Annotated in this window: 46 protein-coding genes and 3 pseudogenes (2 of these 49 running past the window's edge); 19 read left to right on the top strand and 30 right to left on the bottom strand. The window is 56.9% G+C overall.

What is annotated here, in order from left to right; all coding sequences use genetic code 11:
* The 5 genes in view from FBY04_RS24450 to FBY04_RS24470 are tightly spaced (at most 14 nt apart) and all read right to left on the bottom strand, a layout consistent with a single transcriptional unit that may run on beyond the window.
* Nucleotides 1-140, bottom strand: partial view of an ATP-binding protein gene (locus tag FBY04_RS24450; RefSeq protein WP_145317468.1) — the start only. The gene continues 1,633 nt to the left of window position 1, outside the view; the window shows 140 of its 1,773 coding nt (coding positions 1-140); the start codon lies at nt 138-140; its stop codon lies off the left edge, out of view.
* A gap of 10 nt (nt 141-150) precedes the next feature.
* Nucleotides 151-1,278: a GNAT family N-acetyltransferase gene (locus tag FBY04_RS24455; RefSeq protein ID WP_145317471.1), complete on the bottom strand. Its 1,128-nt coding sequence runs from the start codon at nt 1,276-1,278 to the stop codon at nt 151-153.
* 14 nt (nt 1,279-1,292) lie between these two features.
* Entirely contained in the window at nt 1,293-2,171 is an 879-nt protein-coding gene (locus FBY04_RS24460; protein ID WP_145317473.1) for a carboxylesterase, read from the bottom strand.
* Nucleotides 2,168-3,562: an aspartate aminotransferase family protein gene (locus FBY04_RS24465; RefSeq protein WP_008032198.1), complete on the bottom strand. Its 1,395-nt coding sequence runs from the start codon at nt 3,560-3,562 to the stop codon at nt 2,168-2,170. Before FBY04_RS24465 ends, FBY04_RS24460 begins: the two co-directional genes overlap by 4 nt.
* Complete coding sequence (locus FBY04_RS24470) at nt 3,555-4,253, bottom strand: MtnX-like HAD-IB family phosphatase (protein ID WP_084322689.1); 699 nt, start codon at nt 4,251-4,253, stop codon at nt 3,555-3,557. The genes FBY04_RS24465 and FBY04_RS24470 overlap by 8 nt, the downstream gene beginning before the upstream one ends.
* Nucleotides 4,254-4,484: 231 nt before the next feature.
* Here FBY04_RS24470 and FBY04_RS24475 point away from each other — a divergent pair, with 231 nt between their 5' ends.
* Entirely contained in the window at nt 4,485-5,246 is a 762-nt protein-coding gene (locus FBY04_RS24475) for a MipA/OmpV family protein (protein ID WP_145317476.1), read from the top strand.
* 133 nt (nt 5,247-5,379) lie between these two features.
* Here the strand turns inward: FBY04_RS24475 and FBY04_RS24480 are convergent, their stop codons facing one another.
* The 14 genes from FBY04_RS24480 to FBY04_RS24545 all read right to left on the bottom strand — a co-directional run bounded on the left by FBY04_RS24480 (nt 5,380) and on the right by FBY04_RS24545 (nt 19,755).
* On the bottom strand, nt 5,380-5,778 hold the full coding sequence (locus tag FBY04_RS24480) for a transporter (protein ID WP_084322691.1): 399 nt from the start codon (nt 5,776-5,778) through the stop codon (nt 5,380-5,382).
* Between the two features lie 10 nt (nt 5,779-5,788).
* The gene (locus tag FBY04_RS24485) at nt 5,789-6,163 is read right to left on the bottom strand and encodes an EamA family transporter (protein WP_008032192.1); all 375 of its coding nucleotides are present in this window, start codon (nt 6,161-6,163) and stop codon (nt 5,789-5,791) included.
* Nucleotides 6,160-7,080, bottom strand: a complete 921-nt coding sequence (locus FBY04_RS24490; RefSeq protein ID WP_145317479.1) for an arginase — start codon at nt 7,078-7,080, stop codon at nt 6,160-6,162. Before FBY04_RS24490 ends, FBY04_RS24485 begins: the two co-directional genes overlap by 4 nt.
* A 228-nt stretch (nt 7,081-7,308) precedes the next feature.
* The gene (locus tag FBY04_RS24495; protein ID WP_178118324.1) at nt 7,309-7,638 is read right to left on the bottom strand and encodes a GlpM family protein; all 330 of its coding nucleotides are present in this window, start codon (nt 7,636-7,638) and stop codon (nt 7,309-7,311) included.
* Between the two features lie 8 nt (nt 7,639-7,646).
* The gene (locus FBY04_RS24500; protein WP_084322694.1) at nt 7,647-8,975 is read right to left on the bottom strand and encodes a sigma-54 dependent transcriptional regulator; all 1,329 of its coding nucleotides are present in this window, start codon (nt 8,973-8,975) and stop codon (nt 7,647-7,649) included.
* On the bottom strand, nt 8,972-10,873 hold the full coding sequence (locus FBY04_RS24505) for a sensor histidine kinase (protein WP_084322695.1): 1,902 nt from the start codon (nt 10,871-10,873) through the stop codon (nt 8,972-8,974). The genes FBY04_RS24500 and FBY04_RS24505 overlap by 4 nt, the downstream gene beginning before the upstream one ends.
* Nucleotides 10,874-11,026: 153 nt before the next feature.
* Nucleotides 11,027-11,761 (bottom strand): amino acid ABC transporter ATP-binding protein, encoded by a 735-nt coding sequence (locus FBY04_RS24510; RefSeq protein WP_084322696.1) that lies wholly within the window; start codon nt 11,759-11,761, stop codon nt 11,027-11,029.
* The gene (locus tag FBY04_RS24515; protein WP_084322697.1) at nt 11,758-12,429 is read right to left on the bottom strand and encodes an amino acid ABC transporter permease; all 672 of its coding nucleotides are present in this window, start codon (nt 12,427-12,429) and stop codon (nt 11,758-11,760) included. Before FBY04_RS24515 ends, FBY04_RS24510 begins: the two co-directional genes overlap by 4 nt.
* Nucleotides 12,429-13,175: an amino acid ABC transporter permease gene (locus FBY04_RS24520; protein WP_084322698.1), complete on the bottom strand. Its 747-nt coding sequence runs from the start codon at nt 13,173-13,175 to the stop codon at nt 12,429-12,431. Before FBY04_RS24520 ends, FBY04_RS24515 begins: the two co-directional genes overlap by 1 nt.
* A 194-nt stretch (nt 13,176-13,369) precedes the next feature.
* Nucleotides 13,370-14,284, bottom strand: a complete 915-nt coding sequence (locus FBY04_RS24525; RefSeq protein ID WP_084322731.1) for a glutamate/aspartate ABC transporter substrate-binding protein — start codon at nt 14,282-14,284, stop codon at nt 13,370-13,372.
* Between the two features lie 372 nt (nt 14,285-14,656).
* Nucleotides 14,657-16,195, bottom strand: coding sequence for a glycerol-3-phosphate dehydrogenase (glpD, locus tag FBY04_RS24530; protein WP_084322699.1), 1,539 nt, complete (start codon nt 16,193-16,195; stop codon nt 14,657-14,659).
* 276 nt (nt 16,196-16,471) lie between these two features.
* Nucleotides 16,472-17,227: a DeoR/GlpR family transcriptional regulator gene (locus FBY04_RS24535; protein ID WP_027922833.1), complete on the bottom strand. Its 756-nt coding sequence runs from the start codon at nt 17,225-17,227 to the stop codon at nt 16,472-16,474.
* A 95-nt stretch (nt 17,228-17,322) separates the two neighbouring features.
* Entirely contained in the window at nt 17,323-18,828 is a 1,506-nt protein-coding gene (gene glpK / locus FBY04_RS24540) for a glycerol kinase GlpK (RefSeq protein WP_145317485.1), read from the bottom strand.
* Between the two features lie 75 nt (nt 18,829-18,903).
* The gene (locus FBY04_RS24545; protein WP_084322701.1) at nt 18,904-19,755 is read right to left on the bottom strand and encodes an MIP/aquaporin family protein; all 852 of its coding nucleotides are present in this window, start codon (nt 19,753-19,755) and stop codon (nt 18,904-18,906) included.
* A gap of 369 nt (nt 19,756-20,124) precedes the next feature.
* Here FBY04_RS24545 and ybaK point away from each other — a divergent pair, with 369 nt between their 5' ends.
* On the top strand, nt 20,125-20,595 hold the full coding sequence (gene ybaK, locus FBY04_RS24550) for a Cys-tRNA(Pro) deacylase (protein ID WP_007971306.1): 471 nt from the start codon (nt 20,125-20,127) through the stop codon (nt 20,593-20,595).
* A gap of 15 nt (nt 20,596-20,610) precedes the next feature.
* On the top strand, nt 20,611-21,393 hold the full coding sequence (locus FBY04_RS24555; protein WP_145317488.1) for a PhzF family phenazine biosynthesis protein: 783 nt from the start codon (nt 20,611-20,613) through the stop codon (nt 21,391-21,393).
* A gap of 116 nt (nt 21,394-21,509) precedes the next feature.
* Here the strand turns inward: FBY04_RS24555 and FBY04_RS24560 are convergent, their stop codons facing one another.
* The gene (locus FBY04_RS24560; RefSeq protein WP_084322703.1) at nt 21,510-22,619 is read right to left on the bottom strand and encodes an ABC transporter ATP-binding protein; all 1,110 of its coding nucleotides are present in this window, start codon (nt 22,617-22,619) and stop codon (nt 21,510-21,512) included.
* The gene (gene argF / locus FBY04_RS24565; RefSeq protein ID WP_031319095.1) at nt 22,616-23,536 is read right to left on the bottom strand and encodes an ornithine carbamoyltransferase; all 921 of its coding nucleotides are present in this window, start codon (nt 23,534-23,536) and stop codon (nt 22,616-22,618) included. The genes FBY04_RS24560 and argF overlap by 4 nt, the downstream gene beginning before the upstream one ends.
* Nucleotides 23,537-23,941: 405 nt before the next feature.
* Between argF and FBY04_RS24570 the strand changes: the two genes are divergently transcribed.
* From FBY04_RS24570 to grxD, 3 genes are all read left to right on the top strand, one after another.
* A complete protein-coding gene (locus tag FBY04_RS24570) occupies nt 23,942-24,232 on the top strand; it encodes a hypothetical protein (protein ID WP_084322704.1) in 291 nt (96 codons plus the stop codon).
* Between the two features lie 134 nt (nt 24,233-24,366).
* Nucleotides 24,367-26,472: a molybdopterin oxidoreductase family protein gene (locus FBY04_RS24575; RefSeq protein WP_145317491.1), complete on the top strand. Its 2,106-nt coding sequence runs from the start codon at nt 24,367-24,369 to the stop codon at nt 26,470-26,472.
* A gap of 97 nt (nt 26,473-26,569) precedes the next feature.
* Complete coding sequence (gene grxD / locus FBY04_RS24580; RefSeq protein ID WP_064679482.1) at nt 26,570-26,911, top strand: Grx4 family monothiol glutaredoxin; 342 nt, start codon at nt 26,570-26,572, stop codon at nt 26,909-26,911.
* Nucleotides 26,912-27,099: 188 nt separating this feature from the next.
* Here the strand turns inward: grxD and bfr are convergent, their stop codons facing one another.
* Together bfr and FBY04_RS24590 are read right to left on the bottom strand one after the other, a co-directional pair.
* Nucleotides 27,100-27,573, bottom strand: coding sequence for a bacterioferritin (gene bfr, locus FBY04_RS24585; protein WP_017340571.1), 474 nt, complete (start codon nt 27,571-27,573; stop codon nt 27,100-27,102).
* Nucleotides 27,574-27,772: 199 nt separating this feature from the next.
* Nucleotides 27,773-27,991 (bottom strand): bacterioferritin-associated ferredoxin, encoded by a 219-nt coding sequence (locus FBY04_RS24590; protein ID WP_008032160.1) that lies wholly within the window; start codon nt 27,989-27,991, stop codon nt 27,773-27,775.
* A 316-nt stretch (nt 27,992-28,307) separates the two neighbouring features.
* Between FBY04_RS24590 and FBY04_RS24595 the strand changes: the two genes are divergently transcribed.
* Nucleotides 28,308-28,910: a peroxiredoxin gene (locus FBY04_RS24595; protein WP_017340570.1), complete on the top strand. Its 603-nt coding sequence runs from the start codon at nt 28,308-28,310 to the stop codon at nt 28,908-28,910.
* Between the two features lie 166 nt (nt 28,911-29,076).
* Here the strand turns inward: FBY04_RS24595 and rnt are convergent, their stop codons facing one another.
* Both rnt and pyrC read right to left on the bottom strand, forming a co-directional pair.
* Nucleotides 29,077-29,754 carry a ribonuclease T gene (gene rnt, locus FBY04_RS24600; protein ID WP_007938919.1) on the bottom strand — a complete coding sequence of 226 codons (678 nt, stop codon included), beginning with the start codon at nt 29,752-29,754 and terminating at the stop codon, nt 29,077-29,079.
* A complete protein-coding gene (pyrC, locus tag FBY04_RS24605) occupies nt 29,751-30,797 on the bottom strand; it encodes a dihydroorotase (RefSeq protein WP_145317494.1) in 1,047 nt (348 codons plus the stop codon). Before pyrC ends, rnt begins: the two co-directional genes overlap by 4 nt.
* 159 nt (nt 30,798-30,956) lie before the next feature.
* Here pyrC and FBY04_RS24610 point away from each other — a divergent pair, with 159 nt between their 5' ends.
* Together FBY04_RS24610 and FBY04_RS24615 are read left to right on the top strand one after the other, a co-directional pair.
* Complete coding sequence (locus FBY04_RS24610; RefSeq protein ID WP_084322708.1) at nt 30,957-31,865, top strand: OmpA family protein; 909 nt, start codon at nt 30,957-30,959, stop codon at nt 31,863-31,865.
* A 129-nt stretch (nt 31,866-31,994) separates the two neighbouring features.
* A complete protein-coding gene (locus FBY04_RS24615) occupies nt 31,995-33,212 on the top strand; it encodes an argininosuccinate synthase (RefSeq protein ID WP_008009296.1) in 1,218 nt (405 codons plus the stop codon).
* 151 nt (nt 33,213-33,363) lie between these two features.
* On the opposite strand, the pseudogene FBY04_RS24620 reads toward FBY04_RS24615, so the two are convergent.
* Nucleotides 33,364-33,989, bottom strand: a pseudogene (locus tag FBY04_RS24620) (hypothetical protein).
* Between the two features lie 596 nt (nt 33,990-34,585).
* On the opposite strand from FBY04_RS24620, the gene FBY04_RS24625 reads away from it, so the two are divergent.
* The 4 genes from FBY04_RS24625 (at nt 34,586) to FBY04_RS24640 (ending at nt 40,501) form a co-directional block, all read left to right on the top strand.
* On the top strand, nt 34,586-35,926 hold the full coding sequence (locus FBY04_RS24625; protein ID WP_145317497.1) for a hypothetical protein: 1,341 nt from the start codon (nt 34,586-34,588) through the stop codon (nt 35,924-35,926).
* A gap of 256 nt (nt 35,927-36,182) precedes the next feature.
* The gene (locus FBY04_RS24630; protein ID WP_145317500.1) at nt 36,183-37,931 is read left to right on the top strand and encodes a hypothetical protein; all 1,749 of its coding nucleotides are present in this window, start codon (nt 36,183-36,185) and stop codon (nt 37,929-37,931) included.
* Between the two features lie 12 nt (nt 37,932-37,943).
* Nucleotides 37,944-40,013: a hypothetical protein gene (locus tag FBY04_RS24635; protein WP_145317503.1), complete on the top strand. Its 2,070-nt coding sequence runs from the start codon at nt 37,944-37,946 to the stop codon at nt 40,011-40,013.
* Between the two features lie 5 nt (nt 40,014-40,018).
* On the top strand, nt 40,019-40,501 hold the full coding sequence (locus FBY04_RS24640) for a hypothetical protein (protein WP_145317506.1): 483 nt from the start codon (nt 40,019-40,021) through the stop codon (nt 40,499-40,501).
* Between the two features lie 99 nt (nt 40,502-40,600).
* Here FBY04_RS24640 and FBY04_RS24645 read toward each other — a convergent pair whose 3' ends face one another.
* Nucleotides 40,601-40,807, bottom strand: coding sequence for a helix-turn-helix domain-containing protein (locus tag FBY04_RS24645; RefSeq protein WP_145317509.1), 207 nt, complete (start codon nt 40,805-40,807; stop codon nt 40,601-40,603).
* Nucleotides 40,808-40,910: 103 nt separating this feature from the next.
* Here FBY04_RS24645 and FBY04_RS24650 point away from each other — a divergent pair, with 103 nt between their 5' ends.
* Both FBY04_RS24650 and FBY04_RS32865 read left to right on the top strand, forming a co-directional pair.
* Nucleotides 40,911-41,504, top strand: a complete 594-nt coding sequence (locus tag FBY04_RS24650; protein ID WP_145317512.1) for a hypothetical protein — start codon at nt 40,911-40,913, stop codon at nt 41,502-41,504.
* A pseudogene (locus tag FBY04_RS32865) lies at nt 41,501-41,831 on the top strand (DEAD/DEAH box helicase family protein); the annotation flags it as partial. The gene FBY04_RS24650 and the pseudogene FBY04_RS32865, both read left to right, overlap by 4 nt.
* A gap of 97 nt (nt 41,832-41,928) precedes the next feature.
* On the opposite strand, the gene istB reads toward FBY04_RS32865, so the two are convergent.
* Nucleotides 41,929-42,684: an IS21-like element ISPsy14 family helper ATPase IstB gene (gene istB / locus FBY04_RS24665; protein ID WP_145317515.1), complete on the bottom strand. Its 756-nt coding sequence runs from the start codon at nt 42,682-42,684 to the stop codon at nt 41,929-41,931.
* A gap of 20 nt (nt 42,685-42,704) precedes the next feature.
* Nucleotides 42,705-42,992: pseudogene (locus FBY04_RS24670) on the bottom strand (IS21 family transposase); the annotation flags it as partial.
* 628 nt (nt 42,993-43,620) lie between these two features.
* Between FBY04_RS24670 and FBY04_RS32870 the strand changes: the two are divergent.
* Nucleotides 43,621-43,842 carry a hypothetical protein gene (locus FBY04_RS32870; RefSeq protein ID WP_145317518.1) on the top strand — a complete coding sequence of 74 codons (222 nt, stop codon included), beginning with the start codon at nt 43,621-43,623 and terminating at the stop codon, nt 43,840-43,842.
* A gap of 385 nt (nt 43,843-44,227) precedes the next feature.
* On the opposite strand, the gene FBY04_RS24680 is transcribed toward FBY04_RS32870, so the two are convergent.
* Nucleotides 44,228-44,563 carry a hypothetical protein gene (locus FBY04_RS24680; protein WP_145317521.1) on the bottom strand — a complete coding sequence of 112 codons (336 nt, stop codon included), beginning with the start codon at nt 44,561-44,563 and terminating at the stop codon, nt 44,228-44,230.
* 519 nt (nt 44,564-45,082) lie between these two features.
* On the opposite strand from FBY04_RS24680, the gene FBY04_RS24685 reads away from it, so the two are divergent.
* The 3 genes in view from FBY04_RS24685 to FBY04_RS24695 are tightly spaced (at most 24 nt apart) and all read left to right on the top strand, a layout consistent with a single transcriptional unit that may run on beyond the window.
* Nucleotides 45,083-46,795 (top strand): ShlB/FhaC/HecB family hemolysin secretion/activation protein, encoded by a 1,713-nt coding sequence (locus tag FBY04_RS24685; protein ID WP_145317524.1) that lies wholly within the window; start codon nt 45,083-45,085, stop codon nt 46,793-46,795.
* A gap of 24 nt (nt 46,796-46,819) precedes the next feature.
* Nucleotides 46,820-57,583 carry a hemagglutinin repeat-containing protein gene (locus tag FBY04_RS24690; RefSeq protein ID WP_145317527.1) on the top strand — a complete coding sequence of 3,588 codons (10,764 nt, stop codon included), beginning with the start codon at nt 46,820-46,822 and terminating at the stop codon, nt 57,581-57,583.
* 10 nt (nt 57,584-57,593) lie between these two features.
* Nucleotides 57,594-57,671: the beginning of an Imm49 family immunity protein gene (locus FBY04_RS24695; protein ID WP_145317530.1), read on the top strand. 723 nt of this gene lie beyond the right edge of the window; 78 of the gene's 801 nt are visible here — the first part of the coding sequence; the start codon lies at nt 57,594-57,596; the stop codon falls past the right edge of the window.

Below are 57,671 nucleotides of genomic sequence, written 5' to 3' on the forward strand. Positions count from 1 at the left end.
GACAGCGTGGTGGCCGCCAGTTCGGCGGCGATCATCGTCGGAATGACGCTGACCAGCCAGAACGCCAGCACCAGTTTGCGCTGCAGGCTCCAGCCAGAGAGGGCGAAAGGTCGAGCGTTGGTGCGTGAGTCTTTGGTCATTGTGCTTCGCTTATTGCTGCTCGCTGATCGCGGCTGCCATGGCAGGGTCGGACCGGTCCGGTCGGATAAACAGTTTCACCAAACGCAACAGGCTATCGAGGAAGCGGTTGCGATGGCGGAAAAACACGGTGTTGCCGGTAAACGAGCAACCCAGGCGCAGCTTACTGGCATAACCGGCCTGGCCGCACGCGTAGATCGGGATCCCGTGCTCAATACAGTAGTCGACATTGGCCAGCCAGCTGCGTACGTAGAGATTGTGTTCACGGGTCCGGGCCAGATCGTGGGCGAAGAACTTGTCGACCAATCGCTGTTCGTCGAACAGCACAAGGTTGAACGCCACCAGTTCTTCGCCGACCCAATACAACACGCACGCGGCACGTTCATCGAGGTGTTCCAGGACCTGGCGGAAGTAGCCGGGCGGCAGGCGTTCGAAGGTCAGGTCGCTGCGGCTCAGCGTGGCCTCGTAAAGCGCCATCATGCGCGGAAGAAGGTCATCGACCGAGCGCCGCCATTCGATGCGCGGCCCCTGGCCACGCAGGGTGCGGCGCAGGTCTTTGCGAGTGGATTTGCCGAGCGTGCCGAGGTAGGCGTCCACCGAGCCAAAACGGATCGGCAGCTCGGCGCTGGGCAGGCCGGGCATGCTTTGCAGGCCCGCGTCCTGACACACCTGCAACCATTGCGGGTCGCGGTGAGAGGCATCCTTGACGGCCAGCAAACCGATCCCGGCCTGATCGGCATCGTGGCGCGCCAGCCGTAATAATTGCTGAAGCAGGTCCACGCGCCGGGCCGGGTCGACGTGCGGCGCGGTCCCGACATGGCACTGCTCGGCCACCGGCGAACCGAGGGCATACAGGCGCATGTCGAACAGCCCCGGCCACACGCGGCGCAGCCGTTCGCTGATGCGTTTGCCCAACCCCTGAACCGTGGTGTCCAGCGAGTAAGCGGTGGTGAACGCCACGGCCGCCGCGATCAATACCTCGTCTTCGTACAGCGCCAGATAGCGCCATTGAAAGTCTGCGATGCAGGCCCGCTCAACCGCCCGGTAGTAATTCCAATCCTCCAGCTCGGCAGGGAAACAGGCATTCCAGGCATCGTGGTCGATGGCCTCGATCGTCGAAAAGGCAAGGGCTGTGATCACTTGGGTTCCTTGAGTCAGGCCAGTTGCCGATAGTCCTGGCGCATGGGTTTGGGGGCGCGGCGCTGTTGAATGAAACGTTGCCGGATGAAGTCCGCACTCAGCTCCACCACGCGGCGGTATTGCAGGTCGACGGTAATCATGTGGTAGCAGTCGTCGAGCAGAACCTTCACCACCGGACCGCCGAGTTTGCGTTCCACATAATCGGCGTTCCAGCGGCTGGTGATGTCGTCTTCGCGCGAGTGCAGCACCAGCGTTTGCGTGGTGATCTGCGGCATGCGTTTTTTCACCGCCGCCACCAGTCGATGCAGTTCCCGGACACTCACCCCGGACATGGTCAGCAGCCCGGCATTGCTGCTCTCGCCAGCCTTCATCTGCCGCTCGACGATCGCTCGCAAGCGTTCGTCCTTGATGCCAAAAGGTGATTTTTCGTTGAAGCGGCACAGGTGCACACCAAACGGAATCGCCATCAGCAACGGCGTGAGCACGGCGACCTTGGGCATGTTCCAGCCGTCGTAGCGCAGGGTCGTCGAATACAACAACAAGCCTTCGATCTGCCCCGGATGCTCGGCGGCGAGGTACATCGACAACACCGCGCCCATCGACAAACCGCCGACGAACACGTGCTCGTGTTTGCGTCGCACACCGACGAAGGTATTGCGTGCGCTCTCGTACCAGTCACGCCAACCGGTGGCTTGCAGGTTGGCGTTGTCTCCGCAGTGCCCGGCCAGCGTCGGCACGTACACCGTGCAGCCGGCCTTGGCCAGGCCGATGGCGACCCGACGCAACTCGGTCGGGGTGCCGGTGAGGCCGTGGATCAACAACACCGCGACCTCCCCGCTGCCGAGAACGAAACCGGCGCTGCCTTCGCCCATGTCGATCTCATGCTCGTTCATCTTGTCATCGCCCGATGCAGCAAGCGGTCGAGCAGGGCGATGCCCAAATCGATTTCCGGATAGCTGATTTCCAGCGACGGCGCGAGGGTGATGACGTTCTTGTAGTAACCGCCTACATCGAGAATCAGGCCCAGGCGTTTACCGTCGATTTCGATGTCGCCCTTCATGCCTTCTTCGACCATGAAATCGAGCGTGGCCTTGTCCGGAGTGAAACCGTCCGGGCCGCAGATTTCGCAGCGCAGCGCCAGGCCCAAGCCGTCGACGTCGCCGATGATCGGGTAGCGTTTCTGCAAGTCCTTCAAGCCTTCAAGGAAGTACTTACCCTTGTTCATGACCATCGCGCCGTAGTCGACTTCGCTGGTCATCTTGAACATTTCCAGGCCCACCGCCGTGCCCAACGGGTTGGAAGCGAACGTCGAGTGGGTCGAGCCTGGCGGGAAGATTTTCGGGTTGATCAGCTCTTCTTTCGCCCAGATGCCGCCCAGTGGATTGAGGCCGTTGGTCAGCGCTTTACCGAAGACGATGACGTCGGGTTTGACGTCGAAGTGCTCGATCGACCACAGCTTGCCGGTGCGATAGAAGCCCATCTGGATTTCGTCGACGACCATCAGAATGCCGTGCTGGTCGAGCACATGCTTGAGTTCGCTGTAGAAGTTCATCGGCGGAATCACGTAGCCGCCGGTGCCCTGGATCGGCTCGACGTAGAACGCGGCGTATTCGCTCTGGCCGACTTTCGGGTCCCAGACGCCGTTGTATTCGGTCTCGAACAAGCGGGCGAATTGCTGCACGCAATGGCTGCCATATTCTTCCTTGGTCATGCCTTTCGGGCCACGGAAGTGATACGGGAATGGAATGAAATTGGCGCGCTCGCCGAAGTGGCCGTAGCGGCGGCGATAGCGGTAGCTGGAGGTGATCGACGAGGCGCCGAGTGTACGTCCGTGGTAACCGCCCTCGAACGCGAACATCAGGCTCTTGCCGTTGGTGGCGTTACGCACGACTTTCAGCGAGTCCTCGATGGACTGCGACCCGCCGACGTTGAAGTGCACGCGACCGTCGAGGCCGAATTTTTTCTTCGCGTCGACCGCGATCATTTCCGAGAGCTCGATCTTGCCTTTGTGCAGGTACTGGCTGGCGATTTGCGGCAGCGTATCGATCTGCTGTTTCAGCGCATTGTTCAGGCGCGGGTTGGCGTAACCGAAGTTGACCGCCGAGTACCACATTTGCAAATCGAGGTAGGCCTGGTCTTCGGTGTCCCAGACGTAGGAGCCTTCGCATCGGCTGAAGATACGCGGCGGGTCGATGTAGTGAACGGTGTCGCCGTAGGAGCAGTATTTGGCTTCTTTATCCAGGAGGATCTGGTCTTCTGCGGTGGCGATTCGAATATCAGACATGGTGGAGGAGTTCCTGTGTTTCTACGTTGAAAGAGGTGGCGTTGGCGGCGTTGGCGCTTGGCAGCAAGGCCAGCAGCGCAGGCAGATCGGCGAAGCTGTCGAAGCGCGCATAGGCGATGCCGTTGCGCTCGCAGTGCTCGGCCAGGCGATCCTTGGCGAACACGAAATCGGCGGTGGCGGCCACGCACATGTCGGACTGGCCGTCGCCGATCACCAGCACCCGTTTGGCGCTGGGGGTGGATTTGCATTTGCAGTTGCCGGAGGCGGCGCGGCAGGCGTCGCTGGCATGCGGGAAGTCGATGCGCCAACTGTCGTGATCGAGCTGGCGCAGGCGATTGGCGAGGATCGGCAAGAGGCTGACGTAGTTGCGCGCCAGGATCCGTGCGATGCCTTGTTCGATGCCGTCGCTGACCACTTCGAGGGAAGCGCCGAGACCGATCACGTGGTCGACGAAGTCGGGGAAGTCCGGGTCGATCTCGACCGTGTCGAAGAACCTAAGCAGCTCGGACGGTGTGGCCTTGACCAGCGAGAGCTGGCGGCTGAGGCATTCACGGGAACCGATGTCGCCCGCCAGCCACTCGTTTTCGATCGCTTCCCAGCTCGGGTCGGCGAACCGTTGGAGGATGCTGTCGATCACGTCGGTGCGGGTGATGGTCCCGTCGAAATCACACACGATATGCCAGTCAATCATCTGCGTTACCTATCTTGTAAAAAGTGTGCGCCGGGTGTGCTGTCTGCGCTGCAAAGGGGGTAGAGCAGGGACTGTGCCAACCGGGTTTGGCCCAGCGGGGGCGGGGTTCTGGCGTGTGTACGTGCCTTCGAAGCTACAATTTTTGTAGGTCGCTACAAACAACATGAGTGCTTGCGCCGGGAGCGCGATCCGGGGATTGATGCGCGCATGTCCCGTTCAAGGAATTGCCTCATGTCGAGGATCACTGTTGCTCTATTCGCCGCGCTGACGTGCCTTTCGGCCAACGTTTCAGCAGACGGCATCACCGGTGAGGCCGGAGCTGGCCTCAGCTATCAGCCACACGATCCAACAGGCAGCCGTTACGAAACCCGACCCGTGCCGTACGTCGATCTGGACTGGGGCGATGTCAGCCTGAGTACCGATGACGGGCTGACCTGGGACGCGTTCAAGGCAAGCGGCTTCAGCGCCGGTCCGTTCCTGAATTACCTGCAGGGACGGACCTCCAACGGCGAGCTGCAAGGCTTGCGCGATGTGCCGGACATGGGCGAAGTGGGTGGGTTTGTGCAGTACGCGCCGGCCGACTTCTGGCGGGTATTTGCTTCGGTTGGCCAGGCGGTCGGCGGGCGAGGCGGGCAGGGCGGGGTATTGGGACGGCTGGGTGGGGAGGTGGGTTATCCACTGGGTGGCGGGGTGATCGGCAGCTCAAACCTGACCGCGCATTTTGCCGATGCGCGGCAGAGTCAGACGTTCTTCGGCGTCAGTGCCGACGAGTCTCAAGCCTCGGGGATCCGCCCGTACAATGCCGGCGGTGGCTTGCAGAATGTGGCGCTGACCCAGAGCTTCGAATTTCCCCTGGCGCCGCAATGGTCACTGCTGACGAGCGCGAGCTGGATTCACCTGACAGGGGCGGCGGCGGATAGCAGCATTGTCAAAGCGGTCGGGGATACCAACCAGGGGGAGGTGCAGGCGGCGGTGGCTTACAAGTTTGACTAGAAAGGTTCATTGGCTGGTCTGACGCCTTCGCGAGCAAGCCCGCTCCCACATTCGATTGCATTCTTACTGGAAGAACGCGGTCACCTGTGGGAGCGGGCTTGCTCGCGAAGGCGTCCTTGAATTCAACGGATATTCAACTTTCTTCACCCTCGGCCAGCAACGCAATCCCCCCCATGATCACCGCCACACCCACCCAGTGCAGCACGCTGATCTGCTCGCCCAGCCCCAGCCAAGACCCAAGCAAAACCCCGACGAACACCAGCGAACTCAACGGAAACGCCAGCGAAAGGCTGCTGCGCCGCAATATCAGCATCCACACGAAAAACGCCCCGATGTAACAGGCAATCGCCAGCCATACCCCCGGATTGACCGCCACGGCCATCAGCCACTTCAGGTTGAAATCCATCTGCCCCAGTTGATCGCCGCCCACCTTCGTGGCGATCTGCCCGGCACTTTCAAAAGCGATCAACAGCGCCCATAGCACGAGGGTGCCGAGGCGCTCATGCAGCCAGTCGGTCTTGCCTCTGATCATCGATTGAGCCTCATGCATGGGCGACACACACGAGCATCACGCCCGCCGTAATCACTAAGGTGCCGAGCCAGCGCCGACGACTCACGGTTTCGCCGAGTATCAGTTTGCCGGCCAGCACCACCCCGCAATACGCCAGCGCCGCAGCCGGAAACAGCAGGCTCAGCGGCGCGCGGGAGAGGGCTTCGAGCCAGACAAAAAACTCGATCACGTAGGCGCCGATCCCGCACCACAACAGCGGCGCGTTGAACACCTGGCCCCAGAACGCATTCAGGCGAAAACCGCCTTCAAGTTCCGGCAAACGGTCGAGTCCGAGCTTGAAACAGAGCTGGCCAATGACGTCCAGCACGATGGAAAACGCCACCAGCACAATCACGGTAATGGTCATGGGAACAGCTCCTCGAACAGCTCGATCAGTGCCTGATTGGTGGCCGAGTTTCGCAGCAGATCGTCTGCGCTCCAGCGTTCCGCCGGCGGCTGGTCGGCCTTGGCTTCCCAGCGTTTGAAGGCGTTGCTGAAAGCGGGGCGGGCGTATTCGCCGCAGATGTCGATGCCGATGATCCGCTTGTTTGCGGCCAGTGCGCGTATCGCTTGCAGCAGATGGCTCAGGCGCATACCGCCCTGATCCCAGTTGGTCGCCGCGTCTTCGCAGGCCAGGACGTCTTTGTCGATGGTGATCCACACCGCCTCGGTGGGCAGGCTGGTGATCAAGTGATCGAGAAACACTGGCCAATCCAGCTCGGCGAGGTTGCGCCAGTGCAGCTGGTTTTCCTGTTGCTGATGACCGGCGCCATCGCCGACCCGGCCCCAGACTTTCGAGGGCGGATGCTGCCACGGAAACAGCTGCAACACCCCGCGTTTCAGGGCGCTGAGGTTGCCGCCCTTGAGTTGCGGATTTTGCAGGTCATCGCTGCACGGGCCGAGGGTGACGATGCGCTGGATGTTCGGCAGTTTCAGCGCCTGGTTGACCCACGAACCGCAATGCCGACGCGGGGCGAAGTGGACCCAGTCGGGGTGATTGTCGAAGTGGATCAGGCTCACCGGCGCTGGCAAGTCAGTGAGAAAAGCCGGGGTCAAGTGGTGGTAATCGCCGGAGCCGACGAAGAAGATTTCCGGTTGCGGGCCGCTGTGGCGCGGACGTTGTTGCAGGCGTTCGGCGAAGCGGCGCCAGGTGCGTTCGCTGGACCAGAGTCGCAATTTCGGGCCGAGGTCGAGCAGGTCCAGGCGTTTCGCGCGGCCGCTGTCGAGCAACCGTGCGATGGGGGCCTGGGCAGTCAGGCTATGGTCGAGATCTAAAATGTTCAAGGTCGCAATTCACCCTTGGCAGACCCTCCCAGACACCGGCTCCATCCATCATGAAGGCCGGCCGAGGGGGCTTTTGGGGGTAAATGCAAGGGGCGGGCCAGCCATGCCGGATGTACCCGTTCCCCCTTGTAGGAGCCGGCTTGCTGGCGATGGCGGTGTGTCAGTCAACATCGATGCCGACTGACACACCGCCATCGCCAGCAAGCCGGCTCCTACAGGAGGGTGTGGTCAGGTCTGGAAGCGAACCCAGACGCTGACGAGGATCGTCGCCGCGACCAACCACGCCACCGCCGCCACGGCCAGCGAAGCTTCCAGCCGCATTCGGTCAACCATCACGTATAGGGTTGCGAGATAGATGAAGTACGGAATGATCGACCACATGCCAAACACAATCGTGGTCTTCAAGTCGTCCAGCGAGCGGCCCTTGCCGACGATGTAGTGCGCAATCAGCGCAAAGGTCGGAAACAGCGGCACCAGGCCGGCGATGTAATAGTTTTTGGTCTTGGCCAGCGCAGCGAGGATCAACACCACCGCTGCGCCCAGGGTTGCCTTGAGCATCAGGTCCATCAGTGGCTCAATCCGTACTTCTTCACTTTGTCGAACAGGGTGGTTTTGGCCATGCCCAGTTCCAGGCTGGCCTGGGTCAGGTTGCCGCCGCTGCGTTGCAAGGCATCGCTGAGCAGGTTGCGTTCGAAGGCTTCCACCGCTTCGGCGAAGGCCAGGCCCTGATTGCTGCCGCTGGCGCCGGACTTCTTGAAGGCCGGCAAACCGAGGGCATACCGTTCGGCAACGTTGCGAAGTTCACGGACGTTGCCCGGCCAGTCGTGGCTCATCAGGTTCGACACGGTCTGGTTGTCCAGCTCCGGCACCGCGCGGTCGAAGCGCAATGACGACTGCTGCAGGAAGTGTTCGAACAGTTGCAGGATGTCTTCGCGGCGTTCGCGCAACGGCGGCAGTTCCAGGGTCACCACATTCAGGCGGTAATACAGGTCGCTGCGGAATTCGCCGGCCTTGCTCGACTCGTCGAGGTCGGATTTGGTCGCTGCGATCACCCGGCAATCCACCGCCACGCTCTGGTTCGAGCCGAGGCGTTCGAGGGTGCGTTCCTGCAACACCCGCAGCAGTTTGATCTGCAACGGCAGCGGCATGCTTTCCACTTCGTCGAGGAACAGCGTACCGCCGTCGGCGTGTTCGATCTTGCCGATCCGCCGCTTGCCGGCACCCGTGAAAGCGTTGGCTTCATGGCCGAAGATTTCGCTTTCGAACAGGTTCTCGGGCAATCCTCCGCAGTTCAGCGCGACGAATTGCTTGGTGTGCCGCCGACTGAAGTCGTGCAGGCAACGCGCGACCAGTTCTTTACCGGTGCCGGTCTCGCCTTCGATCAGCACATTGGCCGAGGTGTCGGCGACATTGGCGATCAGTTCCCGCAGGTTCTGCATCGCTGGCGAGCGACCGATGATCCGGCCTTCCAGGGAATCCCGCTCCGCCAGTTGCCGACGCAACGAAGAGACTTCCCGCGCGAGGCTGCGTTGCTCCAGCGCGCGACGTGCCACATCCACCAGCCGTTCCGGAGAGAAGGGTTTCTCCATGAAGTCATAGGCGCCTTTCTGCATCGCGCCGACGGCCATGGAGATGTCGCCGTGGCCGGTAATCAGCACCACCGGCAGGCTGCGATCGCGAGCCTTGAGCCGGGTCAGGAGCTCAAGACCATCGATGCCCGGCAGGCGAATATCGCTGATGACGATGCCGGCAAAGTTGTCGCCGACTCGCTCCAGCGCTTCTTCGGCACTGCCCACGCCGACGCAGGGAATGTCTTCCAGGGTCAGCGCCTGTTGGCAACCGAGCAGCACATGGGGGTCGTCTTCGACGATCAGCACACTAAGGTCGTTGTTCATATTGGCTCGGCAGGAGTAGGGCTTACCAACGGTAAACTGAGGACGAAGGTGGTACCACCGCTGGCCGGGTGCTCGACACCCAAATGTCCGCCCGTCGCGGCAGCCAGGCTGGCGGAAAGGGTCAGGCCGAGGCCCAGGCCCTGCTCGCCGGGTTTGGTGGTGAAGAACGGTTCGAACAGATGCTTGCGCGCTTCGGCGTCGATGCCGTGGCCGTTATCGCGTACCCGCAGGCGATACTTGCCATCGAACTCTTCGCCTTCAAGCCACAACACCGGCAAGGGTTGTGCCTGCATGGCATCGAGCGCGTTACCGATCAGGTTGACCAGAATCTGCTCCAGGCGGGTCTGGTCGATCTGCACCTGCACATCGGCGAATTCGCGGTGCAGTTGCAGATGAACACTTTCGACGCGTCCGCCAAGCAGTTGCAGCGCGGCGTCGACGGCTTTGCCGAGGCAGGCTTGACCCTTGTCGTCACCCCGTCGGGCGAAGGAACGCAGGCTGGCGGTGATCCGGCCCATGCGGTCGATCAGTTCGTTGATGGTCTTGAGGTTGGTGCTGGCCACGTCCAGCTGACCACGTTCCAGAAAGCGCACGGTGTTGCCGGACAAGGTGCGCAGCGCAGCCAGTGGCTGGTTCAATTCGTGGGCGATGCTGGTGGACATCTGGCCGATGGCCGCGAGTTTCCCGGCCTGCACCAGTTCATCCTGAGCACGGCGCAGTGTCTCTTCAGCGTGCCGCCGTTCGCGGATCTGGCCCTTGAGCCGTTCGTTGCTGGCGCGCAGATCGGTGGTGCGTTCGGTAATCCGACGCTCCAGTTGATTGTTGGCTGCCTGCAAGGCTTCCCGGGCGGCGAGGCGGGTGGCGATCACTTTGCGCCGCTCGTTCCAGGCAATCAGCAGGAACGCCACGAGGGCAAACGCCACCGCGACCAGGATCCCCTGATTGATCGCTTCGCGGCGCAAATCCTGCAACGGCGTGAGCAGGGTGAAATTCCACGGCGTGTCGCTCAAGGGGCGGGTTTGCGAGAGGTAGCTGATGTCCTCTTGGTCGGACTCCACTTCGCTGTTGGCCGGGAAGGTCAGCTTTTCCTCGCCCTCCGCCAGTTTTTCCCGGGCCAGCGGTTGCAGTTCGTTGAGCGGGAACCAGTAGTACTGAAGGCTGCGGGCAAGCTTTTCTTTGGTTTCATCGCTCAACGGAACCACTGACTTGAGCCGTCGTGCCGGATCGCTGGACAGAATGATGATGCCGTTTTCGTCGCTGACGAAGGCTTCCAGGCGCGCCCGTTGCCAGCGTTCTTCCAGGGCTTCGAGGCGGACCTTGACCACCGCGACACCGATGATCTTGCCGTGTTCTTCCAGGCCATGGGCCAGGTAATAGCCGGGTTCGCCGCTGGTGCTGCCGATGCCATAGAAGCGCCCCGGCTGGCCGCGAACGGCGTTCTGGAAATAGGCGCGGAAGGACAGGTCTTCACCGAGGTAACTGTCGACATCGCGCCAGTTGCTGGTGGCCATGACACGGCCGGTAGTGTCCATCACGTAGATGGCCCGACTGCGGCTGCGCCGGTTCAGGCCTTCGAGGTATTCATTGACCGTTTGCCGGTATTCCGGCGACGGATCGGCCAACAGCTTCGACACACTGGATTCGAGTTCCAGCAGGCTGGGCAGGTAAGTGTATTTGCTGATTTCGCTCTCTACGGCGCGGGCGTGCAGTTCGAGCTGACGCTGGCCGTTCTCGCTGAGGCTGCGGATGCCGTAATGTTCGCTGACCCAGAAGCCGACGTAACCCAACCCGATCATCAGTGCGATAACCAGAGGCGGCAGGAACAGATGGCGAATCAGACGGGGTTTCACGGCGAGTGATGGCGGCGCAGCGCGATAAAGAGTGGGATCGCATTTCATCACAGATGCCTTGGGTCAACCACAACACAAATCTCCAAGCCACCACCGACCCCTGTAGGAGCCGGCTTGCTGGCGATGGAGTGTCAGGCGACATCAATGTGGCTGACCCACCATCGCCAGCAAGCCGGCTCCTACAAGGAAGCGGTGTCTTTCTTAGTGCTGCAGAATCTTGGCGAGGAAGTGCTGAGTACGCTCGGCGCGAGCATTTATGTCGCCGAAGAATTCCTCTTTCTTGCAATCTTCGATGATTTTGCCCTGGTCCATGAAGATCACCCGATCCGCCACTTTACGGGCGAAGCCCATTTCGTGGGTTACGCACATCATGGTCATGCCTTCGTGGGCCAGTTGCACCATTACGTCGAGCACTTCGTTGACCATCTCAGGGTCCAGCGCCGAGGTCGGTTCGTCGAACAGCATGACGATCGGGTCCATCGCCAGCGCACGGGCAATCGCCACACGCTGTTGCTGACCACCGGAGAGCTGGCCCGGATGCTTGTGGGCGTGCGCCGAAAGACCGACGCGCTCCAGCAGTTGCAGGCCTTTCTTGGTGGCTTCTTCCTTGCTGCGCCCCAACACCTTGATCTGCGCGATGGTCAGGTTTTCGGTGATGGTCAGGTGCGGGAACAGTTCGAAATGCTGGAACACCATGCCGACGCGCGAACGCAGTTTCGGCAGGTTGGTCTTCGGGTCCGCAATGGAGGTGCCATCGACCACGATGTCGCCTTTCTGGAACGGTTCCAGCGCGTTGACGCATTTGATCAGGGTGGATTTGCCGGAGCCGGACGGCCCGCACACCACAATCACTTCGCCTTTTTTGACCTCGGTGCTGCAGTCAGTCAGTACCTGGAAGTCGCCATACCACTTGTTGACATTCTTGATAGAGATCATACGGCAAACCTTTTTTGCAGACGCTTGACCAGCAGCGAGGCGGCAAAGCTGATTGTGAAGTACACGAGACCTGCGAAGATCAGGAACTCATTCGAGCGGCCGATGATGTCGCCACTGGCACGCGAGGCATTGAGGAAGTCCACCAGGCCGACGGCGTAGACCAGCGAGGTGTCCTGAAACAGGATGATGCTTTGTTGCAGCAGCAGCGGGGTCATCTTGCGGAACGCTTGCGGCAGGATGATCAGACGCATCATCTGGCCATACGACATGCCCAGGGCCTGGGCAGCGCCCATCTGGCCTTTGGGAATCGACTGCACGCCAGCACGGACGATTTCGCAGAAGTACGCCGCTTCGAACATCATGAATGCCACGATGCACGAGGCGAATGCGCCGATCGGTGTGTCTTCGCCGGTGATCCAGCGCAGCACGAACGGCACCGCCAGGTAGAACCAGGTGATGACCAGCAGCAGTGGAATCGAACGGAAGTAGTTAACGTAGGCGCCGGCGATGTTCGACAGCACTTTGCTGTGGGACAGACGCATTAGCGCGAGGATCGTGCCGAGGATGATCCCGCCAATGACGCCGAGCGCCATCAGTTGCAGGGTCATGACCATGCCGTTCCACAGGCCCGGCAGGGACGGGATGATGCCCGAGAAGTCGAATTCCATCATTTACCCCCTACGGAGATCAGGCCCGGTACGGCCACTTTCTTCTCTACCAGGCGCATCAGCAGCATCAGGCTCATGTTCAGGGTGAAGTAGATCAGGGTCGCCAGGGTGAACGCTTCGAACAGGTTCGCGGAGAACTCGGCGGTCTGTTTGGTCTGTGCGAGCAGCTCCATCAGGCCGATCAGCGAGGCGACGGAGGTGTTCTTGAATACGTTCAAGAATTCCGAGGTGAGCGGCGGAATGATGATCCGGTAGGCCTGGGGCAGCAGCACGTTCCAGTAGATCTGCGGCAGCTTGAAGCCCATGGCGCGAGCTGCGGATTCCTGGCCTTTGGGCAACGCCTGAATACCGGTGCGCACCTGTTCGCAAACGCGAGCCGTGGTGAACAGGCCCAGGCAGACAACCACGCTGAGGAACGCCGAAGTGGTCGGGTTCAGGTCCTGTTTGTACCATTCCTGCAGGTCTGGCGGCAGCAGGTCGGGCACCAGGAAGTACCAGATGAACAGCTGCACCAGCAGCGGTACGTTACGGAAAAGTTCGACGTAGCAGGTGGCGATGCCCGATACGATGCGGTTTGGCACGGTGCGCATGACACCCAGGATCGAGCCCAGTATCAGGGCGATGATCCAGGCCGCGATGGCGATGCCGATGGTCCAGCCCAGACCGGACACGTACCAGTCGAAATAGGTCTCGCTGCCCACGCCGGTGGACTTGAAGAACACGCCCCAGTCCCAGTTGTAATTCATTAGGGTCTCCCCTCAGTTCAATCGATGTGCAAGTGCCCGCTTGGGGGAAGCTCCGTTCCCGCCTGACCTTTACGATCAAGCACACGCTCCCGGCTCGACAGCCACCGGTTCGAGTGTTTCCAAAAATGCCAGCAGGAAGTGACCACCTCCTGAAAGGGCAGCGGCCCTCTCAGGAGATAAGGTTAGTCAGAAAATCAGGACTTCTTGTCGTCAGCCGCTTTATCAGTCGGATTGGCGATCAGGGCCTTGAGCTCGTCGCTCATCGGGAAGTTCAGGTTCAGACCTTTTGGCGGGATTGGCTGCATGAACCATTTTTCGTAGATCTTGTTGATCTCGCCCGACTTGTAGGTCGCCACGATGGCGTCGTCTACAGCCTTCTTGAACGGCTCGTCGCCCTTGCGGACCATGCAGCCGTAGATTTCGTAGGACTGTGGAGTGCCGGTCACGGCCCAGTCAGAGGCTTTCTTGGCCTTGGCTGCTTCACCTGCCAGCAGGGCGTCGTCCATCATGAACGCCACGGCACGGCCGGTTTCCAGCATCTGGAAGGATTCGCCGTGGTCTTTGGCGGAGATGACGTTCATGCCCATCTGCTTGTCGGCGTTCATCGCCTTGAGGATGCGTTCGGACGTGGTGCCGGCGGTGGTCACGACGTTCTTGCCGGCCAGGTCAGCGAAATCCTTGTACTTGGAGTCTGCCTTGGACAGCAGGCGAGTACCGATTTCGAAAATGCCGACGGAGAAGTCGACCTGCTGCTGACGCTCGACGTTGTTGGTGGTGGAACCGCACTCGAGGTCCACGGTGCCGTTCTGCACCAGCGGGATACGGGTTTGCGAGGTCACCAGGTTGTATTTGACCTGGAGATTCGGCATGTCGAGGTCTTTTTTCAGGGCTTCAACGACTTTCAGCTGAATGTCGTGGGAGTAGCCAACCGGTTTGCCGGAAGCGTCCGCGATATAGGAAAACGGAATGGAAGCGTCACGATGCCCGAGGGTGATGACACCGGACTCTTTGATCTTCTTCAGTGTGCCGGTGAGTTCGGCAGCGAAAACTGGAGTGGTAATCAGAGCGGCAGCAATGGCTGCGCCCAGGATATGGGGAACGATGCGCATCAAATTTTCCTCGACATTGTTTTTTTTATGGAGCCAGTTCATCGGCCCTTTTGTGCTTCCGAGTGGCTGTTGGCGTCTGTAGGTCCGCACAACAAGCATTCGTCCAAGAGTGTAGAGCATGACTCGTGCCAGGCCAGGTGTAATGGGTCAATATATTGATTTATAAGGATATTTATTATTTTTTATGTGATTTTTGTTGATGGGAAATCCGGTTAACCGAATCGACCGGCAGGTCGCGTTCGGAAAACCGAATGCAATACCGTCGCCGGTCGGTAACCTGCTTGCTCCTACAGGGGGGGGCGGTGTCCGGCGGAAAGCAAAAAGCCCCTGAATCTCTCGATTCAGGGGCTTTGCTCTAACCGGGATTCCCGATCAGGCCGCTTCGATCTTGCTGCGGTTCTGCTCGACCTTGCTCAGGTAATCCGCGAGTTTCTGCTGCTCGGCCTCAGTGGTGAACAGGCCGAGCTTGCTGCGGCGCCAAAGAATGTCATGTGCTGTGGTCGCCCACTCTTCACTGCACAGGTAATCGACTTCGCGGGTGTAGAGACCGCCGCCAATGTGTTCGCCCAGATCGTTGAGGTTCTGTACGCCTTCGAGCATGCGCCACGTGCGGCTGCCGTAGGTCGTGGCCCAGCGGCGGGCGATTTCAGTTGGCACCCAGTCGAACTGGTCACGAATCCGCGAACTCAGCGCCTGCGGGGTGCTCATGTCTTCGCCGCCCGGCAGGGTCGCCGTGGCGGTCCAGCTTGGCTTGATGTGCGTGAAGTACGGTGCCAGTTGTGCCAGCGCCGACTCGGCCAGTTTGCGGTAGGTGGTCAGCTTGCCACCGAATACCGACAGCAACGGCGCTTCTTCTCCCGTGCCCGACAAGGCCAGGGTGTAGTCGCGGGTGACGGCTGACGGATTGTCGGATTCGTCGTTGCACAGCGGGCGAACACCGGAATAGCTGTGCAGGATGTCGTCGCGGCTGATCTGCTTTTTGAAATGAGCGTTGACCACTTTCAACAGGTAATCGGTTTCGCCTTCGGTGATTGCCACCTTCGCCGGATCGCCGGTGTATTCGCGGTCGGTGGTGCCGATCAGGGTGAAGTGGTTCAGGTACGGAATGGTGAACACGATGCGCTGATCTTCGTTTTGCAGAATGTGCGCATGCTCGCCTTCATAGAGTTTCGGCACGATCAGGTGGCTGCCCTGGATCAGGCGGATGCCGTAAGGCGATTCCATCTTCAGGTCATCACGAATGAACTTGGCGACCCACGGACCGGCCGCGTTCACCAATGCCTTGGCGCGAATCGAAAACAGGCTGCCGTCGGCGCGTTCCAGGTGCAGATGCCACAGGCCTTTGGTGCGACGAGCGCTGACGCAACGGGTCTGGGTGTGAACGTGGGCGCCTTGCTCGCGGGCGGCCATGGCATTCAGGACCACGAGGCGAGCATCGTCGACCCAGCAATCGGAATATTCGAAGCCTTTGGTGATTTCGCTCTTCAGCGGGCTGTCCGGGCCGAACTTCAGGCTTTTCGAACCTTCCAGTTTTTCCCGTTTGCCGAGGTTGTCATAAAGGAACAAACCGGCGCGAATCATCCACGCCGGACGCAGGTGCGGACGGTGTGGCAGCACGAAACGCATTTGCTTGACGATGTGCGGCGCCTTGGCCAGCAATACTTCGCGCTCTGCGAGGGCTTCACGCACCAGGCGGAATTCGTAATGTTCGAGGTAGCGCAGGCCGCCGTGGATCAGCTTGCTGCTGGCCGACGAGGTATGGCTGGCCAGATCATCCTTTTCGCAAAGGAATACCGAGAGACCGCGGCCGGCGGCATCCGCTGCGATCCCCACGCCATTGATCCCGCCACCGATGACGGCAATGTCGTAGACCTCAGCGAGAGGGGGCGTAGGCAAGGTAGAAGTGGGCATCGGCTGGCCTCGGGCTTTTATGATTTTCGGTATTGGATTTCGAACATAAATGTTCATTTGCGAAAATGGTAGCCCATAAAGACGCGCACAGCCAGTCAACTTCGATTGAAAATACTGATCGAAGGGCGGGTAAAGGAAAATTTACGAACATTTAAAGCGGAAGGAGAGGGAATTGCGGGGGCATGCATGTGTAGGCACCGGCTTGCTGGCGATGGCGTCCTCAGTACGTCATCGCCAGCAAGCCGGCTCCTACAGGTTGTTTAACAGCCTTCGGTGTTAAACGACCTCGAGTCGAATCTTGTGCTGACTCAACAACTGAGCCAACGCCGGCACAGGCTGCTGATCCGTCACCAGGCAATCGATCAAGCTGATCGGCCCCAGGCGAATCATGGCATTGCGCCCGAATTTGCTGGAGTCCGCCGCCAGAATCACTTTGCGAGCGTTGGCAATGATCGCTTGCGACACCCGCACTTCCTGATAATCGAAGTCGAGCAGGCTGCCGTCTTCATCGATACCGCTGATGCCGACCAACGCGAAATCGACCTTGAACTGGTTAATGAAGTCGACACTCGCCTGACCGACCACACCCCCATCGCGCCGCACATTGCCGCCAGTCAGCAGAACGTCGAAGTCGTCCTTGGCACTGAGCATCGAAGCCACGTGCAGGTTGTTGGTGATGATCTTCAGGTGATTGTGGTTGAGCAGCGCCCGCGCAATCGATTCGGTGGTCGTACCGATATTGATGAACAACGAGGCGTGATCGGGGATCTGTGCCGCAATGGCTTCGCCGATACGCTGCTTTTCATCGCGCATCTGGTCGGCGCGCATCGCGTAGGCGGTGTTTTCGACACTGGAATCGTAGGCCGCGCCACCATGGTAGCGACGCAACAAATTGGCTTCCGCGAGCTGATTGATGTCGCGGCGGATGGTCTGCGGTGTAACGACGAACAGCGTAGCCATTTCCTCGATGCTGACGTAGCCGCGTTCGCGAACCAGCTCGAGGATTTGCTGCTGACGGGGAGGCAGATTCATGGGGCTTCCTTTGGGCTGCCGTGCAAAATTTGCCCATGATGCCGCAGGAATCTGCTCCCTACCAGTTACATACAGATACGAGTACTTACGTTGGCTTATTCAGCGCCTTCATGAGGTTCCCAATCACGGGTGCGGCTGACCGCTTTTTTCCAGCCGGCGTAGAGTTTTTCCTTCGCGGTTTCGTCCAGGGTCGGTTCGAACTCGCGTTCGATAACGGCCTTGCCGCGCAACTCTTCCAGGCTGCCCCAGAAGCCACACGCCAGGCCGGCGAGGTAAGCGGCGCCCAGTGCGGTGGTCTCGCGCATTTGCGGACGCTCGACCTGAGTGCCGAGGATGTCGGCCTGGAATTGCATCAGGAAATTGTTCGCCACCGCACCGCCATCCACGCGCAGGGCTTTCAGGCGTTCGCCGGAATCCTGTTGCATGGCGTCGAGCACGTCGCGGGTCTGGTAGGCAATCGACTCCAGCGCTGCACGAATGATGTGATCCACGCGTACGCCGCGGGTCAGGCCGAACAGAGCGCCACGGGCATACGGGTCCCAGTACGGTGCGCCCAGGCCGGTGAAGGCCGGTACCAGGTACACGCCGTTGCTGTCCTTGACCTTGTTGGCGAAGTATTCGGTGTCGTGGGCGTCGTTGATGATCTTCAGTTCGTCACGCAGCCATTGAACGGTGGAGCCGCCGTTGAAGACCGCGCCTTCCAATGCGTAGGCCACTTCGCCACGCGGGCCGCAGGCGATGGTGGTCAGCATGCCGTGCTTGGATTTCACGGCTTTGTCGCCGGTGTTCATCAGCAGGAAGCAGCCGGTGCCGTAGGTGTTTTTCGCCTGGCCTGGCTCGACGCACATCTGGCCAAACAGGGCGGCCTGCTGGTCGCCGGCGATACCGCCAATGGCGATGCCGCTTTTGGTGTGGCCGTAGATTTCCGACGAGGACTTAACTTCCGGCAGCATTTCATGCGGGATATCCAGCACCTCCAGCATCTTCGCGTCCCACTGCAAGGTGTGGATGTTGAAGAGCATGGTTCGCGAGGCGTTGGTGTAGTCGGTGACGTGCACCTTGCCGCCGGTAAATTTCCAGATCAGCCAGCTGTCGACGGTGCCGAACAGCAGCTCGCCTTTGCGCGCACGTTCACGGCTGCCTTCGACGTTGTCGAGGATCCACTTGAGCTTGGTGCCGGAGAAGTACGGGTCGGTGACCAGGCCGGTGGTTTCGCTGATGTATTGCTCATGACCGTCACGTTTTAGCTGCTGGCAGATCTCGGTGCTGCGGCGGCACTGCCAGACGATTGCGTTATAGATCGGGCGGCCGGTGGTCTTGTCCCAGACGACGGTGGTTTCACGCTGGTTGGTGATGCCGATGGCTGCTACCTGGTCGTGATGCAGGCCGGCTTGCGCCAGGGCCTCGACCATCACGGCGCTTTGGGTGGCGAAGATTTCCATCGGATCGTGTTCGACCCAGCCGGCTTGCGGGTAATGCTGGGCGAATTCGCGCTGGGCGGTGCAAACCACGTTCGCGTCGCGGTCGAAAATGATCGCGCGGGAACTGGTCGTACCCTGATCGAGGGCAATGATGTAGTTCTTATTCTGAATGTCGGTCATGTCGATTGCCTTGGACGAAAAAAGGGAGTGAGGTCAGGCGCGGGACCAAATGGGCAGGGTCGCGCGCCTACGGTATCAAGAAGTTCTTGGTTTGCCGTCAATGGCCGGTGTTGCATCCTTTGTAGCAGGAATGGCGCTGGGCAGATGACGGGCAATCAGCCCGCGATACGCTGCAGCACCGAGGCAGGCACCGACAATCGGTGCAAAAATCGGAATCAGGAAATACGGGATATCGCGAGCGCCGGTGAAGGAAATTTCACCCCAGCCCGCGAAGAAAGTCATCAATTTCGGTCCGAAGTCACGCGCCGGGTTCATCGCAAAGCCGGTCAGCGGACCCATCGAGCTGCCAATCACCGCAATCAGCAGGCCGATCAGCAGTGGCGCCATTGGCCCGTTGGGCAGACCGTTGTTGTCGTCGGTCAGGGACATGATCACGCCCATCAGGACGGCGGTGATGATCACTTCAACCAGGAAGGCCTGGGCGGTGGACAAGGCCGGGTTGGGGAACGTGGAGAACACCGAGGCCAGTTCGAGGCTGGCTTGAGTGCCGCGAACCATATGGTGAGTTTGTTCGTAATCGAAGAAAAGATTGCTGTACAGCGTGTAAACCAACAACGCGCCGCAGAACGCGCCAGCCACTTGGGCAAGAATGTAGAAAGGCAGTTTGCGTTTTTCGAAGTCGGCGAAAATGCTCAGCGCGATGCTGACGGCAGGGTTGAGATGAGCCCCGGAAACCCCGGCGGTCAAGTAGATCGCCATGCTGACGCCGACGCCCCAGATGATGCTGATTTCCCACAAGCCAAAGCTGGCACCCGCGACCTTGAGCGCGGCAACGCAACCAGTACCAAAAAAGATCAGCAGTGCAGTGCCCAGAAACTCGGCCATGCATTGGCTGGAGAGTGACGGTTGTTGTAAAGCAGTTGTCATCGAAAACCTCTTTGTTTTTGTTGTCTGGCGCTTTTTTCGTCATGGCCAAAGCGCGATTTTCACCGAGGCAGGATCCCCATCCTGTTCCCGGCTTACTGCTGGTTACTGCGTTGTCACGTTGTACGGTATTCAGATTCGAAAAAATATAGACAAGAAACACTGCTGTCAAAGGTCGAAAGTGAACTACCAGTCACATTGAAACTATTAGTCACATGAATGATCGTTTTGTTTAGGCGACGAGACGATCTCTGACGAACGGTAAAAACCTGCGCCAAGCTGTGGAAACACTGCCGTGATAGAGCCTTTTGTGGAGCAATGACCTAGAATCCAGCGCAGTATTTTTTCTCTGCCGCCCAGTCTGGAGCTGTCATGACCCCCGCATTGGATTTGTTGAAAAAAGTTCGTGCCGAACATCGCGTGCACAGTTACGAACATGACCCGAAGGCAGCGTCCTATGGGCTGGAGGCCGCGGAGAAACTGGGCCTGGACCCGGCACAGGTATTCAAGACATTGCTGGCGGCCAGCGAGAAAGGGGAATTGCTGGTGGCCGTGGTGCCGGTCGTCGGAAGTCTCGACTTGAAGGGCCTGGCGCATGCGGCCGGGGTGAAAAAAGTCGAAATGGCCGACCCGGCCGCGGCGCAACGTTCGACGGGTTATCTGTTGGGTGGTATCAGCCCGCTGGGGCAGAAAAAGCGCTTGCGCACTTTTATCGACAATTCGGCCCAGCCCTTCGCCAGCATTTTCGTCAGTGCCGGTCGGCGCGGTCTTGAAGTGGAACTGGCGCCCGCAGTACTGGCCGAACACACACAGGCCAAGTTCGCCGATATCGGCCGCGCCTGAATCAGGGAGAAGGTTATGCAGCTTGAGTTTCATCAGGTCGATGCGTTCAGTGATCGGCCGTTCAGTGGTAACCCGGCGATGGTCTATCGGCTCGATGCCTGGCTCGCCGACGAGTTGATGCAGAAGATCGCCGCCGAGCATAACCTTGCCGAAACCGCCTTCGTGGTGCGTGAGGGGCAGGGCTGGCACATTCGCTGGTTTACCCCGACGACCGAAGTGCCTTTGTGTGGGCATGCCACCTTGGCCAGCGCGTACGTTTTGTTTGAAATCTATCAAGAGCCGGTCGAGCGCTTGGACTTCATCTGCAAATCCGGTCAGCTGAGCGTGAGTCGCGAAGGTGAGCGGCTTTGGCTGGATTTTCCCGCAATCGTACCGGCTGAAGTCGGCGTGACACTGGATGTCGAGCGCGCCTTGGGCGTCGAAGTGGTCGATGTGCTCGGTTCAAATGAATTGTTTGTGGTACTGGAATCGGAGCAGGCCGTGCTCGATTGTCAGCCCGACATGGTCGCGTTGGCCAAACTGCCTTGGCCGGGCGCCATCGTCACCGCCAAGGGCGGCAAGCATGATTTTGTGTCACGGTACTTCGCGCCGGCGATTGGTATCAACGAAGATCCGGTGACTGGATCGACCCATTGCAGCCTGATTCCGTACTGGTCGAAACGTTTGGGCAAGTCGGATCTGACGGCGTATCAGTGTTCGAAACGCGGCGGGGAGTTGTTCTGCCGACTGGAAGGGGACCGGGTGAAGATCGGCGGGAATGCGACGCTGGTGGCGAGTGGAACGCTGATCGTGGGCTGACTCAAAACCATCGTGGGAGCGGGCTTGCTTGTGAAAGCGGTGTGTCAGTCGACATCATGATTGACTGACACACCGCTTTCACAAGCAAGCCCGCTCCCACATTTGGTCCGCGTGTATTAGCTGGCAGTGCTGAAGCGACGGACACCGGAGTCCACCGCCAGAATCTGTGCTGCCATGCTGCCGGACGCCTGGAACAACACCAGATGTTCAGCTGATACCCGAATGCCAACTTGCGCACCGATCGGATGATCCGCATGGCTCGGGAAGATCGACTCAAGCTGCGAACCGGTCGGCAACTGCAACCGATACAACGTCGATGCTCCCTGGAACGACTTGCCGACAATCCGCGCCTTCAAATCGCTGTCCGGCGCATAAACGATATCGTCCGGGCGCAGCAGCACATCCACCGCACCGCCAACCGGCCACGTGTAGGCACGATTGCCGCGCAATTGACCCAGCTCGGTCTGCACCGATTCCGGGCTGCTCAACTGACCGCGAATGAAGTAACCCTGACCAATGAAACTGGCTACATATGGCGTCAGCGGTTCGTGATACAGGTTGTAGGGCGTATCCCACTGTTCCAGGCGACCTTCCTTGAAAACCCCCACATGATCGCTGACTGCAAAGGCTTCTTCCTGGTCGTGTGTCACCAGAATCGCGCTGGTGCCACGGGCCTTGAGGATGTCGCGCACCTCATGGCTGAGCTTGCGTCGCAGCTCGCCGTCAAGGTTGGAAAACGGTTCGTCGAGCAGCAGCAATTGCGGCTCCGGCGCCAAGGCGCGGGCCAACGCGACACGCTGCTGCTGTCCACCCGAAAGCTCGTGCGGAAAGCGTTTGCCGAGGTTTTTCAGGTTGACCAGTTCCAGCAGCTCTTCGGTCACGCGGTCCTTTTGCGGATGCTTGCGGATCCCGAACCCGATGTTCTCGGCCACACTCAGATGTGGAAACAGGGCGTAATCCTGAAACACCATGCCGATCCTGCGTTTCTCCGGCGCGAGGGTGAACCCGGCGCTGGAGATTGTTTCGCCTGCCAGTGTGATTTCACCTTCGTGCACCGGTTCGAACCCGGCAATCGCCCGCAGAGTCGTGGTTTTTCCGCAGCCTGAAGAGCCAAGCAGGCAACCGATGTCGCCGGCATTCAAATGCAGGTTGAGGTTCTGCACAACGCGCTGGTCCTGATAACCGCAGGCGAGGTCGCGCAGGTTTAGCAGTAGTGGCTGGCTCATGCGTGGTGATACGCCGGCTCGACGAGAAACTCGAGCAGGGCCTTTTGTGCGTGGAGGCGATTTTCCGCTTGATCCCAGGCGACGGAGCGCGGGTCATCGAGCAGGTCCAGGCTGATCTCCTCGCCACGGTGGGCGGGCAGGCAGTGCATGAACAGCACGTCCTCGGCGGCCAGATCCAGCAGCGCGCGATTGACCTGGAACGGTGAGAACAGCTTCAGGCGCTTGGCGGTTTCTTCTTCCTGGCCCATGGAGGTCCAGACGTCGGTGCTCACCAGGTGCGCGCCACGCACGGCATCCTTCGGATCGCGAACGATGGTCACCCGGTCGCCGGCCTTGGCCACGAATTCGGGGTTGGGTTCATAGCCCTCAGGGCACGCGATGCGCAGCTGGAAGTCGAACTGGATCGCCGCTTCTATATAGCTGTTGCACATGTTGTTGCCATCACCGATCCAGGCCACGGTTTTGCCCTGGATCGAGCCACGGTGTTCGAGGAAGGTCTGCATGTCCGCCAGCAACTGGCACGGGTGCAGGTCGTCGGACAGGCCGTTGATCAGCGGGACGCGCGAATTGGCGGCGAACTCGGTCAGTGTGCTGTGGGAAAACGTACGGATCATCACCGCATCGAGCATGCTCGACATGACGATGGCGGCGTCGCCGATCGGCTCGCCACGGCCCAGTTGGGTGTCGCGCGGCGACAGGAAGATGGCCTGGCCGCCGAGCTGGATCATGCCGGCCTCGAACGAGATACGGGTGCGGGTCGAGGACTTCTCGAAAATCATCCCGAGTACGCGGTTTTTCAGAGGCTCGAACAGTACGCCGCGGTTACGCAGGTCTTTGAGCTCAACGCCTCGACGGATCACGCTGACCAGCTCTTCGGGCGTGCAATCCATCAGGGAGAGAAAGTGCCTTGCGCTCATCATTGACTACCTTTTTGCAACAGACCGCAGATACTCAAAGCCTTGTTTAATCGAAAAACGGGCGAGACCTGCGGCGTAAGCCGCACGGGGCGACGAAATAGGGAAGGCGCGATCTTGACATTAAATGTCGCGTTTTTCCAATAGGCTACGGTGTTTAGGGGATTTCAGAGGGGCTACGGGGTGATCGCAGTAGCGCATTTGAAGCCGGTTTCCTGACAGCAGCCCGTCATTTGTACACTGGGCTCGCGGGGCTTTGCAATCAAGCGGGGCGGGCAGGGTTTACGGGTGGTCGGTTTCTGGCGCGGTATTCCGGATATCGGATGGCAATGTGCCTCGTCTGAAACACTTGCTAATGCAATGTGCTGGGTTATAACTAAGTCACGAATGACGCAGGAAGCCTTCGGAATGGAATCGAAAGAACAGCAACTCATGGAACTGCTCGGCCTCACGGCCCGCTCACTGACGCATCTCACAGCTTCCATGACCTCGATGTCCTTCGAGCTTTTGCGAAGCAACGACGAGGTGACCAAGGCTGCTGGCCGGCGAATGATCGATCGCATGGCGACCATCAGCGCAGGTCTCGACGAGCACTGGCGACTGATCGGCGAACTGACCGGGGTGCATGTCGCCCACGAGCAGATCGAAACCGTTCAGGAGATCCAGTTGCAGGCGCCGCCAAGGCTGCCGGCAAACTGATCCGGAGCGGCCATCGGCTGGCCTGATGGTCGCCGATTCACAAGACGAACGTCGCTGGCGCAGCGGCGGAGCGCAGGCCATAGTTTTGATCCCGCGGCCGATATTGCCCGCCCAGAACAAAACAGAGACTGGCCATGACCAAGACTCTCCATCACCGTGCCTGCCACCTGTGTGAAGCCATCTGCGGCCTGACCATCGAGACCACCGAGGTCGATGGCGATGTGCAGATCACCTCGATCAAGGGCGATGCCCAGGATACGTTCAGTCGCGGGCACATCTGCCCCAAGGCTGTCGCCCTGCAAGACATACAAAACGACCCGGACCGTCTGCGTCAGCCGATGCTGCGGGTCGGCAGTGAATGGCAGCCTATCGAATGGGATGACGCCTTCAACCTGGTCGCTGAACGCCTGGCCGGGATTCAGGCACGGCACGGGCAGAACGCGGTCGCGGTTTATCAAGGCAACCCCAGCGTGCACAACTACGGGCTGATGACCCACAGCAATTACTTCCTCGGCCTGCTGAAAACCCGCAACCGGTTTTCTGCGACGTCGGTCGATCAGTTGCCCCATCACCTGACCAGTCATTTGATGTATGGCCACGGTTTGCTGTTGCCCATTCCGGACATCGATCACACCGATTTCATGTTGATCCTGGGCGGTAATCCGCTGGCCTCCAATGGCAGCATCATGACCGTGCCGGATGTGGAAAAGCGTCTGAAGGCGATTCAGGCCCGGGGCGGCAAAGTGGTGGTGGTCGACCCGCGCCGCAGCGAAACGGCGGCAATCGCCGATCAACATCTGTTCGTGCGTCCCGGTGGCGATGCGGCATTGTTGTTCGGGCTGCTCAATACCTTGTTCGCCGAAGGCCTGACCCGCGAAAGCCATTTGCCGGTGGACGGTCTGGAAGAGGTGCGTGAAGCCGTCGCAAGTTTCACTGCTGAGGCCATGAGCCCGCTATGTGCTGTGCCGGCCGAGCAGATTCGCCAACTGGCGCGGGACTTCGCGGCGGCCCCGACAGCGGTCTGCTATGGCCGCATGGGGGTCTCGACCCAGGCGTTCGGCACGTTGTGCCATTGGGTGGTGCAGTTGATCAATCTGGTCACCGGCAACCTCGACCGAGTGGGCGGCGCGTTGTGCACCGAGCCGGCGGTGGACCTGGTAGCGTCCACCTCGGGCGGGCATTTCAACCTGTGGCAGAGTCGTGTGTCCGGACGTCCGGAATACGGCGGCGAATTGCCTGTGTCGACGCTGGCCGAAGAGATGCTCACCGAAGGGGAGGGGCAGGTCCGCGCGCTGATCACCGTAGCCGGCAATCCGGTGCTGTCGACGCCCAATGGCCGGCAGCTTGAACAGGCGCTGGACGGGTTGGAGTTCATGGTCAGTGTCGACTTGTACATCAACGAAACCACACGCTATGCCGACCTGATCCTGCCATCGACATCGGCCCTGGAAAACGATCACTACGACACCACCTTCAACATGTTCGCGGTGCGTAACGTCACCCGGTTCAACCGCGCGATCCTGGCCAAACCGGAAGGCGCGCTGCACGACTGGGAGATTTTCGTCGGGCTGGCCAAGGCCTTTGCCGCGAAGACCGGCAAAGAACTCATGCCGACGATCCCACCCGCACAGATGATTGATCGTGGTTTGCGGATGGGGCTGTATGGCGATGCCTCGGAGCACCAGCTGTCGCTGGCGACGTTGTTCGATCATCCGCATGGAGTTGATCTTGGTGCGTTGAAATCCAACCTGGCTCCGCGCCTTAAAACCGCTGACCAGCGCATCCAGGCAGCCCCTGCGGTCATTCTTGCCGACCTGGCTCGCTTCGCCGCGCTGCAAGCGCCGGCCACCGATGAATTGCTGATGATTGGCCGCCGTCACGTACGCAGCAACAACTCGTGGATGCACAACTATCATCGACTGGTGAAGGGCAAGCCGCGTCATCAATTGCTGATGCATCCGGACGATCTTGCCAGTCGCGGTCTCAGCGACGGGCAGCGGGTGCGAGTCAGTTCCCGGGTCGGCATGATCGAAGTGGAAGTGCAGGGCAGTCTGGACATGATGAAAGGCGTGGTCAGCCTGCCGCACGGTTGGGGCCATGCGCGACCCGGCGTGCAGATGACGATTGCCAGCGGCCAGCCGGGTTCCAGCGCCAATGACCTGACCGACGAGTGTCAGCTCGACGAGTTGTCGGGGAATGCGGCGTTGAACGGTGTTCCAGTGATCGTGGCGGCGGCTTGATTGAGTCTGTCGGGGAGACCGAGCATGGCGCTCGGGTTTCCGTTACAATGCGCCACCGTGCCGACCCCTGAGTCGGAAAGTTCAGCCGAGGTGCTCCATGGATATCATCGAAACGATTAAAGAGCAGATTGCTAACAACACCATTCTGCTTTACATGAAAGGTTCGCCGAATGCCCCGCAGTGTGGCTTCTCCGCGAAAGCCGCGCAGGCCGTGATGGCATGTGGTGAAAAGTTTGCGTACGTGGACATCCTGCAGAACCCGGAAATCCGCGCCAACCTGCCAAAATACGCCAACTGGCCAACCTTCCCGCAACTGTGGGTGGGTGGTGAGCTGGTCGGCGGTAGCGACATCATGACCGAGATGGCTGCAGACGGTTCGTTGCAGGCCACGATCAAAGCGGCTGTTGAAGCGGCTGCTGCCAACAAGTCCGAAGCCTGATTCCTTGCAGGAGCCGGCTTGCTGGCGATCAACGAACACGCGGTTAGTCCGATTGACCGCGGTGTCTGGATCGCCAGCAAGCCGGCTCCTGCAGGAGTGAAGTGCCACCCGGATCTCGGGCATGAAAAAGCCCCGCTTCTCTAAAAGAGAGCGGGGCTTTTTATTGCCTCAAGATTAGCGGGCGCTAATTACTCTTCGCCCATCTGCGATTGCAGATAGTTCTCAAGACCGACTTTATCGATCAGGCCCAGTTGGGTTTCCAGCCAGTCGATATGTTCTTCTTCGGATTCGAGAATGTCTTCGAGCAGTTCACGGCTACCGAAATCGCCAACAGTCTCGCAATGAGCAATCGCGACTTTGAGGTCCGCGTGGCCGGTACGTTCGATGCGCAGGTCGCATTCCAGCATTTCCTGGGTGTGCTCGCCGATCTGCAGCTTGCCCAGGTCCTGCACATTCGGCAGGCCTTCCAGGAACAGGATGCGCTTGATCAGCTTGTCCGCGTGTTTCATCTCGTCGATGGACTCGTGGTATTCATGCTTGCCCAGCTTGTTCAGACCCCAATCTTCATACATGCGCGCATGCAGAAAATACTGATTGATCGCGACCAGTTCATTGGCAAGGATCTTGTTGAGATGCTGGATGACTGTAATGTCGCCTTTCATAATGGGGTCCTGCCCTGTATTAGCTGTCTATAGAGCAGAGTTTGAGCTGCACAATTAAGAGTGTCAAACCTAAGTTATTGAAACTTAAATGAAAATTAATCGGAATAAGAATGTTTGTGTTCCGCGTCTAGCGCGTAACTAGTTGATTTTCAGGTATAAAAAAACCGGACATGAAGTCCGGTTCTTTGGAATAGGGTATTTACGCGGCAGTAAATTCTACAGGGAAAGGAATTGCAGCCTGAGCCGTTTGCAACTTGGTCAGGGTTTCACGCACCACTTCCTTGGCAAGGCAGGCGCATTTGCCGCATTGGCTGGCTACGCCGGTAGCCTGGCGGACTTCCTTGTAGCTGCAGCATCCTTCATAGATTGCTTCGCGGATTTGTCCGTCGGTGACGCCAGTGCAGAGGCAGACATACATAAGCTAAGAACCGTCGCTGGTGGTGACTCAGTTGCGATGGATCTTAATGTTAACGAGAATGATTGTCAAAGTGGTTTCTGAAAGCTTTGCGTTATAAATGTGCATGGCTGACGAACGGTTTTCTCCAGGGCAATCTGCCAGTAAGCGTGGAAGACGGCAATTTGAGGTGTTGGCGAAAAACCGTTGAGGACAGCTCAAAAACGCAGTGTATGATGGCCGGTCCTTATGAAGCGGGTGGGTGTCACAGGGCTGTCGCCTGAGGGTGGCAGGCTGGCATCAACCCGGAACTTCACGTTTTTACACCAGGAGATATTCAATGAGCGTACTCGTAGGCAAGCAAGCCCCTGACTTCACCGTACCGGCCGTACTCGGCAATGGCGAAATCGTCGACAGCTTCACCCTGTCGTCGGCCATCAAAGGCAAATACGGCCTGGTGTTCTTCTACCCACTGGACTTCACCTTCGTTTGCCCATCCGAGCTGATCGCTCTGGACAACCGTATGTCCGACTTCAAGGCACGCAACGTTGAAGTGATCGCCGTTTCGATCGACTCGCACTTCACTCACAACGCATGGCGCAACACCCCGGTGAACAATGGCGGTATCGGCCAGGTTCGCTACACCATGGCTGCCGACATGAAGCACGAAATTGCCAAGGCCTACGACGTTGAGTCCGAAGGCGGCGTGGCTTTCCGTGGCGCGTTCCTGATCGACGACAAAGGCGTTGTCCGCTCGCAGATCATCAACGACCTGCCGCTGGGCCGTAACATGGAAGAGCTGATCCGTCTGGTTGACGCTCTGCAATTCCACGAAGAGCACGGCGAAGTCTGCCCTGCCAACTGGAAGAAAGGCGACAAAGGCATGACCGCTTCGACCGAAGGTGTCGCGGCTTACCTGACCGAGAACGCTGCTGCCCTGTAAGGCGCGTTCGAGGCATAAAAAAACCGGCCATTGAGGCCGGTTTTTTTATGGGCGGAAGAAACGGTGATTCCTGTAGGAGCCGGCTTGCTGGCGATCCAGGCACCTCGGCAATCAGACAAAACGCGGTGGCTGAATCGCCAGCAAGCTGGTTCCTACGAAAAGCCGATCAGTCGTTGTAGTCTTCCCAGCCGCCCATTTGCTTCCAGCGATTGACGATGCCGCAGAACAGCTCAGCCGTCTTCTCGGTGTCGTAGCGAGCCGAGTGGGCCTCGCGACCGTCGAAATCGATGTCGGCCGCCTGGCAGGCTTTCGCCAGCACGGTTTGACCGTAGGCCAGACCGGCGAGGGTTGCCGTGTCGAAGCTGGAGAATGGATGGAACGGGTTGCGCTTCATGTCCAGACGCGCAACCGCAGCGTTCAGGAAGCCCAGATCGAAACTGCTGTTGTGCCCGACCAGGATCGCCCGCTTGCAGCCGTTGGCTTTCAGTGCCTTGCGGATGCCACGGAAGATATCGGTCAGCGCCGCTTCTTCACTCACGGCCATGCGCAACGGGTGATCGAGTTTGATCCCGGTGAACTCCAGGGCGGCCGCTTCGATGTTGGCGCCTTCAAAAGGTTCGACGCGGAAGAAGTAGGTGTGATCCGGGTAGACAAAACCCTTCTCATCCATGGCAATCGTGGTCGCGGCTATTTCCAGCAAGGCGTCAGTGGCAGAGTTGAAACCACCGGTTTCAACATCGACAACGACTGGCAGGTATCCACGGAATCGAGCTGCCATCGGGTGGCGTGGACCACCTCCGCCGCCTTGACCGTCCTGTTCGTCGTCGAAATGGTCTTCACTCACGCGTGTTCCTCCAGCAGGCGCCAGCGCAGTTTTTCACCGGCGCGCAGCGGGATAACGGTCAGCTCGCCAAATGGCAGGCTGGTTGGGGCGGTCCACTCGTCGCGGACCAGGGTGATGCGATCGGTGTTCACCGGCAGGCCATAGAAGCGCGGGCCGTTAAGGCTGGCGAAGGCTTCGAGCTTGTCCAGCGCATTGCGCTGTTCGAACGCTTCGGCGTACATCTCGATCGCCGCATAAGCGGTGTAGCAACCGGCACAACCGCAAGCGGCTTCCTTGGCGTGCTGGGCGTGTGGCGCCGAGTCGGTGCCCAGGAAGAACTTGTCGCTGCCGCTGGTGGCGGCGTCGAGCAGGGCTTCCTGGTGGGTATTGCGCTTGAGAATCGGCAAGCAGTAGAAATGCGGCCGAATTCCGCCGACCAACATGTGGTTGCGGTTATACAAGAGGTGATGCGCGGTGATGGTCGCGCCAACGTTGGCGGAAGCCTCGTTGACGAACTGCACGGCGTCGGCGGTGGTGATGTGTTCGAACACCACTTTGAGTGTCGGGAAACGCTCGACCACACGACGCATGTGCTCATCGATGAAGCGTTTTTCGCGGTCGAACACGTCGACATCGCCACGGGTGACTTCACCGTGAACCAACAAAGGCATCCCGACTTCGGCCATGGCCTCGAGTGCAGGGAAAATCTTGTCGATGCTGGTGACGCCAGAGTCCGAGTTGGTGGTCGCGCCGGCCGGGTACAACTTGGCGGCATGCACGAAACCGCGGGCCTTGGCTTCACGAATTTCTTCGGGCTGGGTGCGGTCGGTCAGGTAAAGCACCATCAACGGTTCGAAACGGCTGCCGGCCGGACGTGCAGCGAGAATCCGCTGGCGATAGCCGTCGGCTTCAGCGGCGTTGCGCACCGGAGGTACCAGGTTGGGCATGATGATGGCGCGACCAAAGGTGCGCGCGACATCCGCAACGGTATTGGTCAACACGGCACCATCGCGAAGATGAATGTGCCAGTCGTCGGGACGCAGCAGGGTCAGGCGGTCGGACATGAGGGGATTCCAGGCGGGTCAAACTCAGGGGAATGCTACCGGAAAAGACTCTCTCAGGCACTCGCTATCAAGTTTTGCGGGAAGCTTCCGATATCCAACAGGTACGCCGTAAATATGTGTGTGTCGGTCTTTTTGTTGTAGAAGCCAGTGGAGCCTCCCGTGCGCCAGCGTTATTTAGCCTTGCTCAGTGTGTTTGCCAGCCTTCCTGCAATGGCGCTCACTTTCCAGACCCGTCTGGAGAGCATCGAGTGGACGGTCGAAGGGGACAAGTTCGAGTGTCGCCTGACTCAACCCATTACCGATTTCGGTTCGGGTGAGTTCGTGCGTCGCGCTGGCGAGCAGGCGACGTTTCGTCTGAAAGCCTACAACTCGATGGTCGGCGGCGGCTCGGCGACCTTGTTGGCGGCCGCTGCACCCTGGCAGCCGGGGCGTGGCGACATCAATCTCGGTTCCGTGCAGATCGGCAGCGGCAATGTGCTGTTCAACAGCTCACAGGTTCAGGCCGGACGCTTGATCAGTGGCCTGATGGATGGGCGCAGTCCGGTGGTCCGACATTATTCCGGTGATGGCCGGGTCTCGGAAGTGCGGCTGTTGCCGGTCAAGTTCAGCAAGGCATTTAACGAATATCAGGGCTGCGTGGCGAAACTGCTGCCGAAGAATTTCGAGCAGGTCAAACAAACGCAGATCGGCTTTCCCGGCGATGGCCTGGATCTCGACGCGCAGGCCAAGGCTCAGTTGCAGGTGATGCTGGAGTTCATGAAGGCCGACCCGACGGTCAATCACATCGAGCTCGACGGCCACTCCGACAACAGCGGCAACCGCCTGACCAATCGAGACCTGTCGCGGCGTCGGGCCCTGGCGGTCATGGAGTTCTTCAAGGCCAACGGTGTGCAGGAATCGCAGATTACCGTGCGCTTCCATGGCGAGCGCTATCCGTTGGCGCCCAACACCAATGCGGCCAATCGGGCGAAGAACCGTCGGGTCAACGTGCACCTCGCACGGGTCGCGCCCACCGAGCAGCCGGCGCCTCAATCAACGGCATCTGCGAGCACGGCGAAGACTTCCTGACTCCTCGGTCATCGTCGCGCGTTCGACATAATCTGTCGCTTCGTCGTCATAAGCTGTCGCGCCACTGTAAATTATTCCGTATGAGCGGTAGACTTCCCGGCTTTCCGTAGAACCCCGTGGAGTGATGGCATGGCGGACGTAAACAAGGTCGTTCTGGCGTATTCCGGCGGCCTGGACACTTCGGTGATCCTCAAGTGGCTGCAGGATACTTATAACTGTGAAGTCGTGACCTTCACCGCTGACCTGGGTCAGGGCGAAGAGGTCGAACCTGCACGTGCCAAGGCTCAGGCCATGGGCGTGAAAGAGATCTACATCGACGATCTGCGCGAAGAATTCGTGCGCGATTTCGTTTTCCCGATGTTCCGCGCCAACACCGTTTACGAAGGCGAGTACCTGCTGGGTACTTCCATCGCTCGCCCGTTGATCGCCAAGCGCCTGATCGAAATCGCCAACGAAACCGGCGCTGACGCCATTTCCCACGGCGCCACCGGCAAAGGCAACGACCAGGTTCGTTTCGAACTGGGCGCCTACGCCTTGAAGCCAGGTGTGAAAGTGATCGCACCGTGGCGCGAATGGGACCTGCTGTCCCGTGAAAAGCTGATGGATTACGCTGAAAAGCACAACATCCCGATCGAGCGTCACGGCAAGAAAAAATCCCCGTACTCGATGGATGCCAACCTGCTGCACATCTCCTATGAAGGCGGCGTGCTGGAAGACACCTGGACCGAGCACGAAGAAGACATGTGGCGCTGGACCGTCTCCCCGGAGAAGGCCCCGGACAAGGCCCAGTACCTGGAACTGACCTACCGCAACGGCGACATCGTTGCACTGGACGGCGTCGAAATGACCCCGGCCACCGTACTGGCGACCCTGAACCGTATCGGTGGCGAACACGGCATCGGCCGCCTCGACATCGTCGAGAACCGTTACGTGGGCATGAAGTCCCGTGGTTGCTACGAAACCCCAGGCGGCACCATCATGCTGCGCGCTCACCGTGCGATCGAATCGATCACCCTGGACCGCGAAGTGGCTCACCTCAAAGACGAGTTGATGCCTAAGTACGCCAGCCTGATCTACACCGGTTACTGGTGGAGTCCTGAGCGTCTGATGCTGCAACAGATGATCGATGCTTCCCAGGCTCACGTGAACGGCGTCGTGCGCCTGAAGCTGTACAAGGGCAACGTGATCGTCACTGGCCGCAAGTCCGACGAATCGTTGTTCGACGCCAACATTGCGACATTTGAAGAAGATGGCGGCGCCTACAACCAGGCGGATGCGGCCGGCTTCATCAAGCTGAACGCTCTGCGCATGCGTATTGCGGCGAACAAGGGCCGGAAGCTTTTCTAAGTTTCTGACACCCTGATGGAATTTGTGGCCTTGTTTTCGACAAGGCCACAAATTTGGAAATAGAGGGTTTTTTTCTGACATTGCGATTCATCTTTCTTCTTGTTTTGTAAACGCCACTCCTGCCTGCTGCTCTCCTGTTGATCGTAAAACGCTACTGACCGCCGTGTGTCAGCCTGGCGAGTTGATCAATGATCGTTACGTCGTATGAACTCACATTGTAAGCAATGCAAAATGGTGCGCCGCTGCGTTTCTTTGCGTGTCTGAAAAACGGGATCGCGCTTTCTTTCAGTAAATTCTCTGATCCGGTACTGGTGAGAAACACGACAACTTGCATCGAATCTCCCTTGGGTAACCGAATCCTTTCCAGAAGCTCGCGGAATTCGATTTTTCTGTTCATCGATCGCGCATCAATGATGTGCAGGTCTTTCAATCGCTCGGGCAACTCGATGTGGTGCTGGACCGAGAGGTTTTCCCGTCCGCCGTTCTCGCCAGGCGTGCCTTGAGCAACATCCGGACGCTCGGCATTGTCCATGACTTTGATGAAATGCTTTCCCTTCTCAAAATCGGATGGCGCATAGACGATCGATAATTGAAGTTGAGAGTGGCGAAGAACAGAAGAAGCAAATAAAACGGAAAGCTGATCAAGAACCAGATATAGAGTTCTCTTTCCTCGTTGTCGAGGAAAGGCAGGGAGACGGCTGCCGATGTTTCAGACAGTGTTGCGAATATGGCGATAACTGTCATGGGGTTGGTGATTCTTTGTTTGAGTTTTATCATATCTTTTACTCATATGGGTTTGTCTGTTCTCTGTTGGTTAATGGGGTGGTGGTTTGGTGTTTCAGTTTTTATATTAGCTGTGAATTTATAGTTATCCTATATCTGTTTTGTTCTGGTTAAGTTGTTGAGGTGTTTTGCTGTAAGGTTTTGTGTGTGTTGGTTTCAAGGCGTCGCGTCGGCCCTGAAATGCAGGTGCTCGTGAAGGGTAGCTCAACTGTAGATGCACGTCGGATCATAGATATCGATTTATTGTTTTATTTAAATTGATACAAAAAAATTGTTGATAAGTGGGGTATCAAAAAGAAAATAAAATTTCCGGTGTGCTGGTCTCGAAGTTTTCTTGTAAGAATATTCCTGATTGTTTGTAGGGAATGTCTCTCGGTGTGGGTGACCGGGAGGGGCGGCGTGCCATGGGTGAAACGACTAGGCTATTGTGCGGGCTCTAAAAATTCGAACAGCGAAAATTGGACTTGCCCATGAATAAAGTGCTGATCGTGGATGATCATCATATCCGTGAGAACCAAATGCTATTTTACGGATTCTTGTTCGTGGGCTAGGCTTTGGTTTTCAGGCTCAGTCTGCGCTGGGGACTACGTATGGCATACCCTTTCGAAGTGGTCAAAACTGCCCCAGAGTTCCTAAAAGAAGCTGGTTATGGAAAGGTCTCCTTAATACCGTGTATTTTTGACGCTCGGCCGGGACTGCATCGTTCGGGCTCTCTTTATTTGCAAGAGCGAGCGCTCGGAATTTGGTTGCCGCAACATGTATCAAAAAAAAAGAGAAGAACCATTCCCGCCTTAAAGTCTGTTGAGAATTATGCACATAGGCTTATAAATTTTCTTGAGTGGTGCTTTGTAAATTCGTTAGAGCCTTCAAATTTAGATACCAATACGGATCTTGTCCATGGCTACCGTGCTGATATGATTTCGGGGAGATGGTCACTGGGAGGTAAGCCGCTATCAAGTAGGACCGTCAATGTACGGATGGACACTGCTTATGAATATCTTGAATGGCTTACATATAAAGGAGGCAGGCAGGTAGAGAGCACAACAAATCTATTGGTTTGTGAGCGCATTAATAATCAAAGTGATAGTAGTGAGAATACTATTGCTAGAGTAGCTAATGCCAGAGTCGGTAAGCGTCATATCGTGCTTCCTGAGGAAAGCGTTTTAATCGCGTGGCGAGATCGGTTGAAACAGAGGTCATTGGTTGGAGGAACTGAAGTTTTGATAGTCGACCTAATGATGGAAACCGCTATCCGAATTAGCGAGGCGGCCGCATGGCGCGTTGACACTCTGCCTTTAGATGAATCAGATTGGCATATTCCCGATACTTCTGTTGACGATTCAATGAAGGTGGTGGTGCTTGATATAAAATATGGTACTAAAGGACCAGATTACGGCTGGGACCATGGCGATAAAATTGGCCCGGTAGGTACAATCAGAATCCCTTATAAACTTGCAATAAGAATTAGGGAGTATAGGAGATCTGTTCGTCAAGAGGCCCTTTTGATGAGCGTCACATCCGAGAAGAGTCTCGTAGAGCAAAGAAAAAAACGAGATGATTCAGTGCACCTATTTCTAAATCCTAAAACTGGATTGAGGTACACAGCCGATAAAATCTATGAGTTCTGGCGTGGAGCTACTCCACCCAAGGGATGGACTCCCCATAGGTGTAGAGATTATTGGGCATGTACTGTTTTATGGACTAGGCTGGAGCAGCAGAGAAAACTCATTTCTAAAGCAATAGAGTCCGACTCTCTTGCAGACCTTCGACGAGCTTTACTACGGACCGCAGAGACATGTATTAAAATTGAAATTCAACCACAACTGCGTCACAAATATGAAGATACAACAATATTATATCTTCAGTGGTTGTCTGATCGGATAGGTATAAATATTAACTTTCATGAAAGTTGGAGTGAAGAACTTTTATGACCTTGGAGGGGGCTTGTATGATTCGTGAAAATCAAAAGCTTCACACCGAAACTGGTCAATATACTTCAGCGCAAAAAAAATATTAAATCTCTTGGTGCATGAAAATCCGCTATGTTTTTGGGTGGAAAGCACCTCTAGACACGTGTTTGTTGACCTATCCTCGTTCGCTGAAGGTAAATTTTATAAATCTCGATTTGCTAGTTATAGTGGGCGCCCAAATCTGATACTTCAATTGGCTCATGAGATAAAGGTAGCGTTGACCGGTTTGAGCGAATATAGCATACATGGGATGATAGGCTTTATCCGTTCGTGGTTTAGAATTTTTGATGCTGTTGAGTTGCTTCAGAATGTTAGCGCTGAAGATGTGGTGCGTCTTGATGATGTCCGCGATCTGTCAATTATCCATTACGATTATGCTTCTCGATCCGGTATGAATCCAGATGCATTTACCTGGTTTCTGCGAGTTGTTAATCTAACCTTGGAAAAGCTAGGAAGTCCTAAGATTTACTGGGAGTCGCCAGAAGGGAAAGCGGTAACTCGAAGACTTCCTAGCGAAGAACAGATCTCACTGATTCGTCATGGCTTGAAGCAGGCCTGGTTTAGCGTGGCTAAGAGATGGGATCTTATGGAGTCAGTTCAGTCGTTAAGTTTTGACCCGAAGACTGATGACGAAGAACGGCGAGTACATGAACTCATTGTGTTAAGAGGTGCTCAGCAGCGAAGCGGCCTTGAAGTCCCTACTGTAAACGATCTAATCAACGGCTCTACAAGGGAGGGATTCAGATACCGTACAGGTGTGCTTTTTCCTCGGCTTTGGAATGATAATTTTATAAATCGATGGGATGTTTATACTGCATTTCACATGTGCTTGGCCACAACTGGTTTTAATCTGTCAGTGTTAATGGGGTTGGATGCTACTAATCCCGAACTTTGGTTGTATGATCATCCATCGGATGCTAATCGATTTGTTTTGATAGGTCAAAAGCAGCGCTCGGGAGGCAAGGATGTGCCGATTGTTGGACTTTGGAAAACAAAATTTGCAGCGGGTCATATTATAAGAGAGGTTCTTCGTAAGAATAAAGGTATTCGTTCGCAATTGCTCGAAAGGCTATCCGAAGAAAAACAGAAATTAAACGAACTTGCTTTATCGCCAAATGCTGACCTGGGTGAGCAGTATGAGCTTGTACAGAAACTAGAGGTCGGGGTTAAAAGTGTTTGGTTGTTTCTTGATAAATATGGTGGAATTCGTTGGATAAAAGATTACACGTTTATTATCTATAGTGGGAGCGAGTACAAGAGCTATATGTGCCTATTGATCGAGGGAATTAATAATGATCTTCGGTTGATGGAAAAAGAGCCAGTTCCGTTTGTAACTGCTTCGGACTTTCGAGATATGTTCGCATTGTATGTTTGGCGGCAAACAGGTGGAAATATCCTACAAGTTATGAGGGTCCTAGCACATACTCAGGTCGCCACTACGCAGAAGTATTTAGATAATAATGTTACAAATTTTGAGCGCGACGAGCAAATAAGAACGTTTCAGGAAGCTCTGATTTCGGAACTTCGTAATGGTCGATTAGATTTGACGATAATTTCCCACTTAAACAGGTATGGAGTTGTTACTACTGAGATGCAGGCGCGCTTAGATAAGTACCGAAGTCTGAAGTTAAGCCGGATTGGTATTGCATGTGTAGACCCAGAGTCGCCGCCTTCTCACACTCAAGAGAAGGGGAAATTTAGATGTTCTTCCCAAAGATGTTTGATTTGTCCAGAGAATGCGAGGATTCTGCCTGAATCTATTGATGGTATAGCTATGCGGGCCGAGGAACTTATTCGAATGAAAAAAATGTTGCCTATGGAGGCGTGGCTAGTTTCTGACTTCGAGGTTGAATTACTTAATGCTGAATCTGCGCTTGAAAGCTTTGGTGCTGCGAAATCTGCTGAGCTTAGGAAAAAATGGAAAGATTTGATTGAGGTTGGAGATCACATAGTACCCGGTTTGTAAAAGGTGGTTTTCATGGGATTGAAAAGTGATAATAAGAGGGGGCAAAGCTCGGATTATATAGATCTGAGTAAGAAAGCCTTGTCGAAATTCAAGGTTGAGAAAATCCAGGCTTTTAAGTCAGAAGAGGTTATAGAGTGTCAGCGTTTAATGGGACATGGTGATGTATATGGTGTTTGGAGTACGCCTGAAGCGATGATAGGCCGTCGTCTTTCTCCAGCTTGCGCTAATATCGCAATACGTGACAAAGTAATTAGTAATTTGCCGTACGATTATCAGCCATCCCCAAAGTTGTATCAACTATTAAATGAGGCAGAGCTTTGGATATCTCGCTATGGTCTTATATTAAGGTCATCACCAGCGTCCCTGAAAATTCGCCGTTACGGATATCTTGATCCATCTACAATCTCCGGAATTTTGTACAAAACAATCCCCCCTATTATCTCTTTAGGGATTCAGCGTCGAATGGAGGGTTCCAGCGAGAATAATGGTTTTGTCAGTGCTCTGAGTGTTCAGGATATCCGTCACTTGGAGAGTCTCTCGCTTGGTAATATCGCAGAATTAAATAGGTTGCGTAAATTATCCGATATGGGGTTGTGGGTGGATGGTCCCTGTATTTCAACTGTTGAGCCGACGCTCGATCCGCGCGGCGAATTGAACATTAGATCAAAGGAATATATTAGAAATCCATATCAGCCTTTCCCCGATGACTGGTTGAGTGAAATTGGGCCTAAGGTAATATGGCTTATCGAAACTCTAGGTCCTGTGATACTTCGGTTAGCTTCAGAGTTAGCAACGCTTGCATCAAGCTGTAAGTCTTCAGAGTTTCCTGATAAAGCAATGCATTATTTGCAAAGAAACAACGATGCAAGCGTTGTAGATGGGTATCGGTTTTATCTTGGGCCTGTGAATTTCAAAAAGGGTGAAGGTGGTGTTGATTTTAGTAGAATTGCCTGGCCGCCTGTAATTTTGGATAATTTCTACAATGCAGTAGGTGCCTTACAAGCTGCGCACGGCTGGATCATGTTTTTAGCATTGGGAGGGCGTTATGAAGAGATCGTTACGCTTTTCAGAGACTGTGTGGAGCAATCAGATGAGGGAAATTATTCTGTAAAAGGAAAAACCTACAAGTTGAGTAAGGTATTTTCTGGAGAAGAGCGAAATTGGCCAATACCTCAACTGTTACTTGACTGTATTGTGCAGCAAGCAAGCTTAGGTCAGATTTGTGAGTCTATTGCCGTAAATAGAGGCCTTCTCGTTCAACCTCTAGACCACCCGTGGCTCTGGATTAAGCACTCTACCCACGGGAAGGGGCCTGTCGGACAGCAATTGTCCTCGTTGAATGTTCCCATGAATTATCTGGCGATTCGATTAGGAAGTAACTGCAGACCAGGAGGTATAGCAATTCACTCACATCGTTTTAGAAAAACGATCGCTCGCATAGCGGCCATAGCTATTACTGACAGTCCTCGCGTCCTTATGCAGTTATTTGGACATAAACATATTGATATGACATTAACTTACATATTAACCGATAAAAACTTGCAGGATGAAATATCCAAGGTTGCTAGAGAATTACGTGTATTACGCTGCCAAGATATCGTCGAGTCATTACATGAGTCGGATAATACTCCGGGTATTTGGCCCTACGCGGGCTATGGCGGTGGAGCTATGCCGGGTATTTTGGCATCGGTGAAAAGTAAAGAAGAGAGTTTAAAGCGTGAAGGTAATGATTGGACTGCAGAAAGTGCATACGAACTTGCTTCGCTGTTAAGCTTGAATGGTGAAGGTTTTCGGGTCATTCGACCAGGTGTTATTTGTACTAAGCCTCTTAAACAGTTGGCCCCGTGTGTTTGTGATTCCAACTGTATTCACAGGATCGAGGATAAGGTTGCTCGGCGAGATACAGATGGAGTAATTGAGTACCTCATACAGTTAGGTGGGCGCGCGCTACGTGAAAACAATTTGCTTCTGATAGAAAGCTTGGTTTGCCAAATAAAATGCGAGCTTAAAAAATTTCAAGATATAGGTGAGAAGTGGAGTGACAATGAGATCTATAATAAGTTGAATTTGGCTTTGGAGTAATGAATGTGAATGAAGATATCGCACTTTCTACTGTAATCGTTCGGTCCAAGACTAAGGCTACAGCGGACAAAGTTAAGTTGATCCTGCTGCAGATTTCCCATGAGATTGAGTGTGCAGGGGTGTACCCATATAATGGGGGGGAGTTGTCTAAGAACGAAGTTTGTCGTAGAGCCGGAATTGGCAAAACAACGATTTTTTCTCCGAAGCAATCAGAAGTTAACAAAATGGTCGATGCCTTTTTGGAGTCGTTCCAATTAAAGTCTAATAAAGCTTCGGGCCGGCGTACCTATCAGGAGCTCTCCGCAGCATGGAAGCAGAAATACATCGATCTCTCAGCAAGCCACCATAAGACAGAGCTTGATTTTCAAGCTTTGCGCAACGATTATGAGCGCCTGTTGAGAAATAACAATGTATTACATGAAGAAGTTGCTTATCTTCGAGAAATTCTCAATAAAATGAAGATAAAAATTGTTGTCCCGATCAAGTAATGTGAAAGTTAACGAGAAATTTACAAGCATAGCTACTGAATGCTATCTGTAGGATTCTCTAGGAGGCCTAAGCCATGGCCACCGAACTAAGAAAATTGTCTACGGTAATAATTCTGCTGGGGAACACTCTAGGCTTTCGGCGATCTGGTAGAGCTTTTCAATCGTGATATTGACTTCTCCCCGTTCAATGCGACCCATGTAACTTCGATCCACGCGACAGATCAGAGCTAAGACGTCTTGTGAAAGACCTTTTTCCTTCCTCGCTTGCCTGATCTTTCTCCCCAAATCTTTCGCCAGATTCCCCATAGTCGCCTCAATATAAATGAGGAGGGACTATCCTGAATTTGCGGATGAATCGGCTGCGGACTATAATCCGTATTTTTGGTTGCGGATTATCGAGGTGCCGTCCATGAAACAAGATTTATTCGAATTCGACAGGCAGCTCCATGATCTGCTTTGCCAGCAATTTTCCATGGGTTTCACCACCCGTCAGTTACGGGACGCGTATGCGGCTCTGCTTCCTCCTACGAGCTACCAGCTCGCGGATGTGCGAATTTATGTTTATGAGCAGATTCGCAGGCTAGTTCGAGTTGGCTGGGCGGAGATGACCGAGCCGCATCATAAGCGGGGACAGGTGTTCCACTTGTTGGAGATGCCGCAACGACTACAGCTCGTGCTTGTGGATCGCTGCTTCTCCAAGCTCGTTGACCCCGTGGATACTCCAATTGATAAGGAAGCGGAAAGCCCCCTTCCTTCGTCGACCTCAATTGAAACGGTTTCGCCTGACGATGAGGCTCGACTTCAAGCAATGCTGAAAGAAACACGTCTTGACCTGCTCTCATCCATGGGCGAGACGGAGCGCTATAAGCAGTTGCTTGAAGAAATTCCTCAGTTGAAGAGCCGTCTAGAAACGGTGTATCTGGAGGTTCGCGACAGAAGCTCCAAGCTCCTCGGTCATCTGCGTGCAATTGAGAATACGCTTAACGCGATTTCAGCCGCATGAAAGCCTCTCTCAGGGTATGGCAACACGACTGCATAACATTGGCTTTACGGCACTACACACTGCAGCCTCATTTTTTTTTGCCAGGCCACTCCTGGCGCCGGTAAAACTAAAATGGCTGCAGAGTTGGCCAAGCAGTTACTGCAGCAAGACAGAATAGATCTGATCTTCTGCTTTGCTCCATCACGACAGACAATGGAGGGCTTTCAAAAAACCTTCTCTGCTGAATTGGGGAAGCGCATGGATGGGTTGATCGGTGCCGTCGGTGTCGCCTGCACATATCAAGGAATGGAGTATCGAGACGCGGCATTTTGGAGGTTGTTTGCGGATTCCACGTCATCCGGACACTCAGCCCACCAACATCCGGACACTCGTTCCACGCTTATCCGGACAGGCAGTCGGAGCGCAGCGACGCAGGTTTGCATTGTTAGTCTGAAGTCCCTGCCGTCGTCAATTTCGTTGCGCGTCTGCGCATCGATTCGCCCTTCAGTTCGATCCGATAAGCGTTATGCACCAGCCGGTCGAGGATCGCGTCGCCCAAGGTCGGATCGCCGATCAGCGCATGCCATTTGTCCACCGGCATCTGGCTGGTGACCAGCGTCGAGCGTTTGCCGTAGCGGTCGTCCAGCAGCTCAAGCATGTCGCGCCGTTGCGCGGCGGTAAACGGTGCCAGGCCCCAGTCGTCCAAGATCAGCAGGTCGGTCTTGGCATAGCCGGCCATCAGTTTGGCGAAGCGGCCGTCGCCATGAGCCAGGCCCAGCTCCTCCATCAAGCGCGGCAGGCGCAGGTAACGCACGCTGTAGCCGTCGCGGCAGGCCTTGTGGGCCAGCGCGCAGGCGAGCCAGGTTTTGCCTACGCCAGTTGGCCCGCCGATGATCAGGTTCAGGCCATCGCGCAGCCATTGGCCGCTGCCCAGTTGTAGGATCAAAGACTTGTCCAAGCCACGCGGGCTGCGGTAGTCGATGTCTTCCAGGCAGGCGTTGTGGCGCAACCGCGCAGCTTTGAGGCGAGTGGTCATGCGGGCGTCTTCGCGCTCGGTCACCTCGCGGTCGACCATCAGGCCGAGGCGTTCATCGAAGCTCACATCATGGATATCGGGCGTTGCGTGTTGCTCGCCCAGCGACTTGATCATGCCGTGCAGGCGCAGGGTTTGTAGCTTGTCGAGCGTTGGATTCGGTAGCATTTCGAAGCTCCTTTCTCAGGTCAGTGGTAGTAGCCCGGGCCACGCAGGTTGATGTGCTCGTCGGGCAGTAGCGGCAGGTTTTGCTGGGCCAGTGGCAGGCGCTCCAACCCTTGGCGCAGGATCGATTCGAGGCTTTTGTAGCTGCATGCGCCCAGTGCCAGCGCACGCTGGCACGCGGCTTCCAGCCGCGCTTCGCCGTGCTGTTTGCTCAGGCGCAGGATGCCCAGGCAGGCGCGGAAGCCGTGCTGTGGGTGGATTCGGCGTTCGAGGATGTAGACGATGACGCCAGCGGTGTTAGGCCCGGTCTGGGCACTTCATTAGTGCTCTGACCCTACTTGCTAGGTGCGTATTGGCTCATGGCTGCTGTTCCTAAGTTTTCGAAAAAACTGCTCCGATAGGGGCGACTGTTGGCGCTGATCGATAACACTCACAACCCGCTGATCTAGTTTGTAGAGTGGAGCTGACGCACGAACCACGCAGTGAGTAATCGTAAGTGATCGCTCACCGTGACGTGGCCTGGGCACCGTCAAGCGCCAGGGTTGGGGCTGGATGTTTTCGGTGTGATTCTCGGCATATTGCGCGACAAACCGCTGAATAAATAACAGCCTCAGCTGCGGTAAGTGGCGAGGACATTGGGTGGGCGAGCCATGGGGCTTATTGTCGGTACAAAAAAGGCCCGTGAGAGCCTTTTTTTGCGGAATCACACTCCACATGACCACCCGTTTGCATTCGTAATTCGTTGAGTATTCGTTGGGTCAAATCGAACACGACTTCACAACCTGCTATATTTCGCGCCACGTTCTCATCCCATCAGGGTGACAGTGAGAAAATAGAAGCCTTGGTCGGCCACGCACCGCCAAGGCTTTGCTGAGGAATGCAGCCATCTCTCCTCCTCAGCAGAGAGTTGAACTTTTTTTGGATTTGCAGGAATACTCTATGGAGCTCAGCAAACCTAGGCAGGGTCTGACGCGTGACCTTCAGGGCATCGCCTCGGACCTTAAATGGTCTGCAGTAGAACTGATGCGAATTGCCGAACGATTGAGCTCGGCCGGCAATGAGCCTGATGCTCAGGCCATTTATCGCATGATTACAATATTTCAAAGTGATGAAGCCCGACTTCAATCACATGCAACCGAGATCGCAAGGGCCCTTACATAGTTCGCTGTGCGAGGCTGTTATGGTGCTCAACAAGCCGATGCCAGCTTTGATACAAAGCCTAAAAAATCTCACTCCGCCTCGAACAGACAACCCGTGAAGTGCTAACAGTTGCCGAGCGCTCTGATGCCGAATATGTTGTCGGTGCATTGCAGGTAGATAAAAAACTGTATGAAGAGGCTGACCGGTTGGCGGCTAACGCTGACGAGGTAAAAGCCGGAGAAATTGTTCGGCATAAACCCAAGTAGCTTGAATCTGCTGACCTGCCTCGGGTCGAGTGCTAAAAGGGTTGATAGAGCCGGCGTGGTTGTGAACCTGAAAGCAGGGCCGCCATTGTCGGCCTGACGCTCAACTCAGTGAAGATGTGACCTGTCGGGCACGAGCTCTTTCACTCCTCGACATACTCGATGGAATCGAGCATCGCCACCATCTCGGCGAGCTCCTTGCGTAATGCATCCAGCAATGGACGGTTATTGACATCGATCATCGGCGGCTGACTGCAGCCGTATTGGAAGCTTTCAATGCGCTCGGTCACTATGTTTTTAAGCGCAAAGCACACTTCTATTTCGACGGCGTGATGATTTGTTTCTTCAGAGCACGCGCTAGCCAGGTCACGAGCGAGCGGGAGCAAGTCATCGTCGTGACTTGTCAGGTAGGTGCTGCACCAGATCTCGCCGTCTTTCAGCTCGGGAGCGAGTGCCAGGTTCTCAAAAAGATTCTTCACACTCAGCACTCCTTTCAGGTGCAATCAGCGATAAACCACCATCAATAAGCTTCTGTTACCGCCCGCGGGTGTAGCGAGCGTCCCCCCTCAGCCGTTTGGCCAGATGCGCTGCGTTCCCCAGGACGTGTCCAATTCGTTTTTAAGAAACGGTCTCCATTCGCTACTGGCCGGAGCTTTCTGGGCCCCTAGTTTGGCGAGGTCGCTCGGCCATTTGAACATGGCAACGTGCCAATGATGAGCCTCGCTGAGCGCTTTAAAATGGGCCCCATTAGTAGCCTGCTCTCTGGCGAAGAACTCTTCGCTTATAGTTCATCTGGGCCTGTTAGCCAATCAATATTAATACCGTTCGTCTGAAATAACTCTTCAGCTGAGGCGCCTAAACCGCTGGTTTTGTTTCTTATTAATAAAAATATCAGTGGCTTATGTTGTTTTTTTGAAAAACAACAATGCTCGCTCAGGGCGTTGGCTGGCCATCCCCGTAGTGCTACTTTGCCATCATTGCTTTTCGATGGATCCAATATGCATTTGTTATGGCCATGGCCCCGGCGTTTGGCGTGCCTCTCACTGCTGTGCCTCAGTGCTCAAAACAGTGCGTATGCCGCTCCCACCCCCGGTGAAACCGATCTGATCCGCGAACGTCAGGATCGCCTGCTCGAAGAGCAGCGTCGGCGTCTCGAAGAACTCAAGGAATTACCCGGCAAGGAAGCCAAACCAACGCAACCGACGGCCCCGGCCGACGCGCGTTGTTTCCCCATCAAGGACATCGAACTCAAAGGCGCCGACAGTCTCTCCGAGAGCGAAAAAAGTCGTCTGCTCAAGCCGTACATCGGCCAATGCCTGGGCGTCACTCAGCTCAACGAACTGCTGAAAGTCATCACCGACCACTACATCGAAAAAGGCCTGGTCACCAGTCGTGCCTACTTGCCGCAGCAGGATTTGTCCGGTGGGCATCTGAAGGTACTGGTGGTCGAGGGCCGGCTTGAAGGGTTGAAGGGTGCGCAAGACAGCAAACTGTCGGACCGTGAGCTGGCCATGGCTTTTCCCGGCAAGACCGGTGACCTGGTCAATTTGCGTGAGATCGAGCAACTGGTCGATCAGTTGAACCGCTTGCCGTCGAATCAGGCGCAGATGGAGTTGACGCCGGGCAAGAACGTCGGAGGCAGCGAGGTGTTGGTCAAGAACACCCCGCAAAAGCCCTGGCGTGCCGGGTTGTCCCGCAGCAACGATGGCCAGCGCAGCACCGGCGAGCAGCAGTGGGGTACGACGTTTGATTGGGACAGCCCGTTAGGCTTGGCCGATCAGTTGATGCTGCGCGGTGGTCACGACGCGATGACCGATCACCAGCACACGTCCAACAACGCGATGCTCTATTACAACCTGCCCTGGGGCTGGTGGAACTTCAGCTACACCTACAGCCAAAGCGAGTACCGCTCGCAAGCTCAAGCTAACGGCTTCAACTTCAAGCAGACCGGCGACAGCCAAAACCATCAGTTGCGCGCCGAGCGTGTGATCCATCGCGACGCCGTGAGCAAGACCTCCCTCAGCACCGGGCTCTCGTACCTGCGCACCAGCAATTTCATCGAAGACAGCAAGCTCAAGCTGAGCAGCAACCGCCTCAGCGAAGCGCAGTTCGGCATCAATCACGGTCGGCGAGTCGGCAGTGCATTCGTCAACATTGACCTCGGCATGCAGGAAGGTATCGGTGCGTTCGATGCCCAGGGTAACGGTCACCCGGGCCCCGGCGAGCCGGACGCGCGTTACCGCAAATACACCGCCACCGCGAGTTATTTGCAGCCGTTCAAGCTGTGGGGCGAGTCCTTCAGTTTCACCAGCCTGATGACCGGCCAACGCAGCGAAGACGTGCTGTTCAGCCCGCAGCGCACCAGCCTCGGCGGGCAGTCCTCAATCCGCGGTTACAAGGATCAATCCTTGTCCGGCGACAGCGGCGGTTACTGGCGCAACGACCTGCGCTGGAGCCGCCCGGTGACGCTGGAATGGCTGCGCCCGGTGTTTGCCGAGTACGGCACCAGCCTCGGTTACGACCAGGGCGTGATTCGTGGTGATCGCTACAACGGCGATCAACACGGGCGCATGTCCAGCAACTCGGTGGAGCTGTTTGCTCGCGGTCAACATGTGGCCGCCAGCGTGACGTTTGCCCATTCCCTGGAACGCCCGGACACCCTGACCGAGCGTGAAGCGCCGATCTATTTCCGCCTGGATTTCTTCATCTAATTACGTTTCTTCGAGATCACCGACATGGACGTTCGCCACTACGCTTTCCTCGCGCGCCAGCCTTCTGCGGTCGTGAAAACCCGTGAGCACTTTTGGGGTATGCCCAAGCGAGGATTGGCGTTCCTGCTGGCCAACGTCATGTTCTGGCAACCGATGTGGGCCCAGGCGGATGGGATTGTGGTGGCCACGCCCGGCACCAGTCTCGGTCAGGCCGGCAATGGGGTGCCGATCGTCAACATCGCCACGCCCAACGGCACTGGGCTGTCGCATAACCAGTTTCACGATTACAACGTTGGCACTCAGGGCGTCATTCTCAACAACGTCGCCGCGCAGACTGGCACGACGCAATTGGGCGGCATCATCGTCGGCAACCCCAACCTCACCAACCGGGTCGCCGCGCAAACCATCCTCAACGAAGTGGTCGGTGGCAGTCCGAGCCAGCTGCGCGGTTACACCGAAGTGGCGGGGCAGTCGGCGCGAGTGATCGTCGCCAACCCGTACGGCATCAGCTGCAACGGTTGCGGCTTCATCAACACCCCGCGCGTGACATTGACCACCGGCAAACCCGTGCTCGACGGCGGCGGTCGTTTGGATCGTTTTCAGGTCGATCAGGGCAGCATCGCCATCGACGGTGCCGGGCTCAACGCCACGAACGTCGACCGCTTCGAAATCATCACCCGCAGCGCGAAGATCAACGCCGAGATTCAGGCGAGCAACCTGACCCTCATCGCCGGTCGCAACGACGTCAACGCCGACAGCCTCAACGCCACGGCCCGCGCCGATGACGGCAGCGCCAAACCGGGGCTGGCCATCGACTCTTCGGCCCTCGGCGGCATGTACGCCGGGGCGATCAAACTGGTGGGCACCGAGCAGGGCGTCGGGGTGAAACTGGCCGGCAACCTGGCCGCCAGTGGCGGAGATATTCAGATCGATGCCAATGGGCATCTCACCCTAGCGCAGACTTCTGCCACGGGCGCAGTGAACGTCAAAGCCGCCAGCCTCGACGGCCAAGGACCGGTCTATGCCGGCTCCGCCCTGAATGTGCAAACCCAGGGGAACCTGACCAACCAGCAAACCCTCGCCGCCCGCGACAGCATCACCCTGAGCGCCGGCGGTGAGTTGACCAACAACGGCATCATCGAAGCCGGGGTCAATGCCGACAACAGCCGCAACGCCAAAGGCGATGTGAATCTGACGGCGCACAACCTCAACAACACCGGCAAGAGCGTGGTGGCCAGCCGCAATCTGACGGTCAATACCGCGCAGACGTTGACCAACCAGGGCGGCACCTTGAGTGCCGGGCAGAATGCAAACCTCACGGCTGGAACCCTGGACAACCAGAACAACGGTCGAGTGTTGAGCAGTGGCGCGCTGAACATGGCGGCCAATCAGGTGCTCAATGGCAAAGGGCTGATCACCAGCACCGGCAATATCAGTGCAACCGTCGGCCATTTGAACAACAGTCATGGCGAACTGTCGACGCTGACCGCTGCGACGTTGCGCATGCAAACGCTGGATAACGTGGCGGGGCTGGTGAACGCCGGCAAGGCCTTGAGCATCACCGCCACGGGGGGGGTAAACAACCAGGGCGGCAAGCTGACCAGCCTCGACAGCCTGAGCCTCAACGCCGGCAAAGTCGATAACAGCGGCAACGGTCAAATCGCCAGCAACAAGACCCTGACGGCCAGCGTCAGCAGTCTCGATCAGCACGATGGCGGGCAACTCACCAGCGACACGTCCTTGACCCTGGACCTGAACCACGGTGTCCTGAATAACCAAAGTGGCCTGATCAATGCCCCACTACTGGTGCTGAAAAACCTCCAGCAGGTCGATAACCGTAACGGCGAGATTTCCAGCGCACAGGCCTTTACGCTGGCGGCTGACAGTCTCGACAACAGCAATGGCAAGCTACTTGGCAATCAGGCAGTGACCCTGCGCGTGCAACAAGCGCTGACCAACATCAAAGGCCTGATTGCTGCAGCCTATGTCGACGTGCAGGCAGGCAGCCTGAACAACAACGGCGGCACCATGACCAGTCTCGCGGATCTCGACCTTCAGGTAAACGGGCAACTCGACAACCAGGACCAAGGGCTGATCAACGCCACCGACAACCTGACCATCAACACGGCGAGTCTGAACAACCAGAATGGCGGTTCGTTTCTCGGCAGCGCGATCGCCATCGACTTCAACGGCGCTATGGGCGACCTGAACAATGCCAAAGGCCTGATCACTACCACCGGACAGTTGAGCATCCGCAACCTGCGGGACTTGAACAACCAGGGTGGTGAACTCTCCAGCAGCCAAAGCTACACGCTGGTGGGGCGTAATCTGGACAACAGCGACGGCAAACTCATCAGCCGTCAGCAACTGGACCTCACTGCCGATACCACCACCAACCTCAATGGCCTGATCTCCGGCTGGCAGGGTTTGAGCCTTCTGGGCGGCAGCCTGGACAACCGCAACGAGGGCACCTTATCGAGCCGTGACGGCGACGTGCTGGTAGACCTCAGCGGCGCGGTGCGTAACAGCAACGCCGGGGCCTTGGTCAGTCACGGCACGCTGAAGGTCACGGCGGCCAGCCTCGACAACAGCGACAAAGGCATTCTTTCCAGTGGCGGTGCGCAAACCTTCGTCATTGCCGGGACACTGGATAACAGTCAGGGTGGCCTGATCGACAGCGGTGCCGGTCTGGACATCCAGGCCACTCTCCTCAACAACGCCAATGCAACCATCAATGCTCAGCAAGGCATTAGTTTTACCGGTACCGACCTGAACAACGGCGCCGGCATCCTGGCTGGCAATGGCGCGGTCAGCCTTGATCTGCTCGGCACCTTGACCAATACCAACGGCCAACTCGCCAGCCTCGGCCCGATGGTGATTACCCGTGCCAATCAGATCAATAACCAGGGCGGCAAACTGGCCAGTCAAGGGTTGCTGAGCCTGTTGACGAGCGGTCTCGACAACCGCAATGGCGGTACTGTCGCTGGCAACGATTTACTGACCCTTACAGCCTCTGGTGCCGTGCAAAACAGCGCGGACGGTCTGATCTTCAGCCGCGACGCTGGCCTGACTTTGAGTGCCGCCAGCCTCGATAACGCCAAAGGCAGCCTGCAGAGCCAGGGCGATCTGACAATCGACACGGGTGCTGCAATCGATAACCAGAGCGGGCGCATCGTCGCCAAGGACGGCAACCTCGACATCACCGCTGCCAGCCTCGACAGCCGCGGCGGCGTGCTCTCCAGCCTGCAAGGCGCCTTCAGCAGCCACATCACTGGTGTACTGCGCAACGGCTATGACCTGAACAACAATCGTCAGGGCGGGATCATTCAGGCCCAGAGCCTGGATCTCAAGGCACTGGCCGTTATCGACAACTACGGCGGACGCATCACCGCGCAAACCGGTGACGCCATCATCGACACCGGCACGAACGGCAACTTCGACAACCGCAACGGCGGCCTTTACGCCAAAGGGCGGGTCAGCGTCACCGGTAAAGACTTCGACAACAGCGGCGATGCCGATGGGCAGATCGGCGGGCAACAGGTCGACCTGAGCCTGCGCGGCGCGTTGAACAACCGCCTGGGCATCATCGAAAGCGAAAGCACCCTGACCATCACGGCGGCGAGCCTCGACAACCAGACCGGCCAACTGCGCGCGCTGGGCAGTAATGGCAAAACCGCGTTCACCATCGGTGGCGTGTTCGACAACCGCAACGGCACCGTGGAGTCCGCGAACAGCAACCTGAGCCTCGGCACCGGTAGCTTGCTGAACGTCGGTGGCAACGTGCTGCACGTCGGCACCGGTATCTTCGACATTGCCACCGGGCTACTCGGCAGTGCCGGCGGCAGCTTCGTCACCCGCGGAGGTCTGACCCTGGCCGCTGACGGCTGGACCAACAGCAGCGTGATCCAGGCCGATCGGCTGACCGTCAACATCAACAATCTCAATCAAACGGCCAATGGTCAGCTCTTGGCTGTCAGCCAACTGACCGGTAGCGGCAGCAACTGGAACAACGATGGCCTGATCGCCAGTGACGGCAACTTGAAGATCGACCTTGGCGGCACGTATTCGGGAAGCGGTCGGGTCAGCAGTCTCGGGACGCTCGGCGTAAGTGCCGCACAACTGAACCTCAACGCGGCCGCCAGCATTGCCGGTGGGGGTGACACCACCGTGTCGGTGGGTGGCCAATTGAACAACGCCGGTCGCTTGACTTCGGCTGCTAACCTGACCGTGAACGCCGGTGGCCTCTACAACTCGGGGACGCTGGGCAGTGGTCAAGGTTTGACCGTGACCACCGGCTCGCTGGTCAACGATCACGGGCTGATCTTCAGCGGCGGCAACATGAGCCTGCGGGTCAATGCGCTGAACAACCTCTACGCCAACATTTATAGCCTGGGTAACCTCACGATTGACCGTAATGGCCAGGGCGCCCAGGCCGCGAGCATCGTCAACAGTTCTGCGTCGATTCAAAGCGATGGCAGCATGAGCCTGGCGGCGAGCACCATTCAGAACATCCGCGCCGTGCTGACCACCAACAACCAGGGCATCTATACCGCCAAAATTGACGAAATCGCGTGTATCGAAGGGGTCAATGCCGGCGATTGCAGCGGCAAACAAAACCATGTCTGGGAGATCGTCCAACGCGAAAAACTCGAAGTCACCGCTGCCAGTGTCGCCTCCAGCATCACGGCCGGCGGCAACCTGACCCTGAGCGGTGACGACCTGTTGAACCAGAGCAGCACCATCGCCACGGGCGGCAACTTGAGCGCCACGCTGGTGAACCTGACCAACAGCGGCGTTGAAACCGGGGAAACCGAAACCACCCGAATCTACAGGTCCGAGCGAACCAGAAACGCAGGCGGCTGGTACAGCGCCGCGAGTGCTTTCACGAATCAGTATTGGTATGAAAGCGGTGGCTACAACGCCAATGACCTGAGTGGACTTCAAGCCGGCATGGCCAACTTTATTGGCATGACAGAAATGGAATATCCGGGATTAGGCAGCACCCGCAAAATTGCCTCCAGCGACCAAAGCTACGCCGCGGTCATCCAGGCCGCCGGCGCGATCAACATCAACGCCCAGAACAACATCGACAACACCGTCGTACGCCCTGGCTACACCTACGTGGGCAGTGGTCCCCGCACGGGTACAGGCTCTGCGGGCAGCCAGTATTCCACCCGTATCACCCTGAACCAGCAACTGCCGCCCGACCTCGCGCAACAGCAAGTTAACCCGGTAAGTCTGCCCGGTTTCAGCTTGCCCACCAGCCAGAACGGCCTGTTCCGTTTGAGTCAGGAAGGCAGTACCAGCCCGACCGGTACCGGCCCGCAGAGCTGGAATGTTACCGGCGCCACAGTCACGGGAGGCGGCTCATCCGCCAGCGCCCCATTCACCATCAACCGCGTCCAAGGACTGCCAAGCAACGCCGGCAAATCCCAGCCCCACAAGTACCTGATCGAAACCAACCCGGTGCTCACTGACCTCAAGCAATTCATGAGTTCGGACTACCTGCTGTCCAACCTCGGCTACGACCCGGACAACAGCGCCAAACGACTGGGTGATGGTCTTTATGAACAACGCCTGATCCAGCAAGCCGTGGTTGCCCGTACCGGCCAGCGATTTATCGATGGCCAGACCTCCGACGAGGGCCTGTTCAAGTACCTGATGAATAACGCCATCGCCAGTAAGACGGAGCTCAACCTGTCCTTGGGTGTCAGCCTGACCTCTGAACAAGTCGCGGCCCTGACCCACGATATTGTCTGGATGGAAAATGCCGAAGTGAACGGCGAGCAAGTGCTGGTGCCGGTGCTGTACCTGGCCAACGCCAACAATCGTCTCGCCGCCAACGGCGCCTTGATCCAGGGCAGCGACGTCACCCTGATCGCCGGTAAAGACCTGAACAACGCCGGGACCTTGCGCTCCAGCCAGAAACTCGAGGCCACGGCCAAGAACGATCTGGTCAGCAGCGGCCTGGTGGAGGCCGGCAACCGCCTCGACCTGCTGGCCACCAACAATCTGACGAACAAGGCCGGCGGCATCATCGCCGGCCGTGATGTCTCGCTGACCGCGACTCAGGGCGACGTGATCAACGAACGCACCGTTACCATTCACCAAAGCAGCAGCGGTTACCGCACCGAGCAGACCGACTTCGTCGACAACGCCGCCCGAATCGAAGCGGCCAACAACCTGACCCTCAAGGCCGGGCGCGACGTCAACAACGTCGGCAGTGTGCTGAAAAGCGGTGCTGATACCACGATCACCGCCGGCCGTGACGTCAACATCACTTCCGCTGAGCAGATCGTAAGCGGCGAGCGGGGCCTGCATCGCAATCAGACCATCACCCAATATGGCTCAGACGTTGATGTGGGGCAGGACCTGAAGGTTACCGCCGGTCGTGACCTGGCTGTCATTGGCAGCCAGCTCGACGCCAAACGCGATGTGAGCATGAACGCCGCTGGCGACCTGACATTGGCTTCGGCGGCGGATGAACAGCATTCGTACAGCAAGACCAAAAAGGTGACGAGTCAGGAAGACCATGTGAGTCAGGTGTCCACGACGGTCACAGCGGGGGGCAACATTACCCTCAGTGCCGGCAAGGATCTGGACCTGATTGCAAGTCGGGCGAGTGCCGGGGATGAGGCCTATCTGTTTGCCGGCGATAACGTCAATATGACGACCGCAGAGAACGTCGATTATTCCTATTACACGAAAACGAAGAAGGGATCGTGGGGTAAGAAGAAGTCGACCATGAGCGAGACCGAGACGGACGTATCCGTCAGCTCGAGTGTTTCGGCCACGAATAAACTGGTCATTTCTGCGGGCGAGGATTTCAACGCCACTGGCGCCAAGCTGAAGAGCGATGGAACGTTGCTCGCGACGGCGGGCGGCGACATCAATCTCAATGCCGCTCAAGACTATGCCAGTGAGGCCAGCGCCTCGTCCAAAAAAGGCTGGACGTCGAGCAAGTCCAGCAGCTCGGAAGTCAACCAGACCCGTTTGAACAGCACAGAACTGGTCGGCAAAAACATCGAACTGAAAGCCGATAACGACATCTCGCTGAAAGCCGCTGCCTTACGCGCCGAAGAAGGGGTGAAACTCACGGCAGGCAATGACGTACTGATCGGCGCCGATCAGGAAACGCAAACATCCGCTCAGTCGAAAGGTTCTAGCAAAGCTGGCGTAACTGTCACCGGCTGGTTGTCCTCCACGCAAAAATCGCAACAAGGGCAAACAAGCTCAACTCAAAGCATCGGCAGTGATATCAGCGGTAGCAGCATTCAAATCAAGAGTGGCCGCGACACGACCGTTGAAGGCAGTACGTTGGTGGCCGATAAGGACATCGGCATCAACGCCGGTCGTAATCTGGACATCACCAGTGCGCAGAACACTGAAACATCCAGCTCCAAATCCGGCAGCAAAAAAATCGGTGAAGTCGGCGCGTCCTGGTGGCAGGGCGCGACAGGAGTCCTGAAGCAGAAAGAAACCGAAGAGTTCACCTCTACCCGTCAGTCGGGCAGCCAGATCGCGTCGTTGGGCGGCAATATCAGCCTGACGGCGGGTGATCACTACACCCAGACGGCCAGTCAGTTGGTCGCGCCTCAGGGTGATATCGGCATTACCGCAAAGCATGTCGATATCGTGGCCGGCTACGACACCCTGGAATCCACCAAAACCGCCAGCACGAGCCGCACGGCGATTGGCGGAACGGTGAGTATTCCGTTGCTTGATGCACTCCGTGGCATTCAGCAGATGGGGGAGGCGGCGCAGAAAACCAGTGATGACCGAATGGTTGCCTTGGCTGCCGTGAATGCGGCGATGAGTGCCAAACAGGCCGTGGACGCTGGGCAGGCACTGATGAACGCCCCGAAAACCGGGGGCAAGATCAGCGTCAATCTCAGTGACAGCCGCAGTCATAGTGAAAGCAGCCAAAGCGGTCGCAATGTGGTGGCCAGCGATGTAGTGGCTGGCGGCAACGTCAAGGTCGTAGCCACGGGAGATGGCGCGAACAGTGATATCAACGTAGTCGGCAGCCGCATCGAGGGCGGAGGCGATGTCAACCTGAAGGCCGACGGTAAAATCAACCTGTTGTCGGCGCAAAACACGGCGCATCAGGAAAGTACCAATGGTAATTCGGGCTGGAGTGCCGGCATCGGGATTGGCTTTGGCGGGGCGCAAAACGGCATCTCGTTCGAGCTGGCGGCCAATGTGGGACGCGGTATGGCTGACGGCGACGATGTCACCCAGACCAACACGTATATCAAGGGTGGCAACAGCGTAAAACTTGAAAGTGGCGGGGACACCAATATCAAGGGTGGCGTCGTTTCCGCTGATCAGGTCAAGGTCAAGGTGGGCGGCGATCTGAATATTGAGAGCCTGCAGGACACCAGCACCTACACCTCTAAACAGATGAGCGCGAACGTCGGTGTCAACATCTGTGTTCCACCGATCTGTGCCGGTATGAGCAGCGTCAGTGGCGGTGTCGCCGCGCAACATATGCAAAGCGATTACGCCAGCGTCAGCGAACAGTCAGGAATCAAGGCCGGCAATGGTGGCTTCCAGGTCGAAGTCGCAGGCAATACCGATCTCAAGGGGGCCGTCATCGCCAGTACCGATAAAGCGGTGGCTGATGGCAAAAACACCTTGGAAACCGGGACGCTCACTACCTCCGACATCAAAAACAAGGCCGAGTACGATGCCACCAGCATCAACTTGAGTGGTGGATACGGCGGTCAGATAGGCCTGGATGGCAAAGGCAATGCCAGCTCAACGGCCAACGCAAATGGTCCCAAGGTGCCGAGTAAAGGAGGGTGGAGCGCGAATACACCGGTCGTGCTCTATGCCGGTGACAGCTCCAGCAGCACCACCTACAGCGGGATTAGCGGCGCGGCCGTCACCATCACCAATACCACCAAGCAACAAGCGTTGACCGGTCAGACAGCAGAGCAGGCGGTCGCGGCAATCAACACCGATGTATCTAGTGATCGGGACGGCAGTAACAAACTCAAGCCGATCTTCGGCGCGCAAGAAATCGGCGTGGACTTCGAAATTGTCGGCAAGTTTGTGCAGAACGTTTCTCAGTACATCGCGAGTCGGGCGCAAGAAATCGATCAGAAAAAGGAGCAGGCCGAGGAGGAAAGAGCGCTGATGAACGCGCCCGGAACATCTGAGGCCGATCAACTCAAGCACCTCAAGAATTATCAGGCGCTGAAGCAGGAAATCAGGGACATCGATGAAAACTGGGGTGCGGGCGGCACTTACCGGCAAATTGCAACCGCCCTCGTCGCGGGTATCAGCGGCAACGTGGCCGGAAGCAGCGCGCAGTTTGCCCAAAACATGGTGGTCAACTACGTCCAGCAGCAAGGTTCGGCGTATATCGGCGAACTGGTGAAAAAGGGTCTGAAGGAAGGCAGTCCTGAACACGCGGCGCTCCATGCAATTCTCGGTTGTGCAGGCGCCGCCGCCAGCAACCAAAGTTGCTCGGCCGGCGCTTTGGGCGGTTCGGCTGCCAGCGTGCTGGCAGGTTTGTTTGCGGATGCTGATCCAAACGAAACCGCTGTGGAGCGTGAAGCCAAACGCAACCTCATCACCAGCCTGGTGACGGGCATTGCAGCCATGAGCAACCCGAACGGCGCAGCGACCGCAAACAATGCAGCTACAGCGAACATCGATAACAACTGGTTGGCGACCCAGCAAGTTGTGCAGGCCCAAAAGGAGTTGGAAGAAGCCAAGAGCGAGGGGCTGATAGCTCAGGCGCAAGTCATCGCCAAGTGGGCGGGTACCTCAGTAAAACAAGATGCACTGACGACCGGGGGTATTGGTCTGGGCATCGCTGAGGCTGGTCTGCAAGACGTTGAAGGTCTGTCGCAGTTCCTTGCCCATCCAATCGAGGGGCTGCAGGGATTAGCCTCGGCAGTCAATGATCCGGCAGTACGCAGCCAGCTGGGTGAAGCGGCGACGGCCAGCCTGTTGGCCAGCATTGACCGGATGACATTGGCACTTGAAACCGGCGGGGATGATCAGGCAATCCAACTGGGACGCGATCTGGGTATGTTGATCTACACCGTCGGGAGCGTCGTGACCGGTGTGGGTGGGGCAGCTAAAGCGGGGCTGACTCTGGCAAAAGTGGGGATTGAGGTATCGAGCAAAGCCTTGGGTAAAATGCTTGTCAAGGACAGCGCTGAACTTGGCGAGCGCGTTGCAGCGCTGGAAATCAAGACCACGAAAAACCTGGATACCGGCACGGGAGGGTCGACTAACCGGCCTCCTCCTGTCAATTCAGGGGTTCCTGCAATCAATGAACTGGCAGCGATCGAGCCAACGGTGGGAGGCTATGTCAGTGCAACGAAGCTTAATGCAAGCAGCTATGCTATTACTGATTTAACACCAGCCGAAAAAGCGCTGGCAGTTCAAGTTACTAATGGTGCTGACCGTACTGGGGCTCTCACCGAACAACTGGTCGAGTCGGTGGCTCAGCGTCAAGGTTTACAAGTTATAGAGGGAGGGAAATATGGTAGCAATAATGGGTTTGACCATGTTTATCTCAGGGCTGATGGGAAATCAGTCATCGTGCTGGACTCGAAGCAAATAAATGGGGGGGTCTCATTAAGCAAAGGGGCAGATGATATCGTTCAGATGTCAGACGCCTGGATCGAAAAAGTGTTGAATAAACTGGACAAAAATTCTGATGCCTTTAAAGCAATTTATAATGCTACCCAAGATGGCAGCTTGATCAAGGGGCTTATGGGTGTGGATCGTAGTACAGGTCAATTAATGATGGCGAAATTGAAGTGAGGTGGCTGGGGTGAATTTATTTGAGAGTTATGGCCCTGGGAAGGCTAGAGCTAAAGACAGGTTGGAGCACACCAAATCCCATCTGGAT

The organism is Pseudomonas sp. SJZ080 (assembly GCF_007828295.1).
Classification (GTDB): Bacteria; Pseudomonadota; Gammaproteobacteria; order Pseudomonadales; family Pseudomonadaceae; genus Aquipseudomonas; species Aquipseudomonas migulae_A.

Coding starts and splice junctions, on each gene's coding strand:
- FBY04_RS24460 (WP_145317473.1), bottom strand. CDS start 2,171: ATGAACGAGCATGAGATCGACATGGGCGAAGGCAGCGCCGGTTTCGTT.
- FBY04_RS24465 (WP_008032198.1), bottom strand. CDS start 3,562: ATGTCTGATATTCGAATCGCCACCGCAGAAGACCAGATCCTCCTGGAT.
- FBY04_RS24470 (WP_084322689.1), bottom strand. CDS start 4,253: ATGATTGACTGGCATATCGTGTGTGATTTCGACGGGACCATCACCCGC.
- FBY04_RS24475 (WP_145317476.1), top strand. CDS start 4,485: ATGTCGAGGATCACTGTTGCTCTATTCGCCGCGCTGACGTGCCTTTCG.
- FBY04_RS24480 (WP_084322691.1), bottom strand. CDS start 5,778: ATGATCAGAGGCAAGACCGACTGGCTGCATGAGCGCCTCGGCACCCTC.
- FBY04_RS24485 (WP_008032192.1), bottom strand. CDS start 6,163: ATGACCATTACCGTGATTGTGCTGGTGGCGTTTTCCATCGTGCTGGAC.
- FBY04_RS24495 (WP_178118324.1), bottom strand. CDS start 7,638: ATGCTCAAGGCAACCCTGGGCGCAGCGGTGGTGTTGATCCTCGCTGCG.
- FBY04_RS24500 (WP_084322694.1), bottom strand. CDS start 8,975: ATGAACAACGACCTTAGTGTGCTGATCGTCGAAGACGACCCCCATGTG.
- FBY04_RS24505 (WP_084322695.1), bottom strand. CDS start 10,873: ATGAAATGCGATCCCACTCTTTATCGCGCTGCGCCGCCATCACTCGCC.
- FBY04_RS24510 (WP_084322696.1), bottom strand. CDS start 11,761: ATGATCTCTATCAAGAATGTCAACAAGTGGTATGGCGACTTCCAGGTA.
- FBY04_RS24515 (WP_084322697.1), bottom strand. CDS start 12,429: ATGGAATTCGACTTCTCGGGCATCATCCCGTCCCTGCCGGGCCTGTGG.
- FBY04_RS24520 (WP_084322698.1), bottom strand. CDS start 13,175: ATGAATTACAACTGGGACTGGGGCGTGTTCTTCAAGTCCACCGGCGTG.
- FBY04_RS24525 (WP_084322731.1), bottom strand. CDS start 14,284: ATGCGCATCGTTCCCCATATCCTGGGCGCAGCCATTGCTGCCGCTCTG.
- glpD (WP_084322699.1), bottom strand. CDS start 16,195: ATGCCCACTTCTACCTTGCCTACGCCCCCTCTCGCTGAGGTCTACGAC.
- FBY04_RS24535 (WP_027922833.1), bottom strand. CDS start 17,227: ATGAATCTGCCTCCCCGTCAGCAGCAAATCCTCGAGCTGGTTCGCGAA.
- glpK (WP_145317485.1), bottom strand. CDS start 18,828: ATGACCGACATTCAGAATAAGAACTACATCATTGCCCTCGATCAGGGT.
- FBY04_RS24545 (WP_084322701.1), bottom strand. CDS start 19,755: ATGACAACTGCTTTACAACAACCGTCACTCTCCAGCCAATGCATGGCC.
- ybaK (WP_007971306.1), top strand. CDS start 20,125: ATGACCCCCGCATTGGATTTGTTGAAAAAAGTTCGTGCCGAACATCGC.
- FBY04_RS24555 (WP_145317488.1), top strand. CDS start 20,611: ATGCAGCTTGAGTTTCATCAGGTCGATGCGTTCAGTGATCGGCCGTTC.
- FBY04_RS24560 (WP_084322703.1), bottom strand. CDS start 22,619: ATGAGCCAGCCACTACTGCTAAACCTGCGCGACCTCGCCTGCGGTTAT.
- argF (WP_031319095.1), bottom strand. CDS start 23,536: ATGAGCGCAAGGCACTTTCTCTCCCTGATGGATTGCACGCCCGAAGAG.
- FBY04_RS24570 (WP_084322704.1), top strand. CDS start 23,942: ATGGAATCGAAAGAACAGCAACTCATGGAACTGCTCGGCCTCACGGCC.
- FBY04_RS24575 (WP_145317491.1), top strand. CDS start 24,367: ATGACCAAGACTCTCCATCACCGTGCCTGCCACCTGTGTGAAGCCATC.
- grxD (WP_064679482.1), top strand. CDS start 26,570: ATGGATATCATCGAAACGATTAAAGAGCAGATTGCTAACAACACCATT.
- bfr (WP_017340571.1), bottom strand. CDS start 27,573: ATGAAAGGCGACATTACAGTCATCCAGCATCTCAACAAGATCCTTGCC.
- FBY04_RS24590 (WP_008032160.1), bottom strand. CDS start 27,991: ATGTATGTCTGCCTCTGCACTGGCGTCACCGACGGACAAATCCGCGAA.
- FBY04_RS24595 (WP_017340570.1), top strand. CDS start 28,308: ATGAGCGTACTCGTAGGCAAGCAAGCCCCTGACTTCACCGTACCGGCC.
- pyrC (WP_145317494.1), bottom strand. CDS start 30,797: ATGTCCGACCGCCTGACCCTGCTGCGTCCCGACGACTGGCACATTCAT.
- FBY04_RS24615 (WP_008009296.1), top strand. CDS start 31,995: ATGGCGGACGTAAACAAGGTCGTTCTGGCGTATTCCGGCGGCCTGGAC.
- FBY04_RS24625 (WP_145317497.1), top strand. CDS start 34,586: ATGGCATACCCTTTCGAAGTGGTCAAAACTGCCCCAGAGTTCCTAAAA.
- FBY04_RS24635 (WP_145317503.1), top strand. CDS start 37,944: ATGGGATTGAAAAGTGATAATAAGAGGGGGCAAAGCTCGGATTATATA.
- FBY04_RS24645 (WP_145317509.1), bottom strand. CDS start 40,807: ATGGGGAATCTGGCGAAAGATTTGGGGAGAAAGATCAGGCAAGCGAGG.
- FBY04_RS24650 (WP_145317512.1), top strand. CDS start 40,911: ATGAAACAAGATTTATTCGAATTCGACAGGCAGCTCCATGATCTGCTT.
- istB (WP_145317515.1), bottom strand. CDS start 42,684: ATGCTACCGAATCCAACGCTCGACAAGCTACAAACCCTGCGCCTGCAC.
- FBY04_RS32870 (WP_145317518.1), top strand. CDS start 43,621: ATGGAGCTCAGCAAACCTAGGCAGGGTCTGACGCGTGACCTTCAGGGC.
- FBY04_RS24685 (WP_145317524.1), top strand. CDS start 45,083: ATGCATTTGTTATGGCCATGGCCCCGGCGTTTGGCGTGCCTCTCACTG.
- FBY04_RS24690 (WP_145317527.1), top strand. CDS start 46,820: ATGGACGTTCGCCACTACGCTTTCCTCGCGCGCCAGCCTTCTGCGGTC.